The sequence below is a fragment of the Chitinophaga cymbidii genome (assembly GCF_007992715.1).
Taxonomy (GTDB): Bacteria; Bacteroidota; Bacteroidia; order Chitinophagales; family Chitinophagaceae; genus Chitinophaga; species Chitinophaga cymbidii.
In genome coordinates this window covers 115343-171293 of the sequence record NZ_BKAU01000003.1, presented here as the reverse complement: position 1 = coordinate 171293, position 55951 = coordinate 115343, and the positions used below count along the sequence as shown (strand labels likewise).

54 protein-coding genes (1 of these 54 only partly in view) are annotated in these 55951 nt (G+C 54.0%); 7 read left to right on the top strand and 47 right to left on the bottom strand.

From position 1 onward, the window contains the following. The first annotated feature begins 47 nt into the window (after positions 1-47). Positions 48-647 carry a MiaE family protein gene (locus CCY01nite_RS16290; RefSeq protein ID WP_186831093.1) on the top strand — a complete coding sequence of 200 codons (600 nt, stop codon included), beginning with the start codon at positions 48-50 and terminating at the stop codon, positions 645-647. Here CCY01nite_RS16290 and CCY01nite_RS16285 read toward each other — a convergent pair. Further along, positions 644-2878, bottom strand: coding sequence for a patatin-like phospholipase family protein (locus tag CCY01nite_RS16285; RefSeq protein ID WP_186831092.1), 2235 nt, complete (start codon positions 2876-2878; stop codon positions 644-646). The two genes, CCY01nite_RS16290 and CCY01nite_RS16285, sit on opposite strands and share 4 nt — an antisense overlap. Before the next feature lie 116 nt (positions 2879-2994). Between CCY01nite_RS16285 and CCY01nite_RS16280 the strand changes: the two genes are divergently transcribed. Further along, positions 2995-4500, top strand: a complete 1506-nt coding sequence (locus CCY01nite_RS16280) for an MFS transporter (RefSeq protein WP_146864012.1) — start codon at positions 2995-2997, stop codon at positions 4498-4500. Between the two features lie 67 nt (positions 4501-4567). Here CCY01nite_RS16280 and CCY01nite_RS16275 read toward each other — a convergent pair whose 3' ends face one another. From CCY01nite_RS16275 to CCY01nite_RS16230, 10 genes are all read right to left on the bottom strand, one after another. Further along, on the bottom strand, positions 4568-5551 hold the full coding sequence (locus CCY01nite_RS16275; RefSeq protein ID WP_146864009.1) for a GSCFA domain-containing protein: 984 nt from the start codon (positions 5549-5551) through the stop codon (positions 4568-4570). Between the two features lie 9 nt (positions 5552-5560). After that, on the bottom strand, positions 5561-6409 hold the full coding sequence (locus CCY01nite_RS16270; RefSeq protein ID WP_146864007.1) for a hydroxymethylglutaryl-CoA lyase: 849 nt from the start codon (positions 6407-6409) through the stop codon (positions 5561-5563). Between the two features lie 23 nt (positions 6410-6432). Further along, positions 6433-7209 carry a 23S rRNA (guanosine(2251)-2'-O)-methyltransferase RlmB gene (gene rlmB, locus CCY01nite_RS16265; RefSeq protein WP_146864004.1) on the bottom strand — a complete coding sequence of 259 codons (777 nt, stop codon included), beginning with the start codon at positions 7207-7209 and terminating at the stop codon, positions 6433-6435. An 18-nt stretch (positions 7210-7227) separates the two neighbouring features. Then, positions 7228-7785, bottom strand: a complete 558-nt coding sequence (locus tag CCY01nite_RS16260) for an NUDIX domain-containing protein (RefSeq protein ID WP_146864001.1) — start codon at positions 7783-7785, stop codon at positions 7228-7230. Positions 7786-7799: 14 nt separating this feature from the next. Next, positions 7800-8240: a GNAT family N-acetyltransferase gene (locus CCY01nite_RS16255; RefSeq protein ID WP_146863998.1), complete on the bottom strand. Its 441-nt coding sequence runs from the start codon at positions 8238-8240 to the stop codon at positions 7800-7802. 1 nt (position 8241) lies between these two features. Beyond that, positions 8242-9177 (bottom strand): GNAT family N-acetyltransferase, encoded by a 936-nt coding sequence (locus CCY01nite_RS26645; RefSeq protein WP_186831091.1) that lies wholly within the window; start codon positions 9175-9177, stop codon positions 8242-8244. Next, on the bottom strand, positions 9161-10072 hold the full coding sequence (locus CCY01nite_RS16245) for an EamA family transporter (protein ID WP_186831090.1): 912 nt from the start codon (positions 10070-10072) through the stop codon (positions 9161-9163). Before CCY01nite_RS16245 ends, CCY01nite_RS26645 begins: the two co-directional genes overlap by 17 nt. An 82-nt stretch (positions 10073-10154) precedes the next feature. After that, positions 10155-11582, bottom strand: a complete 1428-nt coding sequence (locus CCY01nite_RS16240; RefSeq protein ID WP_146863992.1) for a pyridoxal phosphate-dependent decarboxylase family protein — start codon at positions 11580-11582, stop codon at positions 10155-10157. Between the two features lie 138 nt (positions 11583-11720). Beyond that, positions 11721-12200: a methylated-DNA--[protein]-cysteine S-methyltransferase gene (locus tag CCY01nite_RS16235; RefSeq protein ID WP_146863989.1), complete on the bottom strand. Its 480-nt coding sequence runs from the start codon at positions 12198-12200 to the stop codon at positions 11721-11723. After that, a complete protein-coding gene (locus CCY01nite_RS16230; protein WP_146863986.1) occupies positions 12201-12680 on the bottom strand; it encodes a DinB family protein in 480 nt (159 codons plus the stop codon). Between the two features lie 72 nt (positions 12681-12752). On the opposite strand from CCY01nite_RS16230, the gene CCY01nite_RS16225 reads away from it, so the two are divergent. Next, the gene (locus tag CCY01nite_RS16225; RefSeq protein WP_146863983.1) at positions 12753-14171 is read left to right on the top strand and encodes an aminotransferase-like domain-containing protein; all 1419 of its coding nucleotides are present in this window, start codon (positions 12753-12755) and stop codon (positions 14169-14171) included. A 111-nt stretch (positions 14172-14282) separates the two neighbouring features. Here CCY01nite_RS16225 and CCY01nite_RS16220 read toward each other — a convergent pair whose 3' ends face one another. The 20 genes from CCY01nite_RS16220 to CCY01nite_RS16125 all read right to left on the bottom strand — a co-directional run bounded on the left by CCY01nite_RS16220 (position 14283) and on the right by CCY01nite_RS16125 (position 32823). Next, entirely contained in the window at positions 14283-15401 is a 1119-nt protein-coding gene (locus CCY01nite_RS16220; RefSeq protein WP_146863980.1) for an ABC transporter permease, read from the bottom strand. Continuing rightward, complete coding sequence (locus CCY01nite_RS16215) at positions 15401-16507, bottom strand: ABC transporter permease (protein WP_146863977.1); 1107 nt, start codon at positions 16505-16507, stop codon at positions 15401-15403. Before CCY01nite_RS16215 ends, CCY01nite_RS16220 begins: the two co-directional genes overlap by 1 nt. Positions 16508-16510: 3 nt before the next feature. Further along, positions 16511-17245 (bottom strand): ABC transporter ATP-binding protein, encoded by a 735-nt coding sequence (locus CCY01nite_RS16210; RefSeq protein ID WP_146863974.1) that lies wholly within the window; start codon positions 17243-17245, stop codon positions 16511-16513. Continuing rightward, positions 17242-18156 (bottom strand): ABC transporter ATP-binding protein, encoded by a 915-nt coding sequence (locus CCY01nite_RS16205; RefSeq protein WP_146863971.1) that lies wholly within the window; start codon positions 18154-18156, stop codon positions 17242-17244. The genes CCY01nite_RS16210 and CCY01nite_RS16205 overlap by 4 nt, the downstream gene beginning before the upstream one ends. A gap of 4 nt (positions 18157-18160) precedes the next feature. Next, entirely contained in the window at positions 18161-19063 is a 903-nt protein-coding gene (locus tag CCY01nite_RS16200; protein ID WP_146863968.1) for an HlyD family secretion protein, read from the bottom strand. Position 19064: 1 nt separating this feature from the next. Next, a complete protein-coding gene (locus CCY01nite_RS16195) occupies positions 19065-20324 on the bottom strand; it encodes a TolC family protein (RefSeq protein WP_146863965.1) in 1260 nt (419 codons plus the stop codon). Between the two features lie 48 nt (positions 20325-20372). Beyond that, on the bottom strand, positions 20373-20981 hold the full coding sequence (locus CCY01nite_RS16190) for a TetR/AcrR family transcriptional regulator (RefSeq protein WP_146863962.1): 609 nt from the start codon (positions 20979-20981) through the stop codon (positions 20373-20375). Positions 20982-21066: 85 nt separating this feature from the next. After that, positions 21067-21549 (bottom strand): acyl-CoA thioesterase, encoded by a 483-nt coding sequence (locus tag CCY01nite_RS16185; RefSeq protein ID WP_146863959.1) that lies wholly within the window; start codon positions 21547-21549, stop codon positions 21067-21069. A 303-nt stretch (positions 21550-21852) separates the two neighbouring features. After that, the gene (locus CCY01nite_RS16180; protein WP_146863956.1) at positions 21853-22128 is read right to left on the bottom strand and encodes an ArsR/SmtB family transcription factor; all 276 of its coding nucleotides are present in this window, start codon (positions 22126-22128) and stop codon (positions 21853-21855) included. A gap of 87 nt (positions 22129-22215) precedes the next feature. After that, positions 22216-23427 (bottom strand): ATP-binding protein, encoded by a 1212-nt coding sequence (locus CCY01nite_RS16175; RefSeq protein ID WP_146863953.1) that lies wholly within the window; start codon positions 23425-23427, stop codon positions 22216-22218. Positions 23428-23482: 55 nt separating this feature from the next. Beyond that, entirely contained in the window at positions 23483-24955 is a 1473-nt protein-coding gene (gene cls, locus CCY01nite_RS16170) for a cardiolipin synthase (protein WP_146863950.1), read from the bottom strand. Between the two features lie 229 nt (positions 24956-25184). After that, entirely contained in the window at positions 25185-25589 is a 405-nt protein-coding gene (locus CCY01nite_RS16165) for a DUF4890 domain-containing protein (RefSeq protein WP_146863948.1), read from the bottom strand. A gap of 35 nt (positions 25590-25624) precedes the next feature. Continuing rightward, positions 25625-26158 carry a periplasmic heavy metal sensor gene (locus CCY01nite_RS16160; RefSeq protein WP_146863945.1) on the bottom strand — a complete coding sequence of 178 codons (534 nt, stop codon included), beginning with the start codon at positions 26156-26158 and terminating at the stop codon, positions 25625-25627. Further along, positions 26158-26502 (bottom strand): hypothetical protein, encoded by a 345-nt coding sequence (locus tag CCY01nite_RS16155; protein WP_146863942.1) that lies wholly within the window; start codon positions 26500-26502, stop codon positions 26158-26160. Before CCY01nite_RS16155 ends, CCY01nite_RS16160 begins: the two co-directional genes overlap by 1 nt. Positions 26503-26553: 51 nt before the next feature. Then, complete coding sequence (locus tag CCY01nite_RS16150) at positions 26554-27120, bottom strand: RNA polymerase sigma factor (RefSeq protein ID WP_146863939.1); 567 nt, start codon at positions 27118-27120, stop codon at positions 26554-26556. A gap of 16 nt (positions 27121-27136) precedes the next feature. After that, the gene (locus CCY01nite_RS16145; RefSeq protein ID WP_246129957.1) at positions 27137-30031 is read right to left on the bottom strand and encodes a TonB-dependent receptor; all 2895 of its coding nucleotides are present in this window, start codon (positions 30029-30031) and stop codon (positions 27137-27139) included. A 124-nt stretch (positions 30032-30155) separates the two neighbouring features. Continuing rightward, entirely contained in the window at positions 30156-30827 is a 672-nt protein-coding gene (locus tag CCY01nite_RS16140; RefSeq protein WP_146863937.1) for a response regulator transcription factor, read from the bottom strand. Between the two features lie 36 nt (positions 30828-30863). Next, complete coding sequence (locus CCY01nite_RS16135; RefSeq protein ID WP_146863934.1) at positions 30864-31601, bottom strand: sensor histidine kinase; 738 nt, start codon at positions 31599-31601, stop codon at positions 30864-30866. Positions 31602-31609: 8 nt separating this feature from the next. Continuing rightward, the gene (locus CCY01nite_RS16130; protein WP_146863931.1) at positions 31610-32221 is read right to left on the bottom strand and encodes a hypothetical protein; all 612 of its coding nucleotides are present in this window, start codon (positions 32219-32221) and stop codon (positions 31610-31612) included. Between the two features lie 74 nt (positions 32222-32295). Beyond that, positions 32296-32823, bottom strand: a complete 528-nt coding sequence (locus CCY01nite_RS16125) for a hypothetical protein (RefSeq protein ID WP_146863929.1) — start codon at positions 32821-32823, stop codon at positions 32296-32298. A gap of 174 nt (positions 32824-32997) precedes the next feature. Here CCY01nite_RS16125 and CCY01nite_RS16120 point away from each other — a divergent pair, with 174 nt between their 5' ends. After that, on the top strand, positions 32998-33582 hold the full coding sequence (locus CCY01nite_RS16120) for a YdeI/OmpD-associated family protein (RefSeq protein WP_222614415.1): 585 nt from the start codon (positions 32998-33000) through the stop codon (positions 33580-33582). 132 nt (positions 33583-33714) lie between these two features. Here CCY01nite_RS16120 and CCY01nite_RS16115 read toward each other — a convergent pair whose 3' ends face one another. The 12 genes from CCY01nite_RS16115 to CCY01nite_RS16060 form a co-directional block, all read right to left on the bottom strand. Continuing rightward, positions 33715-36156, bottom strand: coding sequence for a phosphocholine-specific phospholipase C (locus tag CCY01nite_RS16115; RefSeq protein ID WP_146863923.1), 2442 nt, complete (start codon positions 36154-36156; stop codon positions 33715-33717). 25 nt (positions 36157-36181) lie between these two features. Continuing rightward, the gene (locus CCY01nite_RS16110; protein WP_146863920.1) at positions 36182-37657 is read right to left on the bottom strand and encodes an ArnT family glycosyltransferase; all 1476 of its coding nucleotides are present in this window, start codon (positions 37655-37657) and stop codon (positions 36182-36184) included. A gap of 22 nt (positions 37658-37679) precedes the next feature. Beyond that, the gene (locus CCY01nite_RS16105) at positions 37680-37916 is read right to left on the bottom strand and encodes a hypothetical protein (RefSeq protein WP_146863917.1); all 237 of its coding nucleotides are present in this window, start codon (positions 37914-37916) and stop codon (positions 37680-37682) included. A 97-nt stretch (positions 37917-38013) separates the two neighbouring features. After that, a complete protein-coding gene (wecB, locus tag CCY01nite_RS16100; RefSeq protein WP_146863914.1) occupies positions 38014-39102 on the bottom strand; it encodes a non-hydrolyzing UDP-N-acetylglucosamine 2-epimerase in 1089 nt (362 codons plus the stop codon). Then, complete coding sequence (locus CCY01nite_RS16095; RefSeq protein ID WP_146863911.1) at positions 39099-39830, bottom strand: WecB/TagA/CpsF family glycosyltransferase; 732 nt, start codon at positions 39828-39830, stop codon at positions 39099-39101. The genes wecB and CCY01nite_RS16095 overlap by 4 nt, the downstream gene beginning before the upstream one ends. Next, the gene (locus CCY01nite_RS16090) at positions 39808-40977 is read right to left on the bottom strand and encodes a delta-aminolevulinic acid dehydratase (protein ID WP_146863908.1); all 1170 of its coding nucleotides are present in this window, start codon (positions 40975-40977) and stop codon (positions 39808-39810) included. Before CCY01nite_RS16090 ends, CCY01nite_RS16095 begins: the two co-directional genes overlap by 23 nt. Before the next feature lie 2 nt (positions 40978-40979). Beyond that, entirely contained in the window at positions 40980-42344 is a 1365-nt protein-coding gene (locus CCY01nite_RS16085; RefSeq protein WP_146863905.1) for a phenylacetate--CoA ligase family protein, read from the bottom strand. Next, positions 42328-43389, bottom strand: coding sequence for a glycosyltransferase family 4 protein (locus tag CCY01nite_RS16080; RefSeq protein WP_146863902.1), 1062 nt, complete (start codon positions 43387-43389; stop codon positions 42328-42330). The genes CCY01nite_RS16085 and CCY01nite_RS16080 overlap by 17 nt, the downstream gene beginning before the upstream one ends. Next, the gene (locus CCY01nite_RS16075) at positions 43389-43823 is read right to left on the bottom strand and encodes a serine O-acetyltransferase (RefSeq protein ID WP_246129956.1); all 435 of its coding nucleotides are present in this window, start codon (positions 43821-43823) and stop codon (positions 43389-43391) included. Before CCY01nite_RS16075 ends, CCY01nite_RS16080 begins: the two co-directional genes overlap by 1 nt. 253 nt (positions 43824-44076) lie before the next feature. Continuing rightward, positions 44077-45699, bottom strand: coding sequence for a hypothetical protein (locus CCY01nite_RS16070; RefSeq protein WP_146863899.1), 1623 nt, complete (start codon positions 45697-45699; stop codon positions 44077-44079). Positions 45700-45768: 69 nt separating this feature from the next. Next, positions 45769-46476: a hypothetical protein gene (locus CCY01nite_RS16065; RefSeq protein ID WP_146863896.1), complete on the bottom strand. Its 708-nt coding sequence runs from the start codon at positions 46474-46476 to the stop codon at positions 45769-45771. Positions 46477-46494: 18 nt separating this feature from the next. Next, a complete protein-coding gene (locus CCY01nite_RS16060; protein WP_146863894.1) occupies positions 46495-47886 on the bottom strand; it encodes an undecaprenyl-phosphate glucose phosphotransferase in 1392 nt (463 codons plus the stop codon). A 1249-nt stretch (positions 47887-49135) separates the two neighbouring features. Between CCY01nite_RS16060 and CCY01nite_RS16055 the strand changes: the two genes are divergently transcribed. Next, positions 49136-49795: a response regulator transcription factor gene (locus CCY01nite_RS16055; protein WP_146863890.1), complete on the top strand. Its 660-nt coding sequence runs from the start codon at positions 49136-49138 to the stop codon at positions 49793-49795. Between the two features lie 4 nt (positions 49796-49799). Here CCY01nite_RS16055 and CCY01nite_RS16050 read toward each other — a convergent pair whose 3' ends face one another. Together CCY01nite_RS16050 and CCY01nite_RS16045 are read right to left on the bottom strand one after the other, a co-directional pair. Continuing rightward, on the bottom strand, positions 49800-51431 hold the full coding sequence (locus CCY01nite_RS16050) for a sodium/sugar symporter (protein WP_146863887.1): 1632 nt from the start codon (positions 51429-51431) through the stop codon (positions 49800-49802). Between the two features lie 45 nt (positions 51432-51476). Then, entirely contained in the window at positions 51477-52364 is an 888-nt protein-coding gene (locus CCY01nite_RS16045) for an inositol oxygenase family protein (protein WP_146863885.1), read from the bottom strand. A 115-nt stretch (positions 52365-52479) separates the two neighbouring features. Between CCY01nite_RS16045 and CCY01nite_RS16040 the strand changes: the two genes are divergently transcribed. Beyond that, positions 52480-53490 carry a LacI family DNA-binding transcriptional regulator gene (locus CCY01nite_RS16040; RefSeq protein ID WP_146863882.1) on the top strand — a complete coding sequence of 337 codons (1011 nt, stop codon included), beginning with the start codon at positions 52480-52482 and terminating at the stop codon, positions 53488-53490. Between the two features lie 62 nt (positions 53491-53552). After that, a complete protein-coding gene (locus tag CCY01nite_RS16035; RefSeq protein WP_146863879.1) occupies positions 53553-53885 on the top strand; it encodes a YegP family protein in 333 nt (110 codons plus the stop codon). A 31-nt stretch (positions 53886-53916) separates the two neighbouring features. Here CCY01nite_RS16035 and CCY01nite_RS16030 read toward each other — a convergent pair whose 3' ends face one another. Both CCY01nite_RS16030 and CCY01nite_RS16025 read right to left on the bottom strand, forming a co-directional pair. Continuing rightward, complete coding sequence (locus CCY01nite_RS16030) at positions 53917-55218, bottom strand: ankyrin repeat domain-containing protein (RefSeq protein WP_146863876.1); 1302 nt, start codon at positions 55216-55218, stop codon at positions 53917-53919. Positions 55219-55320: 102 nt separating this feature from the next. Then, positions 55321-55951, bottom strand: the 3' portion of a protein-coding gene (locus CCY01nite_RS16025) for an MBL fold metallo-hydrolase (RefSeq protein ID WP_222614414.1). The gene runs 143 nt beyond the window's last position; only the last 631 of its 774 coding nucleotides appear in the window; the start codon falls outside the window, past its right edge; its stop codon occupies positions 55321-55323.

Sequence of the window (55951 nt, the reverse complement as noted above, 5' to 3'; positions counted from 1 at the left end):
AACTAAGTATCTTCTCTGTAACTTCGTGCCTTCAAGCAGAGATATGTATGAGCAGTAAAGTTTCCATCCTCGGCCTCAAGCTCCCTTCAGACCCGCGCTGGGTGAACCTGGCGGCCATTTCGCTGGAAGAAGTATTAACCGATCACGCCTTCTGTGAACAGAAAGCCGCCACCTCCTGCATCTCGCTGATACAGCGTTACCCGGACAGATCAAGGCTGGTGGAAGAGCTGGCGCCCATCGTGACCGAAGAATGGGGCCACTTCCGGCAGGTGCTCGCGGAAATGAAGAAACGCGGGTTCGCGCTGGGCAAGCAACGGAAAGATGAATATGTGAATAACCTGATGAGCTTCCAGATGAAAGGCGGGCATCCGGCGGACGTGCTGCTGGACCGGCTGCTGATCTTCGCGCTGATTGAAGCCCGCAGCTGCGAGCGGTTCCGGCTATTGAGCGAAGGACTGGAAGATGACTACCTGCGCGAGTTCTACCGCAAATTCATGGTTTCAGAGGCCGGTCATTACCGCCTTTTCATAGACCTTGCCAATGAATATCTCCCGGAAGAAAAAGTGCGCCACCGCTGGCAGGAATGGCTGGCGTTTGAAGCGGAGATGATCGCCACGCTGAAAGTGCGGGGCGACAGGATGCACTAGAAATGAAAACCCAGGTTCACATACGCTTTGAGGATGCCCGCCTGGTCTGAATACATCACGGAACCTTCCAGCGGCCCGAGGCGGGTGCTGTAGCCCAGCGTCATGCCGTAGCCGCTGAGATAGTTGTACTTCGTTTCCGCAAGCCCGTTAAAGTTGTACAGGGCCACCGATGCCCGCGGGATCAGGAACACATTCTTCAACGCTTCATACTGAAAGCCCAGCTGCACCGAAGTAACACTGGGCGTACTCACTTCTCCTTCATACAGTCCCACAAATGGTATCTGGTTGCGGGTAAAATCGGTAATGCCGCCAATAATAAAATCGTTCACCAGCGCCTGGTCGTAGTTAAAGTTGATACCCGCATAACCGCCCAGGTTAATGGCTCCGCGGCGGCCGACCGGCACGTAGTAATTCATCTTCAGCAGCATACGCTGGTAATTCCCGAACTCCAATCCCAGGCTGTCCAGCGGCAGCTCCTCCCCGCTTAACCGCAGCCGGAAGTCAGGGTTCTGCTGATATACGATCCCTCCTTCCAGGTCTATCAGCGCGCCTTTCGTAGGATATTGCTTGCGGTTCAGCGTGTTCAGGCCGTAATACACAAAAGTGTTCATCTGCTTGGTATTTCCTTCCAGCTCGATGTTCGGTGAAATGTCCGGCTTGAACCGCATGTATTCCCAGCGGGTACCCGCGCCCACGGCCATGATGCGGTTCAGCATGAATTGCAGGTTCGCGCCGATGGAGGCGTATTTGCTGCGGTACTCCTGGCTTTTACGGAATTCTTCATATACGACCAGGGGGTTGTTGGCGTAATAGGCGTTGATGCCGAAGCCTACGTTCCGCTTGCGGCCGAGATATTTGAAATATTCACCGCGCAGCCGCGGGTTCTCGCTGATAGCAGCGGTTACGGAGGCGCGGGAGTTCGGCACAATGAAATTGCGCTGCGTAAGATTGACGATGGCGCTTACGTTCGTGAAAGTGTTGTAATGCAGGGCCAGCTTCACATAGGTGAGCGGGTTTTCCTCCACGTCGATCTCCAGCTCGCTCCGGCCATAGCCGAGCGGGTTAAGGTGATAGGTGATCTCTTTATAGAAACGGGTGCCGTATACGTTCAGCACGGCTTCGCGGATCTTTTCGGGCGTGTAGCAGCCGCCGGGCTCCAGGTTGAGGCGGCCGCGGAAGAACCGCTCATCGGAATGCACGAGCCCTTTGATGGTGATGTTCGTGATCTCCACGTCCGGCACGGCGGGCAGGCGGTTCTTTACAAAAGGAGGCTGCGGGTACAGGGCGTTCAGCGAATCGGCCAGGTGCTTGAAGACCGGGTACATCTCCCGGCCTCTCCGCTTGCCTTCCGCAAGAATGGAATCCACGCTGCCGAAGCTGGCGGCGGAATAATTCTTCATGTCGTGCTGGATATAGATATCCGCCAGCTTGCGCGCGTCCACAAAATCATCTGCATCTTTATAAAAACCAAGCTGGTAAATAATATCGATGGGCGTCACCAGTTCATCGGCCTTTCTTAATCCGCCGCTGACATTCGATCCGATAATGATATCCGCGCCCATCTCCTTTGCGGTGACCGACGGAAAATTACGCACCACACCGCCGTCCACCAGCTTTTTATCGCCAATCTTCACCGCTGTGAAAACTGATGGGATAGCCATGCTGGCGCGGATGCTGGTCACCAGCTCCCCTTTGTCCAGCGTCACGATCTGGCCGGTGGCTACATCGGTGGCGATACATTTAAATGGAATATTGAATTGAGAGAAATCTTTTACATCGCGCACCGGCCACGCCAGCCGCGCCAGCTCCAGCCACAACTGCTCGCCGGAGATCACGCCGGATGTGAGCTTGGGCTTACCGTACTCGAACGGCACTTCTATCATATAGCGGTTGTACTCCGCTCTTTCTTCATAGCTGATCTCTTCCATGGAGGGCTGGTTGGAGAAAAGCGTGCTCCAATCGAGCCGCCGCGCGATCATGTCCAGCGAATCGCCGGAATACCCGATCGCGTACAGCGCGCCTACAATGCTGCCCATGCTGGTGCCGGTCACATAATCGATATGTAACCCTGCACTGTCTATCGCTTGTAAGATACCAATGTGCGCCAATCCCTTCGCTCCCCCGCCACTCAGCGTCAGACCGATACCCGGCCTGTGCTCCGGCGCCTGCTGTGCAGTGACGGTATAAGGATAAAGGCTGGTCAGAAACAATAAGAAAAGTATACGATGCATGCGGTTAACCATCCTGTAATAAAGATAAAGGTTTTAATCATTCGGCGGCATTTGAAGGAAAGTGATTTTATTTATTAAAGTAATTTTCTATCTTTTCAGGATAACAATTTCACATTATGAACGCATCGCATTCAAAGCAGAACATATGGCAGGTGATCTTTGCCTCGTCTGCAGGCACATTGATCGAATGGTACGACTTCTACATCTTTGGCAGCCTTTCTCTTATCCTTTCTGAAAAATTCTTCCCGGATTCCAATCCCACGCTGGCTTACATCGCTACGCTGGCAACGTTTGCCGTGGGTTTCATCGTGCGTCCTTTCGGCGCTATCGTGTTCGGCCGGCTTGGCGACATGGTGGGCCGTAAATATACTTTCCTCCTGACGCTGCTCATCATGGGCGGCTCTACCTTTGCGATCGGGCTGATCCCGGGCTATTCCACCATCGGCATTCTCGCGCCTATCCTGGTGCTGATCCTCCGGTTGGCGCAGGGCCTCGCGCTCGGCGGGGAATACGGCGGCGCGGCAACTTACGTGGCCGAGCACTCACCGGACCACCGCAGGGGTTACTACACGAGCTTCATCCAGACCACCGCCACACTGGGCCTCTTCGTATCGCTCGGCGTGATACTGGTGACCCGCGTGTTGATGACGCCGGACGACTTCAACGCATGGGGATGGCGCATTCCTTTCCTGTTAAGCGTTCTCCTGGTACTGATGAGCTACTACATCCGCATCAAGCTGCAGGAATCCCCGCTGTTCACGCAGCTGAAAGCGGAAGGCAAAACCTCCAAAAATCCGCTGAAAGAAAGCTTCGGCAATAAAGAGAACCTGAAACTGGTGCTGCTCGCGCTTTTCGGCGCGGCCATGGGTCAGGGGGTAGTATGGTACACCGGTCAGTTTTACGCACTGTCTTTCCTGCAGAATACCATGCACATCGAATTTGTGCAGTCCAATATCATCATCGCAGTGGCATTGCTGCTGGGCACGCCTTTCTTTATTTACTTCGGCCACTTATCCGATAAAATAGGCCGCAAGAAAATCATGATGACGGGCATGCTGATCGCGGCGCTGGCGTATTTCCCGATCTACGCGGCGATGGACCGCACGGCGGACATCTCCCGGAAAACCGAACTGGAAAACATGTACCGCATCGAAGGCAGCATTTCCACGAATGCGGACGGCGCATCTGTACAGAAGTCCACCAAGGTGCGCACGTATTCGGACAGCACCAGGGTAAGGGAGATCACCACCACGGTGAATGATAAGACAGATGTGAAAACAGAAGTGGTGGTAAGCAATGCGAACCTTGCCTGGCTGGTGTTCCTCGTATTCATCCAGGTAATATTCGTAACGATGGTATACGGCCCGATAGCCGCCTTCCTCGTTGAATTATTCCCTACTCGTATCCGGTACACTTCCATGTCGCTCCCCTATCACATCGGCAACGGCGTGTTCGGCGGCCTGCTGCCCGCGATCGCCACGCTGCTGGTGCAGCAAACCGGCAATCACCTTGCGGGGCTGATCTATCCCATCGGTATTGCGCTGATCTGTATGGTGATCGGGGTGATATACATCCGTGAGAAAAAAACAAAAGACGGCTATGCGGAAGTAGCGGAGATATGAGCCAGGTTTATATTTATTCTCTTTCAGGAGGCCGTCCCGCGGGGTGGCCTCTTTTATTTCGTGGACGCTAATGCGGGCTGCCGGAAAAATACGCAGTTTCTTCCTCCATGTTCAGGAAAGGATGTGCGGCGGTCAACGCCTGCACCTTTTTAGCATAGGCCGCCAGGAACTGCTGATGCTGCGGGGTTTCGGGGTTAAACGGGCGGTGCTGCCGCGCGCGGAGAATATCTTTCACCTGCGCCAGCAGCTGCTGCCCTTCGGGATGCAAACAGGCGTTGGTGAAATGATCCCACACATAACGGACGGCCAGCTCGTTCGGATGCACCAGGTCTTCCTTGTAAAAACGGTAGTCGCGCAGATCATCTATCACCAGCTCATAAGCGGGAAAATAAAAAAGCCGGTCGAATTTATTAACCAGATGATGAACGGATTGCAGCAGGATCGCTTTGCTGAGGTTGTTTTCCACCAGCCCGTCGCGTACATACCGCACGGGGCTGACGGTGAACAGGATGTTCACTTTGCGGTTGGTGAAGAACAGGCGGTGCATCATATTGTCCAGCGCCGCGATGATCTCGTCCGCCGGCAGCAGTCTTTTGTAAAAAGCGGCGTCGGGCACTTTATGGCAGTTCGCCACCATTTTGTTGTTTTCTTTCAGATGATAAACGTAGGCGGAGCCGAGGGTGATGATGAGCCAGTCCGCTTCCTTCAAACGTTGTATGGCGGCGGATTGTGAGTGGTTGATATGTTCGAGGGCATCCGCTGCGGTGGAAGCGGAAAAACGGGAATGATGGTCCCAGCTGTGCCAGAGGCCTTCATGCTGAAAGAGGTCTTTGGCGGTGTACCGCTTTCCGTCGAGGTAGCTTTGCATGCTTTGCGCGATGCTCAGCGGGTTGAAGAGAATGCCGTTGGGATTCATGAGGGCGTTGAACTTGTGCTGCCGCAACAGCGTGCCGATCTCTTCCGCGAAGCAGGAGCCGGACAGCAGGAGCTTGTCACTGTACTGGATGGATGGCTCCAGGGGAGCGACGGGAAAAGTGAGGCGGAAGTTCATGGTGCAAAATTAATGCAGAAATATGCGGTCTGCAAATTCGCCGGCCGCTGAGAATTGCTCCGGATCGAGCGGTATGGTGATGTTGCGGGAGCGGCAGAAAGCAACGAGGTTCTCCGTGGCGATGTTCCCCACCAGGTCATCCTGCGCCATGGGGCAGCCGCCGATGCCGCGGATCGCACTGTCGAAGCGCCGGCAGCCATTGTCGTAGGCGGCGGCGATCTTTTCTTCCCAGGCTTGCGGCGTGGAGTGGAAATGGGCGCCGAACTCGATCTCGGGGTAAGCGGGAATGAGCTGCGCAAAGAGCTGCGCGATGCCTGCCGGCTGCGCTACGCCCACGGTGTCCGCCAGGGAAATGACAGGCACTTCCAGCTCCGCGAAGGCATTGGCCCAGTACAGCACGGTGGCCGCATCGTACGGATCGCCGTAGGGATTGCCGAAGCCCATGGAAATGTAGATCACCAGTTGCTTGCTGTTCTTCACGCACAGCTCCTGGATGGTCTGCACCTGTTCCAGCGCTTCCGCGATGGTTTTGTTGGTATTGCGCAATTGAAAGGTCTCCGAAATGGAAAAGGGAAAGCCGAGGTAATGGATGGCGTCATGGCTCACCGCTTCTTCCGCGCCGCGCACATTGGCGACGATAGACAGCAGTTTGGTGCGGCTGCCGGTGCGCAGCCCTTTCAGCACTTCCGCCGTGTCCGCCATCTGGGGGATGGCTTTGGCGGAAACGAAGCTGCCGAAGTCCAGCGTGTCAAAACCCACGTCCAGCAAAGTGTTCAGGTAAGCGGTCTTGTCTGCCGTGGAGATCTGTTTTGGCCAGCCCTGCATCGCATCGCGGGGGCATTCGATGAATTTGAGCATGCTTAAAAATAAGGAAAATATGCCTACTTCGCCATCATCCGCTGCTTCATGGCCTCATACAGGATGATCCCCGCGGCCACGGACACATTGAAAGATTCAAAATTATTCTTCATCGGGATGTTGAACTGCTGGTCCGCCGCTTTTAACAGTGCCGGATACACGCCTTTGTCTTCCGAACCCATGATCACCGCCACCGGCTCCTGCCAGGGGCAGTCAAAAAGCTGTTGTTCGGCTTCCATTTCACTGGCGAGTATTTTGATGCCGTTCAGGTGAAGGGTGTCGATGGCTTTCAGCAGGCTGTCCACCCGGCAGACGGAGATCTTTTCCAGCGCGCCGGCGGAGGATTTGATAGCTTCTTCATTCAGCGCGGCAATGCCCCTGTCCGGAATGATGATCGCCTGTGCGCCGCAGCAGACGGCGCTCCGCGCGATGGCGCCGATGTTACGCACATCGGTGATACCGTCCAGGATCAGGAAAAGCGGTGTTTCTCCGCTGTCCACCACATGAGAGATCACGTCCTGCAGGTCCAGGTACGCTACCTTCGCCGTGATGGCCACAACGCCCTGGTGGTTGGCTTGCGTGAGGCTGTTGAGCTTCTCTACGGGCACGGTGTTGATGGGAATACGCTGTGCCGCCGCCAGCTGGCGGATCTGGGGAATGATGTCCCCGGAAGCGTTCTTCAGGAGGAAAATGCGCTCTATGGCCTTCCCGGCCTTCATGGCCTCTACCAGCGGCTGCCTGCCGATGATGAGGGCAGACTGCTTCGGTTTGGGAGGGGATGGTTTGAATCGATGGTTCATCGCGGCAAAGATAACGCATCAAAGCTCCCCTTCCAGCATCATCAGTTGAATCTTTTGAATGGCGGCAACAGAGAGGGAATCGGTGATCTCGTGGTTTTTCACCATTTGATAGGCTTGTGCAAAGGGGAGCTTGCGGACGAACAGCTGTTCGGTTTCTTCGGGTTCGGCGGTGCGCTGTTCCAGTTCCCGCGCGAGGTATACGATGCCGGATTCATCGCTGACGGAGTTGGAAAGGTGCATCTGCACGATGGGTTCCCAGCGGGCGGCTACGAGGCCGGTTTCTTCCAGCAGCTCGCGTTGGGCGGACAGCAGCGGGTCTTCACCGAGGGGACCCCCGCCTTCCGGTATTTCCCAGCTGAAGGCTTCCAGCGGGAAACGGTATTGCCCTACCAGGTAAATGTTCAATTCCGCATCCATCGCCACCACACCGATCGCTTTATTCTTGAAATGCACCACGCCGTAAATGCCCCTGCCGCCACCGGGATTGATCACCTGGTGCTCCGTGAGCCGTATCCATTTGTTATCGTATTGTACGGCGGTGGCCAATATCTGCCAGGGGCTCTGCTGTGTGTCCATGCCCGCAAAATAAATCAAATGGACAAGTAATAGTAATAAAACTCGTCATCGCGCTGAAAGCCGGTATGCTCGTACAGCGCCTGCGCATTTTTGTTGGTGATATGCGTTTGCAGCATGATGTAACGGGCGGAAGTATTTTCTCCCAGTGCGCGGGAAGCCGCTATCAGCGCCCGCGCCGCGCCCTTCCGGCGGTGCGCCGGGTCCACGAACAGGTCGTTCAGTATCCAGGCTTTCTTCATCCCTATCGAAGAAAAAACGGGATACAGCTGGGTAAAGCCGATGACCGTTCCATCGTCTACCGCTACATAGATCACGCTTTCCGACCGGGAAAGGCGTTCGGACAAATAGGCTTTCGCGCCTTCCGGGTCCGGCGCCTGTTCATAATGCTGACGGTAAGCGTCAAAGAGCGCGGCGAGTTGCGGCAGGTGTGCCGTAGTAGCTGTGGTGATCTGCATATTAATAGTTTGCCTGAACAGGAAAGATCTGGAAAAGATGATGCCGTAAATGAACGAGGTAATCTTCCGCAACAAAACGCAACGTTACGGGCGCATGCTGCCCGATCACACAGATATGTTCCAGCGCGGCGGAAGATATCAGCGGAAAAATAGCGGCGATATGCCCGTTCATCCGTTTCCACAAATATACCAGCGTTTGCCAGTCTTCCCGCTGGTACTGCCGCGCGTCCACCCAGAAATCCTGATCGTACGAAGGCAGCTCCGTGTAATCCGCCTGCTGGCCGCGGACAAAGCGCGCATAATTGTTGACCGCTGAATCAATGAGATGGCCGAGTATCTCCTTGTGGCTCCATTTCCCCGGCGCCGGCTTGAAAGCAGCTTCCTCGTCGGAAAAGAGCATCAGCTTTTCCGCCGCCTGCTCCACCGTTGCCTGCAATTCCCGGGCGAGAGGCAGCAGCGGCGGTGGTTGCAGATCGATCCCCATCTTGATATCACATCTTTCATATCCTCCTTTTTCCAGCTCCGATTCTTCAAAGCCCAGCTTGTGATACATGGTGATGGCGGGTGTCAGCGAACGGCTGGAATACAGCACCATCTTCGTAAAACCGGCTTCCGCCGCGCGCTGCTGAATAGCGGTGCCGAGCAGCCAGCCGAGCTTCCTGCCCTGGAAAGCCTCATCCACCGCCATTTTCGTCATTTCCACTGTTTCATCGTCCAGCCGCTTGTAAGCAACGGTGCCCGCCACCTGTGCGCCCACGGCCACGAAAATAATATCGCCGCCATGATCGATGATATGCTCCTGCGGATGTTCCAGCACATCTATGTCCACCTGCTCCAGTGAAAAATACTTGCGTATCCAGTGTTTGTTCAGCTGCTCGAAATGCGGCTGCAGGGACGGATGCCAGCTTAATACCCGGATGTCATTTGCTGCGTTCATAACTTTTATTCTTGTTAAATGCGTTGTTCACGAGATATACGCCGAAGAGCGTCACCATGCAGGACGCGCCCATCAGCCAGTTCAGGTTTTCGCTCAGGATCAGCCAGCCCAGTATCACGGCCACAATGGGATTGATGTATGCGTAAATAGCAACCAGCGAGGGCGGTAAATTGTTCAGTGCGAAAACATAAGCGGAGTAGCTCAGCAGGGAGCCGATGAAGATCAGGTACAGCAGGCTGCCCCACAGCTCGCCGGTAAAGTTCCCTACGCTCAGGTGCTGCCCCATCAGCCCGGCGATCACCAGCATTACCAGTCCGCTGAACAGCATCTGGAAACCCGCGCCGTACAGGTAGTTGATGCCGAGCGCCCATTTGGCCGTAAGCACGGAGCCCAGCGCCCAGAACACGCAGGCCAGCGTGATGAGCATCACCCCGAAGCGGTACTCCGGCTCCATAAGATGCGCGAGGTTATCGTAAAAGATACCGCCGATGCCGGCGAGGCCGATCAGCATGCCGATCACCAGCTGCACCGAAATGCGGGTCTTCTGTACGAGGAAAAAGCTGAAGATGGTGATCCAGATAGGCACCGTAGCCGCGATGATGGCGCCGAGGCCGCTGGGAATGTATTGCATGGCCCAGGTCATCAGGCCGTTGCTGCCGCAAAGCATGATCACCCCGATCACAAAGAGTTTGGATAAAACGGGCACCTGCGGCAGCTTGTAGCCTTTAATCAGGAAGAATGCGGTGAGGATCGCGCCGGCGGCGGTCTGCCGCAAACCGGCGAGCATCATGCCATGCATGTGCTGTACGCCGATGCGCGCCGCGAGATAAGTGGTTCCCCAGAATATGCTGACGATGATCAATGCCAGGTAGGCGTTCGTATGTTGCTTTTTCATGATTGCGTATGTAATGAAAGAATAAAAAAACGTGGCGACAGGTAGAGACCCATCGCCGCATATATTAATATCAACCTCTAAATCAATTGTTACCGATGATGGCGGACAGGTCGGAGACGGCTGCGGCGGCGGATTCCAGTTCATGCATGACCTTGTCGATGTCATGGTCCGTAGTGCGCCAGTTGACGAGTGCAGCCCTGATGGCGGGCGTTCCCTTGTACTCCGTGGGTGTAACGTATACGATGCCCCGCTTGACAAGCTGCTGCAGGAACAGGTTCACATGTTCCGCCAGCATCCGCGGGGGATGGTTCAGCGTAAAGCACACAACACACATCCGTACCGGGGCCAGCAACTGAAAGCGCCCGCTTCTGGCAAGCCGTTCTCCCAGTTGCCGGGCCAGGCGGATGTTGGATTCGACCATATCCCTGTAACCTTCGGCTCCGTATGCCTGCAAGGAGAACCACGCCGGCAGCGAGCGCAACCGTCGCGAGTTCTCGGGAGCGTAGTTAATGTAATTAAAATTGGCGGCGGGGTCGCCAAGGTAAGCGGCGCCCTCGTTGCGGAACACGGCCTGCTGCAGCTGCGGATGCCGGGTGAAGATCATCGCGGCATCGTACGGCACGTTCAGCCACTTGTGCGCGTCTATGGTAATGCTGTCCGCCGCTTCCCAGCCGTTGAGCAGGTGCCTGTAGCGGGGACTGACAGCGGCAAAGCCACCGAAGGCCGCATCTACATGCAACCAGAACGGATGTTCCTTTTTCAGTGCGGCCAGTGCCGCGATATCGTCAAAATCGACCGTGTTCACGGTGCCGGCACTGGCGATATATATGAAAGGCTGACCGGGATGTTCGTTGATCCATGCCTTCAGCGCGTTGATGTCTACCGCTTCGCGATCCGGCAGCGTTGCCAGCTTCGTCAGCGCATTACGCCCGAGGCCGAGCATGGACAATGCTTTGGAAATACTGGAATGCGGTGTGGCGGACAATATGTTGATCTCCTTCAATGCTCCAACCCCTTCCGCCGCTACGTCCACACCCTGCTGTACGCCCAGCCATTGCCGGGCGGTAGCGAGGCCGGTGAAATTGGACATGGTGGCGCCGCTTACAAAACAGCCGAGAAAATCTTCCGGCAGCGAAAACAACTGCCGCAGCAAAGCAATGGTGTCCGATTCAATGTGAAAAGACACCGCCGATCTGTCCGCCGGGTTCATGTCTATGGTGCTGGTCAGCCAGTCACCCGCCAGCGCGGCAGGCGTAACGCCGCCGGTCACGAAACCGAAGTAGCGCGGGCCGGCATTGGCCACCAGGTGATCACCAAAGCGGTTATCAAAAAGCTCCAGCGCAGCCGCAGCCCCTACACCCTTTTCCGGTAAAGCCGGAGCGGGAAATGCGGGCATGGGCTTGCTCACTTTCTCTTCATGAAGGCGGCTCAGAAAATCACCGGCATATGCGGCGGTCTGCTGCAGCAGCTCCGGAAATTGCAAGAGGTCGTGGCGGAAAGAAGCGTTCATAACCTGTGATTGAGTCTGTAATTTGACAGCTCAAAATTCCACCATTTTCCAATAAAAAAACAGATGCAGTTTTGTAAATTTTGACCAGATCAGATGGGTTGATCAAAAAGAATGATCCATGACGAACATCATTCGTCATCAGAACAGGCGGCCGCCCTTTTCATGGTCCAGCAGCCATTGCTTGCGCCACAATCCGCCGGCATAGCCGGTAAGCACGCCGTTGGCGCCGATCACGCGGTGGCAGGGCACCACGATCGCCAGCTGGTTTCGTCCGTTTGTAGTGCCTACCGCGCGGATACTTTTAACATTGCCGATGCGTTTCGCCAGCGCGAGATAAGTGATGGTTTCTCCGTAGGGAATAGTGGTGAGGTAATGCCAGACGGTTTGCTGAAACGTTGTGCCGGGCTGTTGTATGGGGAGATCGAACACCTGTCTTTTCTTTTCGAAATATTCCTGCAATTGCAGGGCGCAGGCGTGCAGCAGCGGCGGCGCGTCCGGCGTGGGTTCCGCTTTCTTTTCATCGGTGAAGGATACGGCGGAAATGTATTCCGCAGTGCCGTGTATCGCCAATAAACCAACGGGGGATGCTGTATAGATGAGTTGTTCGTTCGCTTCCATTTACGCCGGCCTTACGTGTATCAGCTGAAAGATCGTGAACAGATGATGCGCTTCATGCAGCACGAACATTTCCAGCCATTGCACAATCGTGAAACGGCCGTATACGCCATGCACGCCCGTGCGCTGCAGGTCTTCCTCAGAGATGCCGTCCACCAAAGCGAGCAGCGCATTCCGGTCGTCCACATACCGGTCCAGCAACGCTTCCTTCGTCATACCTTTAAAGTTTGCAAAAATGGCGTCCTGCTGCCAGACGTAGGGTTCGAACGCAGGCGCGTTCTCCTGCAGCATTCTTTCGATGCGTTTCTTATAGACATCATGAAAAGCGGCGAGGTGCGCGGCGTTCTCGAAGGCGGTCCATTTGCCGGGGCGCACTTCGGTTTGCAGCTGTTGCTGTGATACGGGCTCAATGATCTCCCCGAGGGCAAGATGCTGTACCCGCAAACGTTTATCGAGCGAAAAAGGCAGGATGATCTGTTCCATAATTGAAATTATAAAATAAATACCAAACAGATTGCATTTCCGTAAATTTGGCCATATCAGTATAAATCTTTTATGGAACACTTATATATGCAGGTGGCGGAACGCATCCAGGCGATGATCGAAAAGGAAGTGATGAAAACGGGGGATAAACTGCCTTCCGTCCGCTCCCTGAGCAAAGAGCACGGCATCAGCATGAGCACGGTCTTCCAGGCGTACTATCACCTGGAAAGCAAGGGCTTCATTGAGCCGCGGCCGAAATCCGGTTACTACGTGCGCTTTTCGCCGCGCCGCCTGCCGGAGATGCCAAAGCCCTGCCGTCCGGTGAAAAAGGCGTCTGAAGTGAACGTGAGCGATATGATCACCGAAGTGTTCAACCACCTCTCCCCTGACGATGTGCTGCGCTTCAACGTGGCGGTGCCGCCGGAAGTACTGCTGCCTGCAGCGAAGCTCAGCAAGTCCCTCATCCAGGCCATGCGCTCCCTGCCGGCAGGCGGCGTGAACTATGAAAGCCTGCAGGGCAACCACCTGCTGCGGCGGCAGATCGCGCGGATGAACATGCACTGGGGCGTGACCACTTTCACCGAAGATGACATCGTGACCACCACCGGCTGTATGGACGCGCTGACGCTATGCCTCTCCGCCACCACCCAGCCCGGTGATGTGATAGCGCTGGAAAGCCCCGCCTACAGCGGCACCTTCCAACTGGCGGAAAGCCTGGGGCTGAAAGTGCTGGAAGTGCCCACCAATCCCGTTACAGGAGTTGACCTGGAGTATCTCGACAAAGCCATCCCCAAGTTCAAAATAAAAGCCTGCGTGTTCGTCACCAACTTTTCCAATCCGCTCGGCGCCTGTATGCCGGACAAGCATAAACGGGAACTGGTGAAGCTGGTGAATAAATATGATATCCCGCTGATCGAGGATGATATTTACGCTGATCTGTATTTCGGCAAAACGCGCCCTTCCAGCTGCAAGCAATACGACCGCCACGGCAATGTGCTGCTGTGCAATTCCTTTTCCAAATCCCTCGCCCCCGGGTACCGCGTGGGCTGGACGATGCCCGGCAAGTACAAGGACAAAGTGCTGCGCCTCAAGCTCAACCATACCGTATCCAGCGCCACGCTGCCGCAAGCCGCCATCGCGCATTTCCTGGAAAACGGCCGTTACGAGCACCACCTCCGCAACCTCCGCAAGATGCTGCATACCCAATGCCTGCGCTATCAGCAGGCGATCGCGGACTACTTCCCCGAAGATACCTGCGTGACCCGCCCGCAGGGCGGATACGTGCTGTGGCTGGAATTGAATAAGTCCATCAACACCTTTGAGCTATATGATCTCGCCATGAAAAAGAAAGTAAGCTTTGCGCCGGGCAGGATATTTTCTTTGCAGGACCGGTATACCAACTGCCTGCGGATCAGCCACAGCAACCCGTGGAGCAAACAGGTGGATGACGGATTGAAGACCATCGGCAAGCTGGCGCATCAATTGTTGTAGCGGCAAACGTGCGGACGGACATCTTCAAAACTGCTGTGCCCGGCGCAACGCTTGTAAAAAAAGAGGCCAGGGCAGCAAAGCCCCGGCCGACTGTTACCCTACAACTGTTTACTAAACGGTTTTACGGTAGTTCCAGATGGCAACACCATTGATCACCGCCGCAAACACGAACATGATGCCGAAGTAATAACGGATGTCTTCCCAGCCGCTTCCCTTCAGCATGACCATCCTTATCACCTTGATGAAATACGCTGCGGGGTTAAACAAAGTGATCTGCTGCGCCCATTCCGGCATGCTTTCCACCGGCGTGAACAGGCCGCCCATCAATATAAAAATGATCAGGAAGAACCATGAAATGAACATGGACTGCTGCTGTGTGTCCGTAAACGTGGAGATCAGCAGGCCGAGGCCCAGTATCGCCAGCAAATACACCGCGGCATACAGGAACACCCATCCGATATTGCCCACCACCGGCAGCCCGAACACCAGCTTGCCCACCAGCAGTCCGAAGGCCAGCTCGAACAGGGCGATGATCCAGAACGGCAGGAGCTTGCCGGTGATGAAATGGAACTTGCGTATAGGCGTTACGTTTAACTGCTCTATGGTACCCATTTCTTTCTCTTTTACGATGTTCATGCCGGAGAGGAAACCGCCTATCAGCGTCACCAGCACGCCGAGGATGCCGGGCACCATGAAATACTTGTAGTTCATATCCGGGTTGTACCAGTACCGGAAGTCCACCGCAATGCGGGCGGGGCCGTTGTCTTCGTCGAGCGCCAGCCAGTCCAGCCGTATCTGCCGGTTGAAGCTGCCGATGATGCTGCTGGCGTAACCCGCTGCCAGTCCCGCTTTACTGCCGTTGATGGCGTTCACCATCATTTGCAGGCTGGCTTCATCTTCCCGCACGAGGTCGCGCTCGAAATGCGGCGGAATGGTCAGCACCAGGTCCGCACGGTCCATTGCCAGATCGTTGTACGCTTCTTTGGGATCGTAGGTCTGGCGGTAGAGGGAAAAGTAGTCCGAGGCCAGCAGTTTGTCCCGCAGCTGGCGGCTCCAGGTGGAGCCGTCCTGGTCGATGATATCCACCGTCAGGTTTTTGATCTCGTAATTAGCGGCGAAAGAGAGCACCAGCAACTGCACCACGGGCACCACGAAGATGATGGGCAGCATGGAGCGGTTGCGGAAGATCTGCAGGAACTCTTTCTGTAATATGAAGAAGATGGTACGCATCAGCTTAGTCTTGATTTAAAGTTGCGGATACTCAGTGCGAGGAAAAAGAGCGTCATGCCGCTGAGGATCAGCGTGGGCAGCCATACCTGCTGCAGGCCGCCGCCTTTGAGCATGATGCTTTTCAGGATGATGATGAACCATTTTGCCGGGAAAATATTCGAGATCACCTGCAGGGCCACGGGCATGCTTTCCAGCGGAAATACGAAACCGGATAACAGGATGGTGGGCAGCAGCAGGCCCATCATGGAGATCATCATGGCGGTTTGCTGCGAATTGGTGATGGTGGATATGAGAATGCCGAGCGACAGGGCCGTTAATCCGAACAATATGCATTCCAGCAGCAGCAATACCAGGCTGCCTTTGACGGGCATGGCGAATACGCCCGCCCCCATCGCGAGGATCAGCAGGGAAATGATGAAGGACAGGCCGATGTAGGGCACTACTTTCCCGGCGATGATGAGCAGCGGCCGCAACGGCGATACCAGCAATATTTCCATCGTGCCCAGCTCCTTCTCCCGCGTGATGGTGATGGAGGTCATCATGGCGGACACGAGCATCAGGATGAGCGTCATCACGCCCGGTACAAAGAGGAAGACGCCTTTGAGCGAGGGATTGTATTCCATCCGCACCGCGGTCTGTATCGTTAACGGCAGCTCCATTTTTCCGCCCATTTCTTCCTGGTACTGCATCACAATGGCGTTGGCGTAATTGGTCAATGTGGTGGCGGTATTGGGATCGGAGGAATCGGTGATGAGCTGCAGCGGCGCTTTCTTTGCGTGATGGAAGTTGTGCCCGAACTTTTCAGGGATCACTACCACCAGCTTGATATCGCCTTCCCGGAAAGCGGGTTCTACTTCCGCGCGGGAAGACAGGTAGCGGTTCACTTCAAAGTAACCTGAAGCGGTGAGCCGGCTCACCAGGCGGCTGCTGAAGGCATCCCTGGCATTGTCCAGCACCGCGATCTGCGCTTTGTGTATCTCGTTGGTGATGGCGAAACCGAACAGCACGATCAGCACTACGGGCATGCCGAACAGGATCAGCAGCGTACGTTTGTCGCGGAAGATGTGATAAAATTCTTTTCGTACAAAAACCAGGAACTGGCGCATAATTTATGATTTGGCTCTTGCTAATTGCAGGAATACGTCATTCATGGAATCAGCGTTGAATTGTTCTTTCAATTTGCGCGGCGTGTCCAGCGCTTTGATCTTCCCGTCTACCATGATGGAAATGCGGTTGCAGTACTCGGCTTCATCCATGTAGTGCGTGGTCACAAAAATGGTGACGCCGCGGTCCGCCGCTTCATAGATGAGGTCCCAGAACTGCCGCCGGGTGATGGGATCTACCCCGCCGGTAGGCTCATCCAGGAATACGATGGACGGATCGTGGATCACGGCGATGGAGAAGGACAATTTCTGCTTCCAGCCGAGGGGCAGGGAGCTGACCAGCTGGCCGCCTTCTTTTTCCATCTGCAGCTTGCGCAGCAGTTCGGCTGTTTTCTCTTTGATCTGCTGGTTGCTGAGGCCGTAAATACCGGCGTAGAAGCGGATGTTCTCTTTCACGGTGAGATCTTCGTAGAGCGAGAACTTCTGGCTCATATAACCGATGCGTTTCTTCACCTGCTCGGTTTGTTTATAAATATCATAACCGGCGATGGTGGCCTCGCCGCTGGTAGGCGTGAGCAACCCGCAGAGCATGCGCATGGCGGTAGTCTTTCCCGCGCCGTTGGCGCCGAGGAAACCGAAGATCTCGCCCTGCTCCACTTCAAAGGTGATGGCGTCGGTGGCGGTAAAATGACCGAAACGTTTGGTCAGCGCTTTGGTGACGATCGCATATTGCTTACTCATGTCGTTTCATTTTGTTCCAGCATCAGCTGCATAAAGGAATCTTCTATGCCGGGCTGCGCGGGACGGATGACCAGGTCTTCATGCTGCAATGGCCGCAGGTACTTCTGCAGCGCGCTTTCGTCCGTATCCAGCGTTACGTGCAGGAATTCACCGAAAGCGAAACAGCTGTGCGTGCCTTCAAATGCGCGGATGTCTTTCAGCAGATGATACATATTCTTTGCGCGAACGGCCCATACCTGCCGGCCGAAACCGGCTACGATGGCGGCGGGCGTGTTGATCTGCATGATCTCGCCTTTCTGGATCAGCGCTACTTTATCGCAGAGCATGGCTTCATCCATGTAGGGCGTGGATACGAGGATGGGAATGCCTTTCGATTTGAGGCGCTTCAGCATTTCCCAGAACTCCTGCCGCGATACGGGGTCTACGCCGGTGGTGGGCTCATCGAGGAAAAGAACGCGGGGCTTGTGCACGAGTGCGCAGCACAGCGCCAGCTTCTGCTTCATGCCGCCGGAGAGCTTGCCCGCCGGCCTGTCTTTGAACGGCGCGATCTGCTCGTAGATATCGCGGATCAGCTCATAGTTTTCTTCTACCGATGTGGAAAAGATGGTAGCGAAGAAGTTGAGGTTTTCCGCGATGGTGAGGTCCTGGTACAGCGAGAAACGCCCCGGCATGTAGCCTACATGGCGGCGGACGGAACGGTAATCTTTCACCACGTCCGATCCGTTCACATAAGCGTTGCCTTTGTCCGCCAGCAATAAAGTGGCGAGGATGCGGAACAGCGTTGATTTGCCGGCGCCATCGGGACCGATCAGCCCGAACAGTTCGCCTTCTTCCACCGTGAACGAAATATCATGCAGCGCTTTTACGCTGCCGAAGCTTTTATGAATGTGTTGTACTACGATAGGTTGCATACCGTTAGTTTTTAGATAACCTGATCTCTCCGGGCATGCCGATCTTCAGGCTGCCGTCGTTCTGTACTTTTACCTTCAATGCGTATACGAGCTGTACCCGTTCGTCTTTCGTCTGGATGGTCTTGGGCGTGAACTCCGCTTCAGACGCAACCCAGCTTACGGTGCCGTTCCAGCTTTTCATGGCGCCGTCCGGCAGGTCTGTCTGCACGGTAACGGCCTGCCCTACCTTGAACTGCCCCAGCTGGTCCCCGGCGATGTAGGCGCGGAGGTACATGGTGCGGAGGTCTGCAATTTTGTACAGCGGCTTGCCGAAGTTCACCACTTCGCCATTCTCTACGTACTTCGTGAGCACCGTGCCTTGTACGGGATTCACGATGCGGGACTGCGCGAGCTGCTCCTGCACCTGTTCCACCTGGTACTGCAGCGGCTGCGTTTCGCTGGTCAGGCCGCTGACCTGCGTGTTGAGGGACGATGCGGTGGAGGCGTACTGCTTTTCCAGTACGGCTATCTGCGCGTTGATATCGTCCAGCTGCTTGGTGGTGGCGGCATTGGCCTTGAGCAGGTTTTCCACTCTTTTTTTCTCCCGCTGCTGCGTGGCGATCTGCTGGCGGATCACTTCCAGCTGCGGCGAAACGTCCGGCCGCTTGCTGAGCACGGCTTTGATATTGGCGCCCAGCTGCGCTTTCTTCAGGTTCAGCTGCGTGGAATCGATGCCGCCTACAACAGCATGGGCGGGCAGTACCGCGCCTTCTTCCACATCGAACTGCAGGATCCTGCCGGTGGCTTCGGCGGACACGATGATCTCCGTGGATTCAAAATTGCCATAGGCATCGGCCGCATCGTCATTGGAATTGCAGGCGGCGAAGAGAACGGTAAAAAGTATAGCCGTGAGGGTTGTATAGTTCATATTAATATCCTTTAATAACCTGGTAATATAATGTTGCGTACACCAACTGGATCTCGTGCGTGCGCTGCGCGATCACCGCCTGCGTTTCGGCATTGAGGTCCGTGAGGTAATCATGCACCGTGAGCACGCCGTTGTCCAGCTGCGCGGCGGACACGTTCTTTACTTTCGTGCGCAGCTCCACGATCTCCCTGTCCCTTTCAATGGCGCCGGTGAGGTTGGCGATCTCGGAAGACTGCTGCTGCAGCTGCACGCGGGTATTCAGCGCAAAGGCGTCGGATTGCGTTTGTATGTTCTCTTCCTGCTCGCGGATGATGGCGCGTTCGGTGCGGTCCTTCCGCCAGTTCCAGAGCGTCCAGTTCAGGCGGAGGCCGGCGAGGTAATAAAAATCGAATTTGTTTTCCAACATGTTGAGGCCGGGCCTGCCGTAGCCGCCTTGTGCAAATGCGCTGACCTTCGGCATGGCGCGGGTGCCGGTGAGTTTCGATTGCTGCTGCAATACGTCCGTCTGTAGTCTGAACAAACGTAACTCCGGACGGTTCAGCGCTTCGCTTTTCTCCTGTGCGGCGGCGGGCAGCTGAAGGCGGGTGTTTTCGGGAACGTCTTTACCGGTGAGCAGCGACAATACTTTGTATGCGGCCGTCCGCCCGGTCTTCGCTTCAAAATGCTGCTGTTCCGTTTTCAGTAATTCCGCCTGCAGCTGGTCTACCTGGCTGGCGAGCACCGTGCCGTTTTCCACGCCTGCCTGCAGGCGCTCTTTGCGTTGTTTCATTTCCGCCATCATCTGCTCCCTCGCGGCGATGTGCTCGTTCCAGAGCAGCGCGTTGAAATAGACCTGCAATACCTGCTGCCGCAGTTTATACAATTCCACTTCGGTCTTCTGGTTCTCGGCCTGCTGCTGCGCCAGCTGCAAGTCGCGCTGGCTGGCCGTTGCCCCGCCGTCGTAGATCAGTTGCTTCACATCGATGGTAGCCTTGTACTGGTCTTTCGACAGCTCGGGGATGTCCATGTTCGGTAGCTTGATGGGAATGGAAGTCACGGCGGACTGGTAAGTGGCCTGTCCGTTCAACTCCACCTGCGGCAGGTAGTTCGTCTTTATATTGCGGAGCTGCAGGCGCGTAATATTGTCCTGCACTTCCTGCTGCCGCAGCAGCGGATAGTTTTGCCGCGCTTGCTGCTGCGCGGAGTCCAGGCTCAGGACCGGTTCCTGCGCGGAAAGCTGTAAGGACAGCATCAGCAAAAGCAGCGGAGGTAAGCATCTCATAATTAACTCGTTTATTTAACTATTTGGTTAATTGCATGGCAAAAAAAATCAGGGCTTCAATGAGGTCAGCACAAAATCGGTAATGAACTTTTTCCTGTCTTCCATCGTTTTGGCAAAAGCCTTGTCATTCACCTGGAAGATGGCCTGCAGCAAGGGTCTTCCAACGAAGGGGAACACGCACATGGAGATGAGGCTGACCATCAGTTGCCAGGGATCGACCTTGCGCATTGTGCCGTTTTCCATTTCCACCGCCAACTCTTTCAGGAACATCCGCATGTTCGGCAACAGCGCCGTATTGGAAAATTTCTGCAGGATGCGTTCGGGATTCTGACTGATCTCGTGCACAACAAACAAAGGAAGGTACGGCGCCTTGTTCAGGGAGGTGATGTAGTGTTCTACCGCCGCCACTATCTTTTCCCGCGCCGGCATGTCCTTCTCGAAAATATCGTTCACCCCTGCCAGCAGCTGCGAAACGGCTTCATCAAAAACGATCTCGAACAATTTGTCCTTGCTGCGGTAATAGTAATGCAGCATCGCCTTGTTAATACCAGCCTCGTCCGCAATATCCTGCATGCGCGCTCCTGCTAAACCTTTCTGCACAAATATCTTCCTGGCGGCAGCTATGATCTGTTGTTCTGTGGTATTGTTCGTTTGCATCAACTGATTTATTTAACCAATTGGTTAAACTCTAGACAAAGGTAGGGAATCGAAACAATCTTCCAAATTTTTGCGCGGATTTTTTTTAGATGGAGAGGGATGACTGTACGGCGGCTACCCTGTCTTCAAAGCTGCCGATGCCGGTATGATCCACCTTTATCTGTTCCAGGAGCGTCATCAGTTCCGGGTTATGTTCGGCGCGTTTGCCGGTTTTCAGATCGATGTGCACGAACCTTGACCAGAGGAAGGATTTTATTTTCTTTTTTGCTTCGTCCGTCATCCACATTTCCACGAGGATGTGGCTGTTGGAAAATTCCGGCACGCGGGAAAAGATGTGCACTTTTTCCGCTACGAAAGCGGGTTTCAGATATACGATCTGGTGCTGCGAAACCACCCAGCCAAGACCTTTTGCCGCGTATTCCTTCAGGTGCAGTCCGTAGGAAGCGGCCAGATGATCTTCGCGGGCGTTCATGAAATAATTGATGTAAGCGGCGTTGTTCAAATGCCCGAAAGGATCGCAATCATTGAAGCGGACCTGGTAGGATGCTTCCGGTTCCGTGATGATCATATTGCATGATTTTGAAAGGTGAATGTAACAAAAAAGCCGGGATCAGTGCGAAACTGCCCGGCATTGCTATGTCAATTTGTTTTAAACGCATCAGGGTTACAATGGGATCATGAAAATATGCAGTCTTACTAATTAACAACCCACGATTGTATCTTTTACTCGTCTTTTGGTCTACCGTCCGCCCCTCCCCGGCCTGCAGCAATGCCCAAATTGCTGCGGGCCGGATCGGTGGCTGACGGTTGGATGTATGTTGAGTTTATATAGATTTATTTAAGAATATCGATATATTTACCCAAAAAAAAGTCAACTCAATTGCAGGAAGAACATGGACAGCTGCTTCATCATCTCTTTATTGATCGTCAGCTGGATGTTGCGGCCTTCTTTTGTGCTGATGAGCACGCCGCTATCCACGAGGATCTTGATGTGATGGGAAACCGTCGGTTGCGAAAGGCTGGTCAGATCCTTGATCTCTCCGCAGCAGACACAGTTGTTACAGGCGATATTCATGAGAATCGCCATCCTGTGCTTGTCTGCGAGTGCATTCGCTGCTTTTTCAACCATCGCTATCGCTGCGTTCATGATGCAAATATAGGGACTTTTTTGAAATATCGAAATCTATCGATTTATTTTTTTTGTTTTTTGGAGAGAACCTTGAAAACCGGTATTTCAGCTTTGATCAGCAGTCAGAAAATCTATCAGATTCACATGAATGATTCCTTCCCTGCTTATGCCAGTCGAAATATCATTTAAGGTTACTATATATTTCGGATAATTGTCTTCGATCTTCAGGAGATTGCCAAATTCACGTTGTGCCGCCGTTCCATCGTTATCAAGTGTAAGACAAACCTGTACGTACAATTTGGTTGCGTTTTTAATTCCTATGAAATCAATCTCTTTATCTTCCATTTTTCCAACAAAAACGCTGAAATCCTGCTGTATCAAATGGAGATAGACTGCATTTTCCAACAGCTTATGAATATCTGCGCGCTGGTTAAACCCAACGATTGCATTGCGCAGTCCAACATCCTCAAAGTAATATTTCTCTCCAATCTCAAATATCTTCAGACCATTTATTTCCGCACGCGCTACTTTGTGTATAAAATAGGAATTGCTAAGCGATCTCAAATAGTTAATAGTCAGTTGGGGCGACATGTCAACACGTTGCGATTTCAGATATTTGCTTATGTTATTTGCCGAGAACAGGCTACCGGTATTATTCGCCAGATATACTACCAGATTCTCCAGAAAAGAAACATTCCGGATATTTTCACGAGCTACAACATCTTTTAACAGGATTGTGGAATATACATTACGCAGGTATTCAAAGGGAAGATCTTCCTGTAACCCGATATTTGGCAAAAAAGGCATGCCACCATAGCGTAGATACTTCAACACGGAATCAAGCGTATTATCCAATTGATGAAAAGTTATAAACTCCCTATAACCCAAACTATGTATATGAAAGGCGACATACCTGCCGGCGAGATGAGTAGCCAGCTCACCGGAGAGCATATTTGCATTACTACCTGTACAGTAGATATCACAAACATTCTTAGCCAGTAAACTGCGTAAGGTCCGTTCGAAGGCAGCCACCTCCTGGACTTCGTCTATAAAAAAGTAGTTATTCTTATCTGAAGGAAACTTGTCTTTCAAATAAGCACTCAGGTCCGCGTGTGTTTTGATGGGAACAAACTCATCCAGTTCCATATTGATATACACAATGTTTGCTGCTGGATCAGTGCTGCGGATATGGTCCATTAACTGAAGCAAAACATAGCTTTTCCCGACACGACGCTGTCCGGTTAATACCTTAATGATTTGTTTGTTGATAAAAGGAATTATCCTTCCTGTGTAAACAGGTCTTTCTATTAATTTCATGTATAAATGAAATTTTATACAAAAATAGGGAAAGTTTCATTTATAGAGAAAACTTTTACAGCAAGGGTGAGAAAAGCCGCACCACGGCCTCCCCTAGCCGCTTCCACCGCCCCCGCTCCACCCATGTTTCCAGCGTGAGCTCGGTGCAATGCAGCAGGTCCTGCAAAAAGGTTTCGGTGAGTTTCCAGTTCATTTCCTTGCTGTACACGAACGCATTCACTTCGAAATTGAAATCAAAGCTGCGGATGTCCATGTTGGCGGTGCCTATCACGGAAAGGTTCTCGTCCACCACCATCGTTTTCGCATGTACGAACCCTTTGTTGTAGCGGAAGATGCGTACGCCGCAGGTGAGCAGGTCTTCAAAGAAGGATTCGGATGCTTTGTTCACCACTTTGCTGTCGCTTTCGGAAGGCACGAGCAGGCGAACGTCGCGGCCGGAGAGCGCGGCCTGCTGCAATGCGTTCAGGATGGAATCGTTGGGGATGAAATAAGGCGTGGTGATGAATACGGAGCGTTCGGCCTGGTTGATGGCGGCGAGGTAGGACAGCATGATGGAAGAGCGTTCGGAATCCGGTCCGCTCGCGGCGATCTGCACGAGGTCGTCGCCGGTATCGGGGATATCGGGGAAATATTCCTGCGTGATGGGCATGTCCATTTCCGCGCAGAAATTCCAGTCGCCCATAAAAAGGAACTGCAGCGTGTGCACGCCGGCGCCTTTGATGCAAAGATGCGTGTCGCGCCAGAAGGGCCATTTGGGGTGGGCATCGCGGTACCGGGGATCATTGATATAGCGGTCTGCCACATTGATACCGCCGATGAAACCGGTATGTCCGTCCACCACCACGATCTTGCGGTGGTTCCGGTAATTGAGCCGGTTAGCGAGTAGCCGTACCCGGTAGAAAGGGAACACCTGGATGCCGGCGGCGCGCATCTGTTTCAGGAAGCGGCGGTTGATGTCGCCGCTGCCGAAATCATCGTATATGAAACGTACTTCCACGCCGGCCCGTGCTCTTTCTTTCAGCACTTCCATGACCTCGCGGCCGATGATATCTTCTTCGAAGATGTAGTATTCGAGGTGGATGTGATGTTTTGCGGCGCGGAGGGTTTCCAGCAGCAGGGGGAATTTTTCTTCGCCGTTGATGAGGAGGATGGCCTCGTTGTCTGCCGTAATGGGAGAAAGTGAATCACGGAACAAAAGGCGGGCGATGCCTGTTTTGTTGCTCACCAGGTCTGAATGCTCCACGAGCGTCTGCCGGTTTTCCTGCTGCAGGTAGGCTTTCAGGCGTTCGGACAACCGCACGTTGCTGAGCCATTTGCGGCTGTAAATGCGGTTCACTCTCCTGTTCATGCCTACGATGAGGTACACCAGCACCCCGATGCCGGGGATGAAGAACAGCAGCATGAGGTATGCCAGCGTTTTGCCGGTGGTCTTTGTTTCCAGCAGGGCTTTGATGGCCACCAGCGTAGTGAGGCCGTACAGGATGATGATGCCGATGGATTGCCAGTGATCCAGGAGGAATTGCCACATATCGAGTTGATAAACGTATACAATAATACGTTATTCAGCGATAGCAAAAGGTGTTCGGCGGGCACGGGTGCAAGGAAGTAAAGCGGGCGGGCGCGGAACGGGGCGTGGGGCGGTAATAAGGCGGGCGGTGTTCCGGACGTGAGGGCACAAAAAAGGCCGTACTATGCTGCGTGCATTCTTCTACGTTATAGTGCAGCATAATACGGCCAAAGTCATGAGCGGAGCGGAACTATCTTCCGCCGCCGCGGGCGCCGCCACCGCCGCCACGGTTACCACCGCGCTGGCGCATGGCCTGCATTTGCTCCTCATACTTTTTGTACTGCTCAGCATTGAGGATGCCCTTTACTTTTTCATTTCTTTCTGTGTTAAGCTTTTCAAAAGCCGCGCGGTCCGGGCGGTTGCCGGATGCCTGCGCATCTTCGCGCATTTTCTGCATGGCTTTAAAGGAATCGGTGAATACCGTATCCAGTTTCACCTGCTGCTCTTTGGTGAGTTGCAGCTCGCTGGTGAGCCTTTCAATGGTAGCTTTCACACGCTCTTCCACGGAACGGCGCTGACCGCCGCCCTGCTGTGCAAAGGCACTGATGTTCAAGGCCAGCGCAAAGGCCAGCAAAAGCATGATCTTTTGTTTCATGATGGATCGTTTAGAGGGTTGTTTGACGGGAGTTTTTAGTGATGTTGTGTATTCAAGCTGTCTTTCTCTTTCTTTACGGTTTTCTTCCAGGGGCCGCTCATCCGGCGGATGACCTGCTGCACCATGGAATCGAAGGCCGGCTGCTGCGCGGGGGTGCAGATATTGCGCACCTGCTGGAAGTGCCGGAAGGTCTGCATGTCTATCTGTTTCTGCTTGGCCGCAATGGAGTCCGCCGCCGAGGCGATCGTGAGGGAATCCGCTGCTATTGAACTGCTGAGCAGGCCGTAAAACCTGTCTTTCGCAGCGCGGATCTCCCCGAAATAAGGCTTCATTTTAACCCAATGCTGCTCTTTCAGGGCTTTATACTGTGTCATCTGCCCGTCTGTAAAACCTACCTGTTTTTTCAGCAGCTCCGTTACGCCGGGCCCGCGGTCATCGCGCCCCGATCTTCCCGGATCGCCGGAAGCGGGTTTCATCCAGACGAAGAATACCACCAGCAGGATGTTCGTTAACAGCAGGATCAGCACCAGCACAGTCAGCACCTTATTCCTGGCGAATGCTTCCTTCATTATGGTTCTGTTTTTTCGTATTCATAATAAGTAACGATGCCGAGCTGGTACTCGTCCGCAAAGGCTTGCTGCAGCATGGCCTGCTCAGACCGTTCCTGCGAGGGCCTCAGCTGTGTAAGCGCCAGGCCGGCGTTCAGCATGAGCACCAGCGCTATGCCCGTAATGGCCACGGAAGGCCGGGTGATGATGCTGATGAAGCGTTCCCACGCATCCGTTGCGCCGGATTGCCGCATGCGGGCCTGCAACCGGGTGAAAAAGAATTCTCCCGGCTCCGCCCTTTGCGCCCCGTCGAGGCTGTTGAGGGTGCTTTCTACCTCATATTCAATATCCCGTCTCTTTTCCATAATCGCTGTATTTAAATTAGACGATAAAACACTTGAAAACTTGCGGATTTTTTAATCTTCCTGCCGATAATAATCTTCGAGCTGCTGCCGCAGGTTCTGCCTGGCCCTGTGCAGGAGCCCTTCCACGGCGGATACGCTGGAATCCATAGCGGATGCGATCTCTTTACTGTTCAGCCCTTCCAGCTTGTGCAGCACAAAAGCGGCCTTCTGGCTGTCCGGCAAACGGGCAATGGCCCTGAATAACAGGTTGGCCCGCTCTTTATTCGCCAGCGCAACGCCGGGATGATGGAAATCCGGCGGATCGATGATCAGTTCATTCTGCTGGCCGAACAGGCTGTACACCTTCCCCCACCGCTTTTTGCGGCCTTTCTTCCGCAGATGGTCCAGGCACTTGGTGACCGTAATGCGGTACAGCCAGGTAGATATCTGTGATTCCCCTTTGAATGTTCCGATGGATTCATAGGCTTGCATGAACACTTCCTGCGACACGTCTTCCGCATCCTCCGCATTCTGCAGGATACCGAGAGCGGTGTTGTATACCATGCCCTGCCACTGGCCTACCAGTTGCCTGAAGGCCGTCTCGCTCCCCTGCTTCAAATGTGCTATGATATCCGTCAATGTTCAGTATATGATGTTAAAACGGTCTGCCCATCATTCCACCCGGACGACCGCCACCACCGGGCGGTCCCCAGCGCCGTTCGTTGTTTTCCTCCGAGCGGGCCGGCGCCTTCCCGAAATTCCTGAGCTTGTAAGTAAATGTAAGCATAAAATACTGTGTGAGCACCTGGCTCCTCACGTCCGTCGTGATCTTGCCGTTCTGTATACGGCTGATGCTCCGGTTCTGCTTCAGCAGGTCGAAGCCGGACAAACGCAGCTCGCCCCGCTGGTTCTTCAGGAACTTCTTGCCCACGCTGGCATTCCAGAGTACATAACTCTGGTTATTGCCTTCGCTCAAACCGGTATACAGCTGGTTGTTCAGGTCCTGCTGCATGATCCATCCGTTCTTGCTCAACAGGTTAAAGCTCACGCCGGCCGTGTGGGAGAAATATTTCGTGGTGGTCTGCTCGGCGGTAGGGTCTTTCACCGTATTGAAATTCGCGGAGTAGTTCACCGTGAAATCAACATACTCGCTGATATTGCTGGATATTACCGCGCCAAGATTGTAATTGTAATTGCCGGTGAGGCTGGATACATTGTCGATCATATTCGGCGTTTGCGTGAAGCCTACGCCGGCATTCAGGTTGAAGTTCGATTTGATGAACTTCACCGGTACGCCGTAGGTGAAGAAGGAACGAACGCTCCAGTACCCGTCCAGGTTCACCGGTTTGGATATCTGCCCGCCCTGCAGCAGCGTGAACGTAGGCGTGAGCACGGTATCTGATTTTGCGAAATAGATCGCGTTGGTCACATAATCCTGCGTGCTGCTGAAGAATACGTTGGCAAAGAAATTATGCCCGCTCTGCGTATTGGTGTAGTTGTACCGGGCGGCCAGCGTGTGGCCGAAGGACTGGTCCAGTTCCGGGTTCCCCATCGATACATTGATGGAGTTGCCCACGTTCAGCACGTCCTGCAATTGCTGGATGGAAGGATTGTTGGTGTTGGTGCGGTAGAACAAGCGGATGCGGCCGTACTCGCCCGCTTTCATCATTAGCATGGCATTCGGCAGAATGTTGCTGAATGACTTGCGCACTTTCGCCTCCACGGGAAAGATCGCGTCGCTGGCCAGCGTGGAATGCTGGTAGGATACGCCGAAGGACAGCATTTTGTCCCGGTTGCCCAGGCGGTAGCTGACGCCGGTGTTCTGCGCGGTGTAAGTATTATTGAAAAGGCTGCTCTGGCTGGTGTCCATCAATGCGAACTTGTCCAGGTCCGTATCAAAATCATACGTTTTGCGGTCTGAATTGCTTTTTGAAACGGAGGGCCTGTATTCGAACTGCAACTGTCCCTGCTTGCCGATCGGTTCGGTGTAGGCAATGTTCGCGCTGAGGTTGTAGCCGTCGGAGAAAGGCAATACCTGCTGGTTAACGGTGTCTGTCAGGTTACCGTTCTTGATATCGGTTACATAGTTCTGATTGTGCGTTTCCCCTTCGCGGTCATTGGCGCCAAAGCCGATGCCGAGGGACAAGGTGCGTCCTCTCTTTGCAAAAGCGTGGCGGTACGTGAGGTTACCGTTGAGGTTATAACCGGAGTTCTTCGCGCTGCGAATGTTTTCCGAGCTGGAAATGGGGTTGAGATTGAAACCTTCCGGTGAAATGGTGGTAAAGCTGTTGGAAGATGAACGGTTATTCTGGAAACTGATGCTGGGTGTAAAGATGATCGAATTGGAAGAATCGATCTTGTACTCCATCCGCATATTCAGACGGTGATTGTAGTTGTTGCCGGAAGACCGTTGTTCTTCGGTGCTGTACTGGCTGGTGCCGTCGTCGCGCACCGTTTGCGTATTGGTGAATTCTTCGTTGCTGTTATTGCTGTTGTTGAAAAAGTAGCTGCCGGTTACGCTGATCTTCTTGCCCCATTCATCGCTGTAGTTCACACCGAATGAATTGGTCTTGTTGATCCCGTCCTGCTGGCCTACCATGAAGTTGCCGCCACCGCCGCCAAAACCGCCGCCACCACGGCCACCACCGCCTCTGCCACCGCGGCCGCCGCGGCTGGAGCCTGCGTTCATGACGCCGAGCAGATCCTGCTGCGAGAAGTTCTGCTGGTTGATGTTGTTGGTGAGGCCGATGAGGGAAATACGGCGGTCGCCGCTGAAGAGATTCACGCTGCCGCCGGCGCTGTAGCGCCCGTCCGTGCCATATCCCGCAAACACCTTCCCGAACTGGCCGGAGCGCATTTCGGCGCGGGTGACCACGTTGATCGTTTTCTGGGAATTGCCGTCGTCGAAGCCGGTGAACTGCGCCTGGTCGCTCTGGCGGTCGAACACTTCGATCTTCGAGATCATTTCGGCGGGCAGGTTGCGGAGCGCCAGCGTAGCATCTTCCCCGAAAAATTCCTTTCCATCGAGCAACACCCTTTTCACATCTTCACCATGCGCCTTCACGGTGCCGTTTTCCACCACAATACCGGGCATCTTCTTCACGAGGTCTTCCCCGCTGGCGTCCGGGTTGGTCTTATACGCATCTGCGTTGTATTGCAGGGTATCTCCCTTTTGCTGCGCCGCGGGCACCTGGCCTTTGATCACTACTTCCTTCAGGTCGCGGGAAGATTTGGGCATGTAAATGGTACCCAGGTCCTGCGTTTCGGCCTGCAGCATGATAGCGCGGGTCAGTTCGCCATAGCCGATATAGCTGATGGTGATGATGTAGGGGGCCGCTTTCAGCTCCGGTATCTGGAAAGCACCGTCTTTGTCCGTCAATGCCTGTTTTCTGAATTGCGCATCGTCAGGGGAAGTGAGGCGGATGGTAGCGTTCCGCAATGCGGCGCTGTCCGTTTTGTCCCGCAGGATGCCTTTCAGGGTCATGGTCTGCGCGTGGGTAAGCTGGGCGCAGGTCAGCAATAAAATAGTAAAGATCAGTGCATGCCGCATATTTCGTCGATTATACTGTTTGAATTGGACGATATATCCGGGTAAAACCTTCGAGGCCGGGTAAAAAAAGGAAGGAAGCGAAAAAAGTGAAATGAACGGCTATTGGGAAGGATGAGCTGCCGGTTTACAGGATAAGGTCTTCTTCCCTTATCAGGTTATTCTTCAGCGCATACATGACCACGCCGGCGGTGTTGCGCACGTTCATTTTTTCGAGGATGCGGGTACGGTATCCTTCCACCGTGCGTTTGCTGAGGAATATCCTGTCGCCTATCTGCTGCGCGGTGAGCTGCTGGCAGATCAGCTGGATGATCTCCTGTTCCCTGTCGGTGAAAGTGACCTGTTCTTTCTGTTTGTATGGATTGAATTTGCTGCGCGCGATCATGGCGGCGAGCTTGGCGGAGGTGCTTCTGCAATAGTAGGTGCCGTCTTCATACACGCTGGTGATCGCTTCGAGTATCTCCTGTTTGTCGGCGTTCTTGAGCAGGTATCCTTTGGCGCCGGCCTCGAGCATTTCCACGATCTGGTCTTCTTCATCGAACATGGAAAGGGCGATGATGCGCGCCTCCGGGTTGCGGCTGATGATATGCCTGGTGGCGGATATGCCGTCCATCCGGGGCATCTTGATGTCTGTCATCACCAGGTCGGGATTTTCCTTTTCCACGATCTCGATAAGCTCGCGTCCGTCGGCGGCCTGGCCGGCGAGGACAATATGATCCTGCCGGGACAGCATCAGGGCCAGCCCATCCAGGAATATTTCATGATCGTCGGCTACCACCAGCCTGATATCGTAATTCATGCGTGCAGAGAGAGGGTTCCGGAATAAAGATACAAATTATCTGGCTGGTATGCGGATATAATAGTGGGTGCCTTCGCCTGCCGTGGAGCGGATGGAGATGGCGCCATGCATGATGTCTGTACGTATTTCGAGGCTTTTGAGGCCGAGGCCGCGGGAGTCTTTTGCTTTTTCCACATTGAATCCTTTGCCATCGTCGTGAATGAGCACGAGCAGTTCTTTTTCATCCTGGCTGAAGCCGATGTCCAGCTTCTTTGCGCCGGCATGTTTGATGGTGTTATGGATGATCTCCTGCACGATGCGGAAGATGTGGATGTCTCTTTCCGGATTGGGCTGGATGGGGTTCATGGCGTAGACGTTCACCTGCAATAGCTGGCTTTGGCCGAGATGGTCGGTAAATTCCCGGATGGCTTCCAGCAGGCCCTTGCGTTCGAGGGTATTGGGCAGCAGGTCGTACGAGATCTGCCGCATGCTGGAAATGATCTCGTCGATATACCGGGATGATTTGGAGATGACCTGCTGATCGCGCGGGTCGCCGACCTCTACGCTGCAGATGTTAAGCTTGACGGTGGACAATAGCGGCCCGAGGCTGTCGTGCAGATCGGTGGCAATGCGTTTGCGTTCGTTTTCCAGCAGCTTGATCTCCGCCGTGATGCGTTCCCGCTGGAGGTGGATGTACCGGCGGTGATAGCGGATGATGGAGGTGACGAAGAAAATGATGATCACCGCGAGCAGTGAGCATAAAAGGATCGTTGTATAGAATATCCTGTCTTCCATGGGGCGTCTTACGCTTTGAACCGTTTGGAAAAGTAGTAGTCATCCCTGACGGGCATGAAATAAACGGCTACTGCGTAGACAATATTAACGAAAGCATTGATAAAAATGTAGAGTGTGAAGATCTTGTTGGTCACAAAGGAGTTTCCGGGATCTATCAGCATGGTGCCTTCGGTGATGAGGCTGTATACGCCGATGATGATAAAGCCGATGCAGATCAGGAACTTTGCATGGGTGAAAAGGTTGCCGCTCCAGGCGGTGATGAGGGAATTGATCTCGTTGATGCAGAGCAGTACGGTGACGAGGGAGTAGAGTACTACGAAATAGGAGCAGAAGTTTTCACTGAGGTTACCGGCCACGAGGTTCTCGATGGTCCATGTGAGCAGGTAAGCCCCTACCAGCGCTATGAGCAAACCGGGGCGTTTTTTGAGGAAGCCCCAGGCGTAGAACTGGTAGAGGATCAGACCTGCTTCCAGCAAGGTGTATATGTTAGCGGAAAGCATGTTGCTGCGGGTGAGCTTTGCGCTCACATAGCCTACCACTTCTGCGGTGAAGGCCAGCAGCAGGAATAACAAAAATGGCTGATAGCTGGAGCGGACGCGGTTCACACGTACCAATCCCATGATCAGGGGTATTAAAACCGTACAACTAAACAGCAGGGATATATCCAGCGACATTCGGTGCGTATTTACAATTATCAGGGTAAAGAAAGCGGGCTGTCGAAGTCACACATATGCGGGCAGCGGATGCCGCGTTCGAGGGCTTCTTCCAGCTGGTCCGGGGGCAATGCCACGGCTTTGGAAATACCGGGGATAGAAAAGCCGTTGTCCGCCACCAGCTTGCCGCGGATATCTTTTCCTTCCTGGCTGGTGGGCACGATCACAAAACAAACCTCACGCTTTTCATTCAGGCCGAGATAGATACGGATGCCGGTAGCTCCTTCCTTGTTAAGCAGGGTGGCAATGGCATCCTTGTTGAACAGTTCACAAACGGGGAGGTTAAATTCCCGGGTGAGGTAGGAAGTGTCTTTCAACTGCGCGGCCAGCCGGTTTTTAGCGTCCGCGAACGCGCGGGTGTAAGCCGCCGCCTCAGTCATCGGTATAACATGTTCCTTTGCCAGCTCATTATTCACGGGTATGGGCGTACGGCGGAAGAACCAGGCGTAGACCAGCAAAACAAGCAGCAGCAGGATCACGAGATACAAAACTGATTGGGATCTTTTCATAACCATTGTGTTTTTATGTGAGTGATTGCAAGATAACGCAGCGGATCAAAGATGCTCTAAGTAGAAGCTCCCGAAAAAAAAGGTATAAATACGTATAGAATGATATGGCCGGGTTACATGGATGAGTCAGCGGATACAAGATAGGGAATTTCAGTAACTTGGAATATGAAGAACATGGACGAGTATATCCGCAAAGCAGCGCCCTTTGCCCGGCCGATCCTCCTTCACCTGCGGGCGCTGGTGCACAAAGCCTGCCCGCATGCCACCGAAGCCATCAAATGGAGCTCCCCGCATTTTGAAAGCTATGGCAGCAACCTGTGCCACATGGCCGCTTTTTCAGCGCACTGCGCCTTCGGGTTCTGGAAAGGCTCGCTGCTGGAGGACAAACAGGGCATCCTCCGGGCCCAGGCCGCTATGGGGCACCTGGGGAGGATCACATCGCTGGAAGACCTTCCGGCGGATAAAGTGCTCATCGCTTATATCAGGGAGGCGGACAAGCTGAACAAAGATGGCGTAAAGCTGCCCGCAAAGAGCCCGGCGGAAAAAAAGGAACTGGTCACGCCCGCAGACCTGCTGTCTGCCCTGAAGAAAAACAAAGCGGCCCTGCAGACCTTTGAAGCATTCAGCTATTCCAACAGGAAAGAGTATATCGAATGGATCACGGAAGCGAAAACGGACGAAACCCGCGCAAAACGGATCGGCACCGCGGTGGAGTGGATGGTCGGGGGGAAGACCCGGCACTGGAAGTATAAAAAGTGAATGTAAATTCACCGGTTGATATTCTCTTTTCTTCCTTCCTGATCAATAAATCATCATCAACTTTTCGTATCTATGGGTATGCCATGGATATGCTATGGATGATCCATGGATAATCTATGGGTAATCCCCGAATCAACTGCCTGTCATCCCCATATATGGGTCGCTGTAACTATGCGCTCCCGTTTCCACATGGCCGGCGTATCTTCTTTCAAAATCCCCCGCCCCTTTCACGATCACATTGAAATCATACCATCCGTGGCTTTTTGAAAGGTCCAGTGGAAAGGCCGCTCCTTTGCCCGCCGCTATTTTTGCGTGCAGCGGTTTGCTGTTGTAGGCATTGTCCCGTATCTCTACTTCGAGCATCTTATTACCGGCATTGCGGAGGTCCAGCATCAGGATGCCGTTCTTTTTATAGCTGGTGGCGATGACCAGCGCGGGATCATTCGCCGCGCCTTTTATTTCCCGGTAAAAACCATTGGGGCCGTATACGGTCAGGGCATACTTTCCATCCTGCAATGCGCAGGCGTCTGTGAGGCGGTCACCGGCGGCAACGGCGTAAGAGCGGTTCTGCATTTGGCTGCCGGTGTATACGGTGAAGGGCGCGCCCGCAGCGGTGGCGCCGAAGAGCTGGTTGCCGGCGGCCAGTTCCAGCGTGATGTTTTTACGGCCGGCATCCAGCTTTGCATTGGCGTGCAGCTCGTAGGGAATGGCGCAGGACGGGCGTATGCCCGGCTCCTGTTTCGGCAGGAAGGGGGCGCTGCCGCCGGCTTTGAGCGATGCGATGTCTTTTGCGTCCAGCTTTGTGAAGTTGGCGGGGGCTTCCCGGAACTTTGCCTTGTGCACGCTTTCGATAAAAGCTTCTTTGTTGACAGATGCGGGAGGGTGGATCTTTTCCCCGTTATAGGGGCGGAAGATGGAGGTCAGATCACCGCAGACGGTACGCCGCCAGGCGGAAATATTTTCGCTGGCTACCTTCTTTCGCAGCTTGTGCGACAGGAATTTTTCGAGGAACTGCAGGTCTGACGTGTGGTCAAAGACCTGCGAATTAACGTACCCGCCACGGCTCCAGGGCGAAGCTACGATCATCGGCACGCGGTACCCCAGCCCGATCGCGCTTTCACGGGCATCGTCCCCCGGCGCCTGGGCATCCATGGTTACGTATTCCACGGAGGTATCGATGCCCGCGGAAACTTTACCGGCCGCGGCATCACCGGGACGGGGCGCCACAAAGGGCGGCACGTGGTCAAAATAGCCATCGTTCTCATCATAGGTAAGGATGAAGATGGTCTTCTTCCAGACTTCCGGGTTTTGCGTCAGGATGTCCATCACCTCGGAGAGGTACCAGGCGCCATACCAGGGCGCACCGGGATGATCGGAGAAATTTTCCGGCGCCACCACCCAGGATACGGTGGGCAGCTGGCCGTTCTGTACGTCCTGCCGGAACTGATGCAGGATGTCGCCTTTCGGCAGCTGCACCGTGCGTTCGGTATCGCCATCCTTGTATTGCAATGTGGTGAGCTGATGATAAGCGGGATCTTTTTCGTTGGTGGTGAAAGCTTTCCTGTGCAGCGCCTGTTCTTCCGGCGGCAGGGTATCGAAGGGCTTCGCCGCAATGCGGGCCAGCGTTTCCTTCGCTTTTTCCAGTGTGGCCTTATAACGGGCGATGCGTTTGTCACCCGGCTGCTTTTCGAGTGCGGCGATCTCCGCCGGCAAGGTATCCACTAATTTTTTGAGATAACGTTGATGGGCCTCCGAATATTCTACATGATACCGGGAGAACCATTCGATGGAATTATCGGTAAAATTACCGAGCCAGGCATCCTCCTCCCCTTCAAATCCTACGCCCACGCTGATCTCGTTCTGATATATCTTCCAGGAAACGCCCTGTTCTTCCAGCACCTCGGGGAAAGCCTTCCAGTGAGCGGGCTTGTGGTAATCCACATCTGAATTCCAGACATTCGCCTTTGCCTGGGCGTGCTGCTCCTGGCGGATGGTGCCCGTCCAGAAGTACAGCCGGTTAGGCGTAGTGCCGGTAAGCGAGGAGCAGAAATGCTGGTCGCAAACGGTAAATGCGTCTGCGAGGGCGTAATAGAAAGGCAGGTCTTCGCGGTTGTAATAGCCCATTGTAAGCGGCATCCGGCTGTACTCCCTGTTGCCGGAGCGCTTCACGTCCAGCCAGCGGTCATATTTCCCGTTGTTGCGCGCATCCACCTGATCCGCCCAGGAGTGCGGCAGGGCGCTCATCCAGGTGGCTTTGGTGTCTTTTATGTCCATACGGAAAGGGGCATACGTTTCTCCGGCGGCATTGGACTGCAGGAATACGGGATTCCCGTTTTCCAGTTTCAGCGCCCTGGGGTCGTTGAAACCGCGCACACCTTTGAGCGTGCCGAAGCAGTGATCGAAGGAACGGTTCTCCTGCATGAGGAACACCACATGCTCCGCATCGAGGTAAGTGCTGCCCGGCGCGGGGTTGATAGCCAGTGCACGCTGAATCGTTTCGGGAAGCATGTTGGCCAGCCCCCCTGCTCCCGTGAGCAATGCTGCTTTTCGCAGAAATTCCCTTCTCGTATCCATGCGTACAAAATAGGAATATTTCCGCTTATTCAAACACCCGCTCTTCCAGCTTCGGCCACAGGTCCCGGAAACGAATCCGGGGTTTGCGGCAGATGTAAACAGGGATATTATTTTCTTCTTCAATGGCGTAGGGATGGGTGATCATTGTGATCAGCCGGGCATCTTCATACAAATAATCCACTACTTCCTTTTCATTTCCGATGCTGATCGCCACATCGCCGTCCTTCTCCCCCGGCCCCCAAAGCCAGAAGCTCCCGTGCCTGCATACCGGCTCCGGCAACCCGTACTTCCTTCCCAATATGAGGATGGCGCCGGCTTCTCCATAGTTCTCCGCCCATATCACGCAGCGGTCTCTTTCATTTTGTGGTAACGCACGGTAAAGGCTGTCCACCAGCTTTACCTGCTCTTCCCATCCGAACATGTCCGCATAGTCGCTGGTGAGCTGCCGTGGCGTTTTATCCGTGTAGCGCAGGTACGTTTCCACCGGCAGAACGGGAATGGCGTCCGGAACAAAAGGCGCAACCGGTATTACCAGGATGGCCGCAACGGCATAGTTCCATTTCAGCCGGCGGACGAGCAGCCGCTCTGTTTTAACGGCGCCTGCGGCAAATAGTACGGGATAGGCTGCAAAGAAATAATAGGATTTGGACTGCAACATCCACATCAATATAAAAATAACGGTTACGGCTACGCCAAAAGGCAGGTACTTCCTGGATAACCGGTCAAAAAAAAGAGCGTATAGCCCAAGAAGACTTATCGCTAATGTAAAAGGCAATTTCAACTGTCCCGCCGCGAACTCCCAATATGCCTGCTTTTCCGATTGAAGCTCCGCCAGCCGTTTCATATGCTGCAGGATGGGGAAATGATGCTGTATGTTCCAGTAGAGATTGGGCAGCGTCATCAGCAACACGATTCCTGCGGCCAGGTACAGCCACTTGTCCCGAAACAGGCGGCCTCTTTCGTAAAACAGCAGGCCGCTGGCCAGGCCCAGGCCCCAGACAAGGAAAGTGTATTTGTTCATCAGGCCAAGCCCCGCCGCGAATCCCATCCACAGGAGATAAGCGGGCTTACGGGTGTTGATGTATTTTAACAGGAGGAAGAACCCCAGCGTCCAGCATAACTGGTCAAACGCCACGGGCTGGAACAGCAGGTGATTGCGGTAAAAAGGCAGAAAGGCCAGTACGCTCACACCGGCGAGCATTACGCCCATTTTCTTCGCGCCCATTTCAATTGCCATCGCGCAGCAAAGTATTAATATGGCAAGCCCTGCCAGCGTGGGAAAAAGCCGCATTCCCCACAGGGAAACGTCGAAGATCCATACGGACAGCCGGGCGACGAACGCAATGAAAGGCGGGAACTCCATATATCCCCAGGCGGGATGAAAGCCGGCGGACAAATGCAGCAATTCGTCGCGGTGAAAGCCGTAACGGGAGTTACCGGCAAGATGAATGGCAAGTTTAACAAAGCAAAAGAAAAGAATAAGCGGCAGATATTTCTTCATATGCTGCGGTGGATTATCTGCATTAGTTCCTCGACCGCATGGCTCTGATCATTTCGCGGTTCCTTTTATTGGCCTGCGCATTGTTATAGGACGATACGGCCCAGAAGGCCAGCAATCCCCACAATAAAAAACCGGCGCCGAAAAATACGAACGTAAACACGGCCACTACCTGCAGTATGAAGGCAAAAAGAGCGGAGATGATCTTTCCTCTTAACAGAAAGGAAAGACCGGGACAAAGCATAGCAATGATGATCATCATCAAAAAAGATTGTGCCTACTCTTCAATCAACAGTTTTCGGCTTACCTGCTCGCTACGTCATGTAAGGTGGATAAGAATGGAATGTGAAAATACGGATTTATTTTAATTCCACCAGATGCCCCACGATCCTCTCCGCCGTTCTCCCGTCCCACAGCGCGGGAATACCGCCCTTCTTCCATGCTCCGGCAAACAGGCGCTCCATGGCGGGACGCAACGCTTCCGGCGAAGTACCGAGCAATTCATTCGTGCCGGTCAGGCAGGTTTCCGGCCGCTCCGTGCTGTCGCGCAGCGTCATGCAGGGAATGCCCATCACCGTGGTTTCCTCGGTGATGCCGCCGGAATCGGTGATCACGGCTTTGGCCTGCCGCACGAGGTAGTTAAATTCAAGATAGCTCATGGGGCCGGTCATGTACAGGTTGGGCGCATCCACGCCCGCGTTGGCCAGTACTTTCGCTGTTCTCGGGTGTACGGGGAAGATCACCGGCAGGCCGCGGCTTAACGCAATGATCTCCTGCAGCAGCACCCGCAGCTGGCCTTCCTGGTCCACATTCGCGGGGCGGTGCAGGGTTACCACAAAATATGCCTTTGGTTGCAGCTCCGCAGTTTCCCATACCGGCGGCTTCCGCAGCCGGGGCATCTGTTTGATCAGCGTGTCGATCATGGTGTTGCCGACAAAAAATATCCGTTCTTCTGTAACGCCGCTCCGCCGCAGGTTTTCATTGGCAATGTCTGAAGTGGTGAAGTAGTAGTCCGTCAGCGCGTCCGTAACAAGGCGGTTGACCTCTTCCGGCATGCGTATGTCTCCGGAGCGGATGCCCGCTTCCACATGCGCCACGCGCGTATGCAGTTTTTTGGCAACGATGGAGCAGGCCATGGTGGAGGTCACATCCCCCACCACCAGCACCAGGTCCGCCGGATGTTCCATCAGCTCCTTTTCGAACCGCACCATGATGTTAGCCGTTTGTTCCGCCTGCGTGCCGCCGCCGGCTTCCAGGTTGGCATCCGGCTCGGGAATATCCAGCTGCTCAAAGAACTCCTGGCTCATCTTTTTATCGTAATGCTGCCCGGTGTGCACGAGCCGGTAACGGATGTCTGTTCCGCCCGATGCGGCCCTGCGGATGGCGTCGATGATCGGCGCGATCTTCATGAAATTCGGGCGGGCGCCTGCAATGATCGTGATCTTCATAGGAATGCTTTCTTCATTTTTTCTTTCAGAACGAGATAGATAAATGCGCTGTTGCCGAACAGGTAGCGCTTCCACATGCGGCGCGGCTCCTGCACTACGCGGTAGAACCACTCCATGCCGATGCGCTGCATCCACCGGGGAGCGCGTCTGGTAAGCCCCGCCACCACGTCGAAGCTGCCGCCTACGCCCATGATGAACGGGATGTTGATCACGTCCTTGTATGCATCCAGGAACAATTCTTTCTTTGGGGAGGTGATGGCGACAAACAGCATGTCCGCACCGGATACGGCGATCTGCGCGGCAACTTCCGCTTCTTCTTCTTTGGAAAAATAACCGTTGCGGTAACCGGCAACGATGTGCGGGCCGTAGGTATCCGCTACTTTCGTGACGATCTCCTCGCGGGCGCCGAGCAGGAATACCTTATATCCTTTTTTGCGCGCCATGTTCACCAGCGCCTCCATCAGGTCTATCCCCGCCACCCGCTCCGGCAGCCCCGCGCCCAGGAAGCGGGAGGCCCATACGATCGACTGGCCGTCCGCATTGATGATATCGCAGTTGACGATGGCGTTTCTCAATTCCACGTCTTTCTGCGCATGCACTACTTTCGCGGCATTGATCACTACGTGATGTATCTGTTTGCGCCGGATAATGGCGTCTTCTATGTGGTCCAGCGTTTGCTGCATGGTGAGCATATCCACCGGAACGTTACAAATAGCTGTTCTGGTCATTTTGATTTTTTATTTCAAGGAGGTAAAGAGACATCGCATTGAACATCCACGCCTGCGCCCACCGCATGTATGGCGTTCTGGAACGGAGGCCGCGGCGGAGCTGGTAGTAGAAGTATCCTTCATCGTCCTGCATGTTGCGGATGGTCCAGCCCAGCACTTTGTCGATCAGCGCCCGGTGCTCGCCGAAGAGGTGGAGGCGGGAAAGGGTGATGATCAGCTGCGCGGTGTTGTGTACGTCCACAGGATACAGGTTGTTGCTGTAATATTTGGGCTTGCCATCTTCCGTAAAAAAAGTCCGGAGATAGTAAGCGGTGCCGTTTTCGATCGATTTTTGAAAGCTGTGATCGTGCGTGTAATACTGGTAGGCAGTGAGGCATTCCAGGTTGTAGCCGGTATGGAAATTGTCTATCCACTGATGGAAAGGTAATGTGCCGTAGCTCCATGCACCGTTTTCCTGCTGCCGGCTGCAGCAGAACGCCGCGGAAAGCCGGGCGGGCTTCAGCAGCGAAGCGTCGCGGGTATAATGGTAGATGCGGGACAGCAGGCGCGTGCCCAGCAGCGATGCGTTGAAGACCTGCGTATGGTCTTGCGGCGAATAGGAAAATGCGCCGTCCGTGCGGTTCAGGTCATACAGCACAAAGTTGGCGCTGCTAAGCGCCACGGTCAGGTAACGCTGTTCCTTCGTGATCTCGTAAGCATCCATCAGCGCGTTGGCGATATAGGTGGTCGCCACCACGGTAGGCGTGTTCCGCGGCTGGAAGAAGGCTCTCGCCTGCCAGTCGAAATTATATCCCCAGCAGCTGCCGCTGTAGCCTTCCGCGCGCAGGCTGATGAGCTTGTCCGCGAGATAAACGATCTTGTCCAGGTACGGAGCGGCCGGTTCCCGCTTGTACAGGTTGCAGTAGCCGGCCAGGAAGAGGCCCAGCCCTTTGGGGTTGTGCTCTTTCTTCACGCCCACGACCGGCCTGAAATTAAAGGGCGAGCGTTTCATCAGTTGTATCCAGGCCAGCCGCGGCCAGCGTTTGCCGGAGATATACGGCAGGCGTCTGAACAGTGTGCTGTTCAGACCGTCGTACGGGTCCCAGCCGCGGAAATCCTCGCGTTCGCAGTAATCCTTCAGCCTGTTAAAAGAAGAAACGATATCCATGTTTATAATTCAACGTTACTGATCAGTAACAGGAACTTCCCGTTCTGCTTTCTTTCCAGCCATTCCACGTGCCGGACGGTGACGGTGGAGGATGGTGACAGTTTTGTGCTGATGAGGTTCCGCAGCTGCTCTTCATCGGCGTCCGTGAACAGCGCATTTTTGATGATCCTTACTTCCAGTACGCCTTTCTCGGGCTGGTAATATTGCAGGCCGTCAATTCTCCGGTAAATTTCTCCGTGCAGGTTGAGCGCCGTGGTGGTCACATAGGAGCCATCGCGGTTGTACACCCGGTCTCCGTTCCAGCGGCCCATGATCCGCTTCAGCACGGGCATGCTGCGGCCGCAATGCGGACAGTGATCGCCGAGGTATTCCGCGTAATCCCCTGTTCTGTAGCGGATCAGCGGCATGCCGATGTTGTTGAGCGTGGTGCCGGTGATCTCTCCGGTCATGCCTGGTGTATTAACCGTTCTGCCCTGTTCGTCCACCAGTTCAAAGAAGCCGTAGTCCGGGTCCATATGAAAGTGGTCCGTATGCTCGCAGAACGCACCGAACACCAGTTTTTCGGTATGCCCGTAAAAGGAGAACATCCTGGCGCCGCTTTGCTGGCGCACCTGTTCTAACTGATGCGGATACACGTTTTCAGAGCTGCAAAGGAAAGCCCTGATGAATGAAAGGTCCAGTCCATGCCGGTGGCAGTAAGTAACGAAATGGTGTACGGCGGAAGGATAGGCATGAACGAAACGGACTTGGTATTTGCGGATCATCCGGTATATTTCGGGGATGTACTCGTCTGTAAGGCGGAAGTTGTCGAAGATGATCTCCTTTGTGAAGGGGTTCACCACGAAGGTTTTTCCCGCGGGCAGGCGGTGGTTCCGCATAACGGCCCGGTGATCGAACCGGAATCCGGCGCGGCTCCACGCATCGTGCACGGTGGCCCATTCACGCGCATAGCGGTTGCGCGGAACATAGAGCTGCAGGGGCTTACCGCTGGTACCTGCGGTGGTGACAAGCTCATACGCCTGTTCGTTGAAATGCTCCGGCCGGAATGCCGCCGGATCTTCCAGCAGGATGTGCTTGTCCGTAAAACCGAAGGTACCCTGCAGCTCCGCGGTGCTGCGGATCGTCTTTCCATCGTAGCGTTCCCGGTAATAAGGGATCTGCCGCACCGCATAGTTTACAATGCTCAGGAGACGTTCCGTTCTTTCCGCTTCCCTGCCCTCCTGCCCTTGCAGCTCCGTCCGGTAGCGACCGTATGCTTTTCCGAAAACCCGCACCGGGTCGTTGTTGAATTTCGACAATGCAAAGTTCAGCCCTGCCGGGAGGCGGTGGCTGTTCTTCAACAGGGATATTTTAAGCCTTTCCAACATTTTCGTTATCGGTTAATTCTGCATAAAGCTTGTCCAGCTTCATTTTCGTTTGTTCAAATACAAAGTTTTGCTGAACGGTCGCTTCCGCTGCGCGTCCCATGTCCCGCACCAGCCGGCGGTCCCGGATGAAGCGCTCCATCGCGTTGCGCAATGCCGCTATATCTCCGGCCGCAATGAGCTGACCGGATTCGCCGTCCTTTACCAGCTCGGGAATACCGCCCACATTGGTGGCGATGACGGGCATGCCGTAAGACATGGCTTCCAGCACGGATACCGGCAGTCCTTCAACATAGGAAGGCAACACAAAAACGGTTGCCTTCCTGTACAGCTCCTCCTTTGCATTACCGGTTACCCAACCTTTGAGGAAGATGGTCTGCTGCAACCCGTTACTTTCTATCAGCAGGCGCAGCGTCTGCATATTTCCATCACCACCGATCCATACTTCAAACTGCCCCTTGTATTGCGTGTTCAATAATGATGCGGCCTTCACGAGATCGTATATGCCTTTCCGTTCGCCGATCTTTCCCATAAAGAGAAAGATGATCTTCTCCGCTTCTCCACCGGTGCGGGGCGTTACTTTCGCCACCGCATTGGGCAATACCATGATGTGCGAGGGCCAGAAATGCTGCAGGAAAAATTGTTTCCAGCTTTCGGACAGGCAGATCAGGGCGTCCGCCTGATCTATGAAATGCCTGATCCTCCCCTGCACAAACTTTCCCGATCCTTCGAAAAACTGACGAAAGCCGCCGCCGTGCACATGATAGACTACCTGTTTGCGGAATATGTACCTGGCGATCAGGAACAGCACGTATTTCCTGTAAAAGCTGCCCCGCGATGCGCCGTGCATATGCACCACCCTGATCCGGGGCGTGAAGGCCAGCAGCCGGCAAAAACGGAGGCAGGTAAACAGGAAGCCCGCCGGGCGGGCGCTGGATGTAAAGAACCTTCCGCCATCAAAATGTTCGCGGTACATTTTCAGTACGCTGGCAATCCCTCCTTTATCATCGGGACTCACGCCCACAAAAACGATCGTTCCGTAATCCATCAATTGTCATTTTGTTGTATCCGGATGATCCTGGCGGGTACGCCCGCCACCACCGCATGATCCGGTACATCTTTTATCACCACGGCATTTGCGCCGATGATCACATGATTGCCGATCCTGACCGGGCCGAGCACTTTTGCCCCGGTGGATATTTCTACATGATCACCGATCACGGGCACTTCATGATGCCCGGAACGTCCGCCGATCGTTACATTGGGGCCGATCATCACGCCTTCGCCGATCACCGCGCGGTCGTGTATGACCACGCCGATACCGCCGTATCCCAACAGCGAGCCTTTGCCGATCCTGGCGGTGGCCGGCACCTTGCTGTTGTACAACAGGAATATCAGCAGCGTGAGGAGGCGCGGTAAAAGCGGAATGCGGCGCTGTTTCAGCCAGAACGCCATTCGGTATATGTGTATCGCGTTCAGCATAAAAAAGTTGTTTTGAAAGCAGCGGCTTTCTGCCCCGCCGGGAACATCCGTGCCTGCACGGAATGACGGAACAGAAAACCTCCGGTGGGTCGGCACAGACCGCCAGGCAACTCCATTGGTGAAGCACCGGTAAGCTGCAAGGGTCCACAGGAATAGTGTAAAATTGAAGGGTAGTAAGTAGCCGGCGTCCGCAAGCGGACGCCGGAAGTATCTGCCATATCATTGATCAGCCATGCACCGTGCGTTCGCTTCATCACAATCCGAATTCTTTACATTTTTCCTGTAACATCTGAAGGTTGTTCGCCGGATCGATCTCTCCGATCAGCTCTCCTTCTCCATCTCCTACGGTTGCCGTATTGTCCGCCGCCACTATTTTATTATGCGCGTATTTCACCTGGTCGCCCCACACGGCTTTGAAATCATAGCCCACGGTGCCCGGCGTCAGCGCTGTGGTGGAGATGAAACCTTTTTCCACCACGCCGAGCAGCTTGTAACCGGATACGTCGGCGGTAGGTTTAGCCAGACGGTAATACAGGTAGAAGGTGGGCAGTACGCCGATGGTGGCTACATTATTCGGGCAGCGCACATGCAGCTGCATGGTCACTTTTTTGTTGATCACGGAGGGACGTGAAAGCGTGATGGTGTTCACGGAGCTGCAGGAGCCGGTGATGGCGCGCATGGCCAGTATCTCGCCATTTTCGTTCTTCACGCGGATGCTGACGCCCTGCTCCGGCAGATTGTTCATCCGCACGGTGTTCTCCGACACGCTGATGTCCGCGTTAACGCTGGCAACTACCTTTCCGGCCACCATGGCTTCTACCACCATCGGGTATTTGATGCCCGCCGTCAGCCAGGTGCCGGTAAGCGTCAGCGACTGGTAAGAGGGGCAGCTGGACACGAAGTTCCCTACCATGAACCAGGTAAGGTGCGTGGTTTCAAAGGCGACTGTTGGCTTGCCATCGATCATCTCTACCGTGCCGTTCCCTTCATACTTCCAGTTTGCCGCACCGGTTTCGTAGCTGTAAATGCTCAGCTCGTCGCCGGCTTTCACAATACCGCCGGTGTTCATATTGGTAAATGAAGGGTCTATCTGTATGCCCACGGTGATGGGCTGGGAAAAATGTTTAACGGCTACGCCGCCAACGGACATGTCTATGTTCACCAGTCCCGCGGGAATGAACGTGCCCGCGGTGTTGCCAGTAGGCGTCTGTACATTGTTGGAGATAAGGCCGCCGCCGGGGAATATGCGCAATGCGGATTCTTTGGAGGGGTCCACATGTGCGATCACAGCGCCGAGCTGCCCGCCTGCAAGCGTATTGCCGCCCGCATCCTGGAACTGTGTGGCGGCGGGCATGGTGATCTTCGTTACTTCGGTGGCCTGGTTCTGCGGAGCGGTTTCCAGCGTCACTTCCTCTGCGGTGGCGCCGCCCTGCAGGGGCGCGGTGGGCGTGGCAACGGCGATGCCGGCGGGCGCTTCGCGGATGTTGAGCACGTCTGTTTTTATCACCTGCTGCAGCTGTCCTTTGTGAATGGTCATCGGGATGTTCTGCGTGAGGAAGCCAGTGCCGCTCAGCTCAATGTTGAACATCACCGGCATGCCTTCTTCGGGATCGCTTCGCGGATGCACGCCGAGGCCCAGCACGCCGCTTTGCAGCAGGAATGTTTTGGTGCCGGCGAGGTTATAGATCTGGTCCGCGTCCTGGCCGGTAATGGCGACTGTGAGGTTGCTCACCGGATTGCCGTTGCCGTCTTCCACCTGCACCAGCGTGGTGTAATGGAGGATGTCCGTGCTGATCTGTATTTCCACATCCTGCAAAGGGTTCTGGCACTGCAATAAAAGAACGCTCAACAAGAGTAAGTAGAGTTTATATTTCATCTGTTAATATTTAATTTTTGACAGCCAGATGGAACCTCGCATTAGCATGCTCGGTTGCATAGTATTTCCTTAAAAATCATGGCTGAGGGTGATCTGTAATACCGGCCACCAGCGATAGGTGCTCATGTTACGGGTAACGGTCGCTTCGTTCACTTCATTCCCCGCGAGCAGGTTGGTGCCGGTGAGCTTCACTTCAGGAGGCGCGGTCATATAATACGTGCCGAGCGAAAAGCCGAGGCTCCAGCGCTCGCTGGTATACATGTTTTGCATACCGATGCCGGCGTATGGCGCGAGCTTGTTCTTCCAGTTTATTTCCGTGCGCAGCATGCCCACATCTTCTTTCGGCACTTCTATGTCGCCATAGAAATAATTGTCTTTAAGATGACTGTCTACCCTTCCGCTTGCTTTGAAGAAATAGGCGAGCCCCCCGCTCATCACGAATTTTCCTAACACAGCGCCGCCTTCGGGGAATGGCGCCCAGTCCAGCATCAAATGAATATTGTATAGTTCGGCACGGGCCTTTGAGCGGATCTGGTAGCTGCCGAGCACGCTGTTCATGGGCATATTGAACGGCAGGATGCTGCCGCCGATATTAAGCGCCACCTGCTGGTGCAGCGGCAGGGAAAGGTCCATGCCCAGCCCTTGTGTGCCGGCGTGAAAACCGAACTTCTGCTGGAAGAAGTAGCCGTACCTTTCGTTATAGTAATACTGTGCCCGCAGCGACGAGGCCATGAGCATACAGGCGGCGGTAAAAAAGAACAGTAAACGTTTCTTCATGTCTGTAGTTGTAAGGGATCAACGGGCATTCTCTTCTCCGCCGAAGAGGTTGACCACGGTTTTGCAAATTATTTTCAGGTCCAGCCAGAGGGACCAGTTTTCCATGTACCAGATGTCGTGCTCCACGCGGCGCTCCATCAGGCGCGGGTCGCGCGTTTCGCCGCGCAGGCCGTTCACCTGCGCCCAGCCGGTGATGCCGGGCTTGAGGTAGTGGCGTGCCATGAAGCGGTTGATGATGGCGCTGTATTGCTCGGTATGTTTGAGCATGTGGGGGCGCGGGCCGGAGATGCTCATGTTGCCGATCAGCACGTTCAGGAACTGCGGGAACTCGTCCAGGCTGTACTTACGCATAAAGCGCCCGATGGGCGTAATGCGGCTGTCGTTTTTCGTGGCCTGCCGCGTATCGCTGTCGTTGTTCAACCGCATGCTGCGGAACTTGTAACAGTAGAAGGGCTGGTTGTTGCGGCCGGTGCGCAATTGCCGGAAGAGTACGGGGCCGGGGCTTTGCAGTTTGATGATCACGGCCAGCAGGGGGTATAGCCAGCTCAGGACGAACACCAGCACAAAAAGGCTGAAGAATATGTCTACCACCCTTTTGTAAAGGCGGTTCTGCATATCTTCCAGCGGCTCCCTGCGGAGGCTGATCACCGGGAAATCTCCCATGTAGTCGATCTCGAAAGGCATGTTCAGCTTGTCTTCCAGGTCGAGCACAAACTTGAGGCGCACACACTGGCGCTCCGCTTCCTCCATCAATATCTGCGCCTGCGCGATCCTTTCCGGCGCCAGCGACACATACACATCGGTAATGCCATTGTCAGCCGCCTGCCGTATCTGATCACCGGTGGATACCATAATACCGCCGTCTTTCTCTACCAGCTTGCTGTAATTATCTTCCAGGAACCCCTCGAACCGGAACCGCCGGTCATGCTGCCGGAAGTAAGACGCCAGCCGCGAACCGGTGCCGTTCCTGCCAAGCACCGCCACGCTCTTGTAAATCCTGAACCGGCGGGAAAGCATGTTCTCCACATGCACACCGGTCAACCGGATCAGCAGGAAGAACGTCAGAAGAACAGCATAGAAAGCCACAATAAAGAAGCGGGACAATTCCTGGTCCCTGGAGAAGGTCATGTAACAGGCTACCAGCGTGAAATGCAAGGCAAGCCCCCGCCAGGCGGAACGCGGCACCTGCCGGTAATGCTGCGCCCTGTCATGATCATACAAACCAGACCAGCTGGCGGAAAACAGCCAAAGCAGGCAGGCCGCAATTTCATAGGGAAGGTAGTCCCGGACAGAAAGACCTGTATTCAGACCGCTGGTAAGATAAAAGGCGATAAAGAAAGCAGCATTTACCAGCAACAGGTCCCTCGCCGCCAGGATAAACCTAAGGGAATAGAGGTAACGTGTTTGCATATAAAAGACCGGTAGTATTAATTTTCATAATAACCAATTGATCCCGGTTGACTAAAAGCAGGTTGGCTGCTCACAGGCAAAAGGATGCATAGATAAATCCGACTTTATCAAAAAGCATGGTTAAAATATGTGTACCCGGGAAAGGATACCCAGATGGGGCTGACTATATCGCTTGCTGACATGTGGTTAAAAACACGCCTGAAACAGGCTAAAAGGATTCATTCTTCGTCAGCCCCACCGGGATTGGTTATGATAGGAATGGTTGCAAAATTTCGTATAGGCTTGTAATCAGTATTACAGCGCAAAGATGAGACGGTATGATCCAAAAATTGCGGGAAGCTGGTTTATGCAAGGATAATTGAGTGGATACACCCGCTGATCTGGGTGTTTTCACCCAATTTTGGGGCCGGAGGAAGGGAAAATATCAGGGCGAAAAGAAAAAAAAGCCAACTTCATATTTGCCCTGTTTCTACTTCATTATCAGGGGCATTCACCCAGGCCGTGCCTTTGGGATCGTTCCCAAAGACGAAGGAATGCTTATTTTTCGGGCGCACTATTTGAAAATCTGCGACTTTTTTATCTATTTTGCCCTCCGAATATACCTATGGAGTTTTTTAATACTACGGATTAAAGGTCCTACCTGGATATATTTATTTGATGCTGACGACAAAATCTGACGAACCACCCAAAAACTTTAGCCTTATCTTCCGAAAAAACCCCACACTCCCGGAAACATGTGTTGGAATGCTAAGCCGTTGCTGATCAGTAACGGAACAATGGGCAGGTGATCCCGGGTGTTTTTTAATTCCAATTTATCAGAACAGTAACCATGGTCCTATACTCCTGCATCAGGCACAATGCCAGACACGATCCTTTAAGATTCATCTTATTGCCGGAAGTCATTCCATGAAAACTGCCAAGATATTGTCCGGATAAACCGGGCATGCATATCCATTAAAAAAGAAAAACAATTAGCGAATACCGAAGCAACACCTCGGATACACCGACAATACTGAGAGATATGATTGACACTAATTCCCGCTAAGATTGGCCTATTGTATATGAGAGGTACAGAGGTTCAAACAACTGCGTTCATTCTTCAGCATTATTGTTGTTCTCATTACTGAGCTTCAGCCCGTCCTGACATGCGGGCCGGAGGTCGTTTACAAACAGGGTTCTATTCAAGCGCCTGGGCTTTACCATATCCATAACAGGCGTAAATGGCTCCATTGGAGCCTATTGAGCATTCATGAAAAATCAGATCATCAAAATATTATTATTGGAAGATGATCCTGCAATCAACCGGCAGGTGGAGCCCCTGCTTCGCCAGCAATCATACGAGGTGGTGACGGCCGGCTCTGCTGATTCACCGGTTGCGCTGAGCATGCAGACGATGCCCGACCTCATTGTTTGCGACATGCAGCTGCACCATATCAGCAGCCACCAGTTTCTTATCGAGGTGCGTAACAGCATGCACCTGAACCATATCCCTTTTATCTTCATCAACGGCAAACCGGGCTGGGACCATGCCAGGTTCGCCATGAACCTCGGGGCGGACGATTATCTCCCCGCTCCTTTCAACGGCCAGCATCTGCTGATGAGCATCAAGGCGCGCCTGAGCCGTTTCAGGAACATTGCCGACTTCTCGGCGCAGACCACCGCGGCCGGCGAGCCGCCAAGAGTGGAGATCCCCGCCGAAGTGGCGGACAAGCTCAGCAAAACGGAGTTCAGGATATACCGCATGGTATCCGACGGCCTCACCGCGCAGGAGATATCAAAAGAGCTGAGCATTAGTATGAAAACGCTGGAGAACCACCGGTACAACATTGCCAAGAAACTCAATATTTCCGGGCATTACGGCCTGCTCCACTATGTTATCAAAGACCAGGTGAAACGGCGCAAACGCTGACCACTTACCAGAAGACCGTATACAATGCGGCCAGTATCCCGATAATGATCACGGAAGCAAATATGAAACCCGCGGACACGCGGAACATGGAAGTATCGACTTCTATCACCTGCTCACTGCTCACCGGCCGCCGCGATGCGAGGCTCATGCTTATCATGATCAGCACGATCAGCACAAAGGTGATGGACATCCGGTCCAGGAACGGGTAATCCGGGAAAGCGCCGCCGGTCCATACCGGCAGGAATTTCAGCACCGTGGAAATGGGGATCGTCAGCAAAGCGCCGGTGAGCGCCGCGTTCGCCGTTGTGCGCTTCCAGAAGAAGCCGAGCAGGAAAATAGCCAGCACACCGGGCGAAATGAAGCCCACATATTCCTGTATGAACTGGTACGCCTGGTCCAGCGATTTCAGTGCGGGCGTTACCAGCGCCGCCAGCAGCATGGCGATGATCACGGCCCAGCGGCCTGTTCTCACCAGCTCTTTTTCCGATGCATTTTTGTGGAAGAATTTCTTGTAAATATCAAGGGAGAAAATGGTGGAGATACTATTCGCCTTCCCCGCCAGCGAAGCCACGATAGCCGCTGTGAGCGCCGCGAACGCCACGCCTTTCAGCCCGGCGGGCAAAAGGTTCATCAATGTAGGGTACGCATGGTCCGGCTTGATAACGCCGGCCGCATCGCGCATCTCCTCCTGGAACATACCGTTCTGATGCAGCACATACATCACAATACCCGGCAGCACGGCGATCACCGGCACCAGCAATTTCAGGAAAGCCGCGAAAAGAATGCCACGCCGCGCCGTTTTAAGGTCCGCCCCCAGCGCACGTTGTGTGATATACTGATTGCAGCCCCAGTACGCCAGGTTATTGATCCACATTCCCCCTATCAATACGGACAATCCCGGCAGGTCTTTATAATAAGGATGCCCTTTATCGAATATCATGTGAAAGTGACTGGGCGCTTCCTTGCGCAACACCGCCAGCCCCTTGAAGATATCGCTGCCGTAACCGAACTTCTCGGACAGCAGGGACAGCGCCAGGTAAGTGGTCACCAGCCCGCCGATGATCAGTATCAGCACCTGTATCACATCGGTATAACCGATCACCTTCATCCCGCCCAATGTTACCACGATCGCAAAAACGCTCAGGCCCGCAATGCACCATTCGAACGGAATGGCGGATATGGACGCGATCGCCAGCGCACCGAGGTAGATAATGGAAGTGAGGTTCACAAATACATACACCAGCAGCCAGAAGATCGCCATAATCGTACTGACCTTCCCGTTATACCGCTTTGCCAGGAATTGCGGCATGGTGTAGATCTTGTTCTTCAAATACAGGGGGATGAAGAAAATGGCGACGATGATCAGCGTGGCGGCGGCCATCCATTCGTAGGTGGAAATGGCAAGGCCGAGCGCAAAGCCGGAGCCGGACATGCCGATGAAGTGCTCCGCAGAAATATTGGAGGCTATCAGCGAAGCGCCGATAGCCCACCAAGTTAATGCTCCTTCCGCCAGAAAGAAGTCCGTTGCGCTGTTGCCAGCTGATTTCTTTTTCCTGTAAACGTAGTACCCGTAGGCCGCAATGATGATGAAGTAAATGAAAAAAACAATGTAATCTGCGAGCTGCAATCTATTCATGGAAGTTAGTTATGTCCACAGCGCTCTTTCCTCCGGTCTGGTTGATTAAAATTTAAGTGTACGGGGCAGGTATTTTGCCACCAGGTCTTCGTAATATGGTTTGAGTTCTTTCCAGTCCGGCGGCACCGGGTTCTTGGAATACAGGTCGTAAGGGTTGAATAATTTCACCCATTTCAGCATGTCCCGGTCGTGGCTGTCCAGCAGCTGGCCGTAGGCCCCTTCACGGTGCCATGCATAAAATGAGTGGTATCGCAGCATATAGAGCGCGGGCTCGGGTAAATGGTCTTTCATCATCTGGTACACGTATTCGTCGTGTCCCCAGGACATATGTACGTTGCGCAGTCCGCATCCTTCTTCATACACGCCGGTGGGCGTCTGGTATTCCGGGCGGTTGAAATCGGGATTGTTCGAAAAGTATTCCGGGTATACCACTTTATCGGAATACGCGCAGCCAACGGGGAAGGTATCTCCCACCACGGCCCATTGCGGCTCTCCGAACAGGCAGAGTACTTTGCCCATGTCGTGCATCAGGCCCACCAGCACCATCCAGTCCGGGTGCCCGTCCGCGCGGATCGCCTCGGCGGTTTGCAGCAGGTGCTGGAACTGGTCCAGGTCCGTATCCGGATCTGAATCATCCACCAGCTGGTTCAGGAAATCGAAGGCTTGCCAAACGGGCATTTCCTTTTTATCGAATTTCAAAAATTCATTCCGCTTTTCCTGCACGAAATCATAGGTCTGATACGTGTGGTTCAGCCGGTAGAACTCACGAACGGTGTCCCTTTCCGGGTTGTCGTAATTACGGTATTCTTCCGTGGATTTGGAGGAAGCGATCGCTTCAGGATCGGGGTAACGCTCTAAAACCGCGTCTTCCCATTCATCCAGACTATTCAAAGGATTGCGTTCTTGCTCGTTGAATTTTTGAGTGGCCGCCATGAGGAACTTTTTACGTGGAAAAATCAGTGCTTAACCTTTGTCTACAATTTCGGACGTTTTTTAATGATTCTTTGCATAATAGCTTAGCTTTATTTACGAAACCGTTTTCGTAAAAATGAAGCATGTAACCATCAGGGCGCTGGCAAAAGAATTGAACCTTTCCGTTTCTACTATCTCGAAAGCATTGCGGGACAGTTACGAGATCAGCGAGGATACCAAAAAGCGGGTACTGGCGCTGGCCGAGCGGCTGAACTATATGCCGAACCCTTATGCCAGCAGCCTCCGCGGCAGGCGCAGCAAGATCATCGGCGTGGTGATCCCGGAGGTGGCGGACAGCTTTTTTTCGCTGGCCATTAACGGTATTGAATCCGTTGTAAAGGAACAGGGGTACCATGTGCTCATCTCCCTCACGCATGAGCGGCTGGCGAATGAGCAATCCATCCTGCACGAGTTCCAGGGCGGGCGGGTAGATGGCGTGCTGATGTCCGTTTCCCGGGAAACGGTTTCCGGCCGGCATATCAGGGACCTGATGGAAAAAGAGGTGCCCGTTGTGTTCTTTGACAGGGCGCTGGATGAGGTGGAGACGGACAAAGTGGTGACCAATGATTTTGAAAGCGGTTATGCGGCCACCCAACATTTGATCAGCAGAGGATGCAAACAGATCGCCTATCTTACTATTTCCGAAAACCTTTCCATCGCCACGCGGCGGATGGAGGGATATCTGAAAGCCCTGGCTGACCACCAGCTCCGGTCGTCGGGAAAAAATATTGTGCAGTGCGGCACAGATGCCGCCTTCAACTATAAACAGGTAAAAAAGCTGCTGCAACGAAAGAAACGGCCGGACGGTATTGTGGCTTCGGTGGAAAAGCTTGCCACACCGGTGTACCAGGCCTGCCAGGAGCTTTCCCTGTCCATTCCCGGCGATGTGAAAGTGATCTGCTTTTCCAACCTTGAGATCGCTACCATCCTTCAACCTTCTCTCACTACTATCACACAACCCGCCTTCGAGATCGGGAAAACCGCTGCCACCGTGTTGCTCAGGGCGCTGGACAAAAAACGCGGGAAGCCTGCGCAGCAGCAGGTGATCATTCCGTCAGAACTGATCGCGAGAGAATCCAGCGGATGACAATTTCTTAATAAAACTTTTCGCAGGATTTTTATAAATTCCGGTAACTAAAACATCAAGTTATGGGAACATTTGTCATTACAAAGAGCGCAAACGGAGAATTTCGTTTTAAACTGAAAGCGGGTAACGGTGAACCGATCCTCAGCAGCGAAGGATATTCTTCCAAAGCCAACTGCGAGAACGGCATCGCATCTGTGAAAACCAACGCTGTAATTGATGACAGGTATGATCTGAAGACCTCATCGAACGGCAAGTATTATTTCAATCTCAAAGCCTCGAACGGGCAGATCATTGGTACTAGTGAAATGTATGAAAGCAGCTCGGGGCGCAGCGGCGGCGTTGAATCTGTAAAGAAGAACGCGCCGGATGCCAGTGTCGATGATCAATCCGCATAATCTAATATAAGCCGGTTCATCACCGGCTTTTTTATTTCAATAACGCATCCGCTTCATCATAACCGGTCGGGATATTGATGCCCGCGGTGGATGCGCCCGCCTGCAGCAGGGCTGCTATCGACGTTGCTTTCCGGCGGTATACCCAGTAAGAATCCGTGCAGGCGCGGACCGCCAGCATCAACGGGGTTCTTCCGTTCCCGTCCCGCGCATTTATATCCGCACCTTTTTCTACCAGGAGTTTCACCGCGCTATGCATGCCCTTCCAGGCTGCTACATGCAGGGCGGTGCTATGCGGCGGGATTTGGTAGTAACCGTCTCCGTGATACCGCACATCTACGTTTATGCCCAGATCCAGCAAATGACGAATGCCTTCGGCGTTGTCCGTTCCGGCAAACTCCGGCAGCAAAATACTTCCCTGCGCCAGTACGGCGGCCACCAGCGCAGGCTCCGCCGCGGCGATGGCCCCGGCATCATTCATGGCGCATGCGCCGATGAGCCGCTCCACGCCCTGCAATTTGATGGGTATGCCCCGTTTTTTGAATGCCGCCAGCACATCTCCCCGCCCCCGCCGCACCGCAATGGAAACGGCGTTGCGGCCGTTCTCACGGTTCGGCAGCAAGGGGTCTGCACCGTAGTCCAGCTGCACTTCAATGTTCTTCAGATCATTGTCCCGCCGCAGCGCCTGCTGGAGTGCGGTATGATGCCAGCGGGTCATGCGGTTTGGGTCCGCACCCGCTTCGAGCAGCAGCTTCAGGCCATCATGATCGTGGAAATCCGCTTTGCGCAGCAGCATGGTGGAAAGCGACTCCTGCGAGAGCTTGCCGCTTTCAATCAAAACTTCCAGCGCCGCGTTGTCATATGTTTCGGGGGAATGGTAAGGTACCTCTTCATCATTGGGGTCTGCGCCGTGTTCCAGCAGCAGGCGCGTAAGACCAGCATGGAAGGCTACGCCCGCAGCGCCGTACAATGCACTTTCCCATTCCGGCTGCGGCAGGTGAGCGTTATCAAAGAAACCGGTATTGGCGCTGGCGCCCGCGTCCAGCAATGCTTTCGCCGCACGCATAAATCCTTCCGAACGGTCCGGGTCCAGCCGGAGGTAGCGGGAGAAGCAAAGATAAGTTAACGCATCCCTGTTGAAAGGCCCGCCTTTGGCAGTAGCCAGTTGCGGATCAAGTTCCAGGAAACGCTGTACAGCTTTGCCGTTGCCCAGTACCGCGGCAGCGTAGATATTATCGTCCGCTATTGCAGGGTTTGCGGCAAGAATGGCATTGGCGGCATCCAGCGGGCCATGCCAGGCGCTTTCACGAAGAAAGGAATCAAGCGGGGTGTCCATATGCGAGTTTACATCAAGTTACGAAACATGCGCTGATTAAAGACATCTGCTCAGGCAAAAACTGTTCGTCATCAAGACAAAAAATGCCGGGGCGCCATCTTCCTAGGATTGCACCAACACAATCTCTTCTCCATCTTCCGGCACCAGGCACCTGTCTTCCAGCCCCGCATCCCGGATGGCGCGCCGCAGCTCTTCCCTGCTGAGGTAACAGTGGTTGACCGCTTCCATGTGCACTACAATGATCTTTTCAGCGTAGCTGGATTCGCAGACTTTCAACACATCCTCCACCGTCATGGTGATGGGATCGCCCATATCGAATTGCGCGGCGCCGGCATTGAGGATGATGAAATCCGGTTCATACATGTTGATGGCTTCCTCTACTTCTTCACACCAGACCGTGTCCCCGGCAATGTAGAGCTTGTATTCATCATTGTCCAGCACAAAGCCGGACACCGGCGCCATTTTCGCCCCGATCTCTCCCGTACCATGCCGCCCGCCCGTGCGCGTGAACGTAATTTCCTCATACTGGTAAGCGCCTGCAATGCCGGTGGCTTCCGTAAATCCCTGCCGCAGGAACGCCGGTTCATCTTCCACCTGTCCGAGTAACAATATGTCCTTCGGCAACAGGCGCCGGGCGGCTTCGTCCCAGTGATCGTTATGGGTATGGGTAACGAGAACGGCATCCGTATCTTCAATGATCTCCTGCAGCTCCTCTTCGCCGACGGGCAGCTCC

What these genes read in the sequence shown, in the direction of transcription:
- CCY01nite_RS16290 (WP_186831093.1), top strand. Translation starts at nt 48, where the DNA reads ATGAGCAGTAAAGTTTCCATCCTCGGCCTCAAGCTCCCTTCAGACCCG.
- CCY01nite_RS16285 (WP_186831092.1), bottom strand. Translation starts at nt 2,878, where the DNA reads ATGCATCGTATACTTTTCTTATTGTTTCTGACCAGCCTTTATCCTTAT.
- CCY01nite_RS16280 (WP_146864012.1), top strand. Translation starts at nt 2,995, where the DNA reads ATGAACGCATCGCATTCAAAGCAGAACATATGGCAGGTGATCTTTGCC.
- CCY01nite_RS16275 (WP_146864009.1), bottom strand. Translation starts at nt 5,551, where the DNA reads ATGAACTTCCGCCTCACTTTTCCCGTCGCTCCCCTGGAGCCATCCATC.
- CCY01nite_RS16270 (WP_146864007.1), bottom strand. Translation starts at nt 6,409, where the DNA reads ATGCTCAAATTCATCGAATGCCCCCGCGATGCGATGCAGGGCTGGCCA.
- rlmB (WP_146864004.1), bottom strand. Translation starts at nt 7,209, where the DNA reads ATGAACCATCGATTCAAACCATCCCCTCCCAAACCGAAGCAGTCTGCC.
- CCY01nite_RS16260 (WP_146864001.1), bottom strand. Translation starts at nt 7,785, where the DNA reads ATGGACACACAGCAGAGCCCCTGGCAGATATTGGCCACCGCCGTACAA.
- CCY01nite_RS16255 (WP_146863998.1), bottom strand. Translation starts at nt 8,240, where the DNA reads ATGCAGATCACCACAGCTACTACGGCACACCTGCCGCAACTCGCCGCG.
- CCY01nite_RS26645 (WP_186831091.1), bottom strand. Translation starts at nt 9,177, where the DNA reads ATGAACGCAGCAAATGACATCCGGGTATTAAGCTGGCATCCGTCCCTG.
- CCY01nite_RS16245 (WP_186831090.1), bottom strand. Translation starts at nt 10,072, where the DNA reads ATGAAAAAGCAACATACGAACGCCTACCTGGCATTGATCATCGTCAGC.
- CCY01nite_RS16240 (WP_146863992.1), bottom strand. Translation starts at nt 11,582, where the DNA reads ATGAACGCTTCTTTCCGCCACGACCTCTTGCAATTTCCGGAGCTGCTG.
- CCY01nite_RS16235 (WP_146863989.1), bottom strand. Translation starts at nt 12,200, where the DNA reads ATGGAAGCGAACGAACAACTCATCTATACAGCATCCCCCGTTGGTTTA.
- CCY01nite_RS16230 (WP_146863986.1), bottom strand. Translation starts at nt 12,680, where the DNA reads ATGGAACAGATCATCCTGCCTTTTTCGCTCGATAAACGTTTGCGGGTA.
- CCY01nite_RS16225 (WP_146863983.1), top strand. Translation starts at nt 12,753, where the DNA reads ATGGAACACTTATATATGCAGGTGGCGGAACGCATCCAGGCGATGATC.
- CCY01nite_RS16220 (WP_146863980.1), bottom strand. Translation starts at nt 15,401, where the DNA reads ATGCGTACCATCTTCTTCATATTACAGAAAGAGTTCCTGCAGATCTTC.
- CCY01nite_RS16215 (WP_146863977.1), bottom strand. Translation starts at nt 16,507, where the DNA reads ATGCGCCAGTTCCTGGTTTTTGTACGAAAAGAATTTTATCACATCTTC.
- CCY01nite_RS16210 (WP_146863974.1), bottom strand. Translation starts at nt 17,245, where the DNA reads ATGAGTAAGCAATATGCGATCGTCACCAAAGCGCTGACCAAACGTTTC.
- CCY01nite_RS16205 (WP_146863971.1), bottom strand. Translation starts at nt 18,156, where the DNA reads ATGCAACCTATCGTAGTACAACACATTCATAAAAGCTTCGGCAGCGTA.
- CCY01nite_RS16200 (WP_146863968.1), bottom strand. Translation starts at nt 19,063, where the DNA reads ATGAACTATACAACCCTCACGGCTATACTTTTTACCGTTCTCTTCGCC.
- CCY01nite_RS16195 (WP_146863965.1), bottom strand. Translation starts at nt 20,324, where the DNA reads ATGAGATGCTTACCTCCGCTGCTTTTGCTGATGCTGTCCTTACAGCTT.
- CCY01nite_RS16190 (WP_146863962.1), bottom strand. Translation starts at nt 20,981, where the DNA reads ATGCAAACGAACAATACCACAGAACAACAGATCATAGCTGCCGCCAGG.
- CCY01nite_RS16185 (WP_146863959.1), bottom strand. Translation starts at nt 21,549, where the DNA reads ATGATCATCACGGAACCGGAAGCATCCTACCAGGTCCGCTTCAATGAT.
- CCY01nite_RS16180 (WP_146863956.1), bottom strand. Translation starts at nt 22,128, where the DNA reads ATGAACGCAGCGATAGCGATGGTTGAAAAAGCAGCGAATGCACTCGCA.
- CCY01nite_RS16175 (WP_146863953.1), bottom strand. Translation starts at nt 23,427, where the DNA reads ATGAAATTAATAGAAAGACCTGTTTACACAGGAAGGATAATTCCTTTT.
- cls (WP_146863950.1), bottom strand. Translation starts at nt 24,955, where the DNA reads ATGTGGCAATTCCTCCTGGATCACTGGCAATCCATCGGCATCATCATC.
- CCY01nite_RS16165 (WP_146863948.1), bottom strand. Translation starts at nt 25,589, where the DNA reads ATGAAACAAAAGATCATGCTTTTGCTGGCCTTTGCGCTGGCCTTGAAC.
- CCY01nite_RS16160 (WP_146863945.1), bottom strand. Translation starts at nt 26,158, where the DNA reads ATGAAGGAAGCATTCGCCAGGAATAAGGTGCTGACTGTGCTGGTGCTG.
- CCY01nite_RS16155 (WP_146863942.1), bottom strand. Translation starts at nt 26,502, where the DNA reads ATGGAAAAGAGACGGGATATTGAATATGAGGTAGAAAGCACCCTCAAC.
- CCY01nite_RS16145 (WP_246129957.1), bottom strand. Translation starts at nt 30,031, where the DNA reads ATGCGGCATGCACTGATCTTTACTATTTTATTGCTGACCTGCGCCCAG.
- CCY01nite_RS16140 (WP_146863937.1), bottom strand. Translation starts at nt 30,827, where the DNA reads ATGAATTACGATATCAGGCTGGTGGTAGCCGACGATCATGAAATATTC.
- CCY01nite_RS16135 (WP_146863934.1), bottom strand. Translation starts at nt 31,601, where the DNA reads ATGGAAGACAGGATATTCTATACAACGATCCTTTTATGCTCACTGCTC.
- CCY01nite_RS16130 (WP_146863931.1), bottom strand. Translation starts at nt 32,221, where the DNA reads ATGGGATTGGTACGTGTGAACCGCGTCCGCTCCAGCTATCAGCCATTT.
- CCY01nite_RS16125 (WP_146863929.1), bottom strand. Translation starts at nt 32,823, where the DNA reads ATGAAAAGATCCCAATCAGTTTTGTATCTCGTGATCCTGCTGCTGCTT.
- CCY01nite_RS16120 (WP_222614415.1), top strand. Translation starts at nt 32,998, where the DNA reads ATGGACGAGTATATCCGCAAAGCAGCGCCCTTTGCCCGGCCGATCCTC.
- CCY01nite_RS16115 (WP_146863923.1), bottom strand. Translation starts at nt 36,156, where the DNA reads ATGGATACGAGAAGGGAATTTCTGCGAAAAGCAGCATTGCTCACGGGA.
- CCY01nite_RS16110 (WP_146863920.1), bottom strand. Translation starts at nt 37,657, where the DNA reads ATGAAGAAATATCTGCCGCTTATTCTTTTCTTTTGCTTTGTTAAACTT.
- CCY01nite_RS16105 (WP_146863917.1), bottom strand. Translation starts at nt 37,916, where the DNA reads ATGATGATCATCATTGCTATGCTTTGTCCCGGTCTTTCCTTTCTGTTA.
- wecB (WP_146863914.1), bottom strand. Translation starts at nt 39,102, where the DNA reads ATGAAGATCACGATCATTGCAGGCGCCCGCCCGAATTTCATGAAGATC.
- CCY01nite_RS16095 (WP_146863911.1), bottom strand. Translation starts at nt 39,830, where the DNA reads ATGACCAGAACAGCTATTTGTAACGTTCCGGTGGATATGCTCACCATG.
- CCY01nite_RS16090 (WP_146863908.1), bottom strand. Translation starts at nt 40,977, where the DNA reads ATGGATATCGTTTCTTCTTTTAACAGGCTGAAGGATTACTGCGAACGC.
- CCY01nite_RS16085 (WP_146863905.1), bottom strand. Translation starts at nt 42,344, where the DNA reads ATGTTGGAAAGGCTTAAAATATCCCTGTTGAAGAACAGCCACCGCCTC.
- CCY01nite_RS16080 (WP_146863902.1), bottom strand. Translation starts at nt 43,389, where the DNA reads ATGGATTACGGAACGATCGTTTTTGTGGGCGTGAGTCCCGATGATAAA.
- CCY01nite_RS16075 (WP_246129956.1), bottom strand. Translation starts at nt 43,823, where the DNA reads ATGCTGAACGCGATACACATATACCGAATGGCGTTCTGGCTGAAACAG.
- CCY01nite_RS16070 (WP_146863899.1), bottom strand. Translation starts at nt 45,699, where the DNA reads ATGAAATATAAACTCTACTTACTCTTGTTGAGCGTTCTTTTATTGCAG.
- CCY01nite_RS16065 (WP_146863896.1), bottom strand. Translation starts at nt 46,476, where the DNA reads ATGAAGAAACGTTTACTGTTCTTTTTTACCGCCGCCTGTATGCTCATG.
- CCY01nite_RS16060 (WP_146863894.1), bottom strand. Translation starts at nt 47,886, where the DNA reads ATGCAAACACGTTACCTCTATTCCCTTAGGTTTATCCTGGCGGCGAGG.
- CCY01nite_RS16055 (WP_146863890.1), top strand. Translation starts at nt 49,136, where the DNA reads ATGAAAAATCAGATCATCAAAATATTATTATTGGAAGATGATCCTGCA.
- CCY01nite_RS16050 (WP_146863887.1), bottom strand. Translation starts at nt 51,431, where the DNA reads ATGAATAGATTGCAGCTCGCAGATTACATTGTTTTTTTCATTTACTTC.
- CCY01nite_RS16045 (WP_146863885.1), bottom strand. Translation starts at nt 52,364, where the DNA reads ATGGCGGCCACTCAAAAATTCAACGAGCAAGAACGCAATCCTTTGAAT.
- CCY01nite_RS16040 (WP_146863882.1), top strand. Translation starts at nt 52,480, where the DNA reads ATGAAGCATGTAACCATCAGGGCGCTGGCAAAAGAATTGAACCTTTCC.
- CCY01nite_RS16035 (WP_146863879.1), top strand. Translation starts at nt 53,553, where the DNA reads ATGGGAACATTTGTCATTACAAAGAGCGCAAACGGAGAATTTCGTTTT.
- CCY01nite_RS16030 (WP_146863876.1), bottom strand. Translation starts at nt 55,218, where the DNA reads ATGGACACCCCGCTTGATTCCTTTCTTCGTGAAAGCGCCTGGCATGGC.